The 52,709-nt window shown below is 65.3% G+C and carries 71 protein-coding genes and 1 tRNA gene (1 of these 72 running past the window's edge); 13 read left to right on the top strand and 59 right to left on the bottom strand.

All coding sequences use genetic code 11. From position 1 onward, the window contains the following. The 4 genes from PJB24_RS06490 to PJB24_RS06475 form a co-directional block, all read left to right on the top strand. A protein-coding gene (locus tag PJB24_RS06490) for a zinc-binding dehydrogenase (RefSeq protein WP_273843984.1) crosses the window boundary here: on the top strand, positions 1 to 148 show its 3' end. 830 nt of this gene lie to the left of the window's left edge; the window shows 148 of its 978 coding nt (coding positions 831-978); its start codon lies off the left edge, out of view; its stop codon occupies positions 146 to 148. 75 nt (positions 149 to 223) lie between these two features. Continuing rightward, complete coding sequence (locus tag PJB24_RS06485) at positions 224 to 1,135, top strand: class I SAM-dependent methyltransferase (RefSeq protein WP_273843982.1); 912 nt, start codon at positions 224 to 226, stop codon at positions 1,133 to 1,135. Further along, positions 1,135 to 1,842, top strand: coding sequence for an MBL fold metallo-hydrolase (locus PJB24_RS06480; RefSeq protein ID WP_273843981.1), 708 nt, complete (start codon positions 1,135 to 1,137; stop codon positions 1,840 to 1,842). Before PJB24_RS06485 ends, PJB24_RS06480 begins: the two co-directional genes overlap by 1 nt. A 97-nt stretch (positions 1,843 to 1,939) precedes the next feature. After that, positions 1,940 to 2,245: a HigA family addiction module antitoxin gene (locus PJB24_RS06475; protein WP_273843979.1), complete on the top strand. Its 306-nt coding sequence runs from the start codon at positions 1,940 to 1,942 to the stop codon at positions 2,243 to 2,245. 200 nt (positions 2,246 to 2,445) lie between these two features. On the opposite strand, the gene PJB24_RS06470 is transcribed toward PJB24_RS06475, so the two are convergent. After that, entirely contained in the window at positions 2,446 to 3,633 is a 1,188-nt protein-coding gene (locus PJB24_RS06470) for a site-specific integrase (RefSeq protein ID WP_273843978.1), read from the bottom strand. A gap of 118 nt (positions 3,634 to 3,751) precedes the next feature. Here PJB24_RS06470 and PJB24_RS15890 point away from each other — a divergent pair, with 118 nt between their 5' ends. The 3 genes from PJB24_RS15890 to PJB24_RS06460 all read left to right on the top strand — a co-directional run bounded on the left by PJB24_RS15890 (position 3,752) and on the right by PJB24_RS06460 (position 5,520). Beyond that, positions 3,752 to 4,195: an excalibur calcium-binding domain-containing protein gene (locus tag PJB24_RS15890; protein WP_420541899.1), complete on the top strand. Its 444-nt coding sequence runs from the start codon at positions 3,752 to 3,754 to the stop codon at positions 4,193 to 4,195. 297 nt (positions 4,196 to 4,492) lie between these two features. Next, the gene (locus PJB24_RS06465; protein WP_273843976.1) at positions 4,493 to 5,191 is read left to right on the top strand and encodes a thermonuclease family protein; all 699 of its coding nucleotides are present in this window, start codon (positions 4,493 to 4,495) and stop codon (positions 5,189 to 5,191) included. A gap of 17 nt (positions 5,192 to 5,208) precedes the next feature. After that, a complete protein-coding gene (locus PJB24_RS06460; protein ID WP_273843973.1) occupies positions 5,209 to 5,520 on the top strand; it encodes a hypothetical protein in 312 nt (103 codons plus the stop codon). A 20-nt stretch (positions 5,521 to 5,540) separates the two neighbouring features. Here the strand turns inward: PJB24_RS06460 and PJB24_RS06455 are convergent, their stop codons facing one another. From PJB24_RS06455 to PJB24_RS06245, 43 genes are all read right to left on the bottom strand, one after another. After that, complete coding sequence (locus tag PJB24_RS06455) at positions 5,541 to 5,732, bottom strand: hypothetical protein (protein WP_273843971.1); 192 nt, start codon at positions 5,730 to 5,732, stop codon at positions 5,541 to 5,543. Between the two features lie 5 nt (positions 5,733 to 5,737). Continuing rightward, positions 5,738 to 6,538: an N-acetylmuramoyl-L-alanine amidase gene (locus PJB24_RS06450; RefSeq protein WP_273843968.1), complete on the bottom strand. Its 801-nt coding sequence runs from the start codon at positions 6,536 to 6,538 to the stop codon at positions 5,738 to 5,740. 22 nt (positions 6,539 to 6,560) lie between these two features. Beyond that, entirely contained in the window at positions 6,561 to 7,247 is a 687-nt protein-coding gene (locus tag PJB24_RS06445) for a C1 family peptidase (RefSeq protein WP_273843966.1), read from the bottom strand. 90 nt (positions 7,248 to 7,337) lie between these two features. Then, positions 7,338 to 8,096 carry a restriction endonuclease gene (locus PJB24_RS06440; protein ID WP_273843963.1) on the bottom strand — a complete coding sequence of 253 codons (759 nt, stop codon included), beginning with the start codon at positions 8,094 to 8,096 and terminating at the stop codon, positions 7,338 to 7,340. Positions 8,097 to 8,167: 71 nt separating this feature from the next. Beyond that, positions 8,168 to 8,641: a hypothetical protein gene (locus PJB24_RS06435; RefSeq protein ID WP_273843960.1), complete on the bottom strand. Its 474-nt coding sequence runs from the start codon at positions 8,639 to 8,641 to the stop codon at positions 8,168 to 8,170. Then, a complete protein-coding gene (locus PJB24_RS06430; RefSeq protein WP_273843958.1) occupies positions 8,610 to 8,831 on the bottom strand; it encodes a hypothetical protein in 222 nt (73 codons plus the stop codon). The genes PJB24_RS06435 and PJB24_RS06430 overlap by 32 nt, the downstream gene beginning before the upstream one ends. Further along, positions 8,812 to 9,123, bottom strand: coding sequence for a hypothetical protein (locus PJB24_RS06425; RefSeq protein WP_273843956.1), 312 nt, complete (start codon positions 9,121 to 9,123; stop codon positions 8,812 to 8,814). The genes PJB24_RS06430 and PJB24_RS06425 overlap by 20 nt, the downstream gene beginning before the upstream one ends. 7 nt (positions 9,124 to 9,130) lie before the next feature. Then, the gene (locus PJB24_RS06420) at positions 9,131 to 9,598 is read right to left on the bottom strand and encodes a hypothetical protein (protein ID WP_273843953.1); all 468 of its coding nucleotides are present in this window, start codon (positions 9,596 to 9,598) and stop codon (positions 9,131 to 9,133) included. Position 9,599: 1 nt separating this feature from the next. After that, positions 9,600 to 10,508, bottom strand: a complete 909-nt coding sequence (locus PJB24_RS06415) for a hypothetical protein (RefSeq protein WP_273843951.1) — start codon at positions 10,506 to 10,508, stop codon at positions 9,600 to 9,602. Between the two features lie 3 nt (positions 10,509 to 10,511). Next, entirely contained in the window at positions 10,512 to 11,252 is a 741-nt protein-coding gene (locus tag PJB24_RS06410; protein ID WP_273843948.1) for a hypothetical protein, read from the bottom strand. After that, entirely contained in the window at positions 11,249 to 12,571 is a 1,323-nt protein-coding gene (locus tag PJB24_RS06405) for a hypothetical protein (RefSeq protein WP_273843947.1), read from the bottom strand. The genes PJB24_RS06410 and PJB24_RS06405 overlap by 4 nt, the downstream gene beginning before the upstream one ends. A gap of 3 nt (positions 12,572 to 12,574) precedes the next feature. Further along, on the bottom strand, positions 12,575 to 13,600 hold the full coding sequence (locus PJB24_RS06400) for a hypothetical protein (RefSeq protein WP_273843945.1): 1,026 nt from the start codon (positions 13,598 to 13,600) through the stop codon (positions 12,575 to 12,577). After that, positions 13,597 to 14,574, bottom strand: coding sequence for a hypothetical protein (locus PJB24_RS06395; RefSeq protein ID WP_273843942.1), 978 nt, complete (start codon positions 14,572 to 14,574; stop codon positions 13,597 to 13,599). The genes PJB24_RS06400 and PJB24_RS06395 overlap by 4 nt, the downstream gene beginning before the upstream one ends. Continuing rightward, positions 14,571 to 14,960 carry a hypothetical protein gene (locus PJB24_RS06390; protein ID WP_273843940.1) on the bottom strand — a complete coding sequence of 130 codons (390 nt, stop codon included), beginning with the start codon at positions 14,958 to 14,960 and terminating at the stop codon, positions 14,571 to 14,573. Before PJB24_RS06390 ends, PJB24_RS06395 begins: the two co-directional genes overlap by 4 nt. Continuing rightward, positions 14,961 to 17,579, bottom strand: a complete 2,619-nt coding sequence (locus PJB24_RS06385) for a phage tail protein (RefSeq protein WP_273843938.1) — start codon at positions 17,577 to 17,579, stop codon at positions 14,961 to 14,963. After that, positions 17,580 to 17,858, bottom strand: coding sequence for a hypothetical protein (locus PJB24_RS06380; protein WP_273843935.1), 279 nt, complete (start codon positions 17,856 to 17,858; stop codon positions 17,580 to 17,582). Next, entirely contained in the window at positions 17,855 to 18,262 is a 408-nt protein-coding gene (locus PJB24_RS06375; RefSeq protein WP_273843933.1) for a hypothetical protein, read from the bottom strand. Before PJB24_RS06375 ends, PJB24_RS06380 begins: the two co-directional genes overlap by 4 nt. Positions 18,263 to 18,265: 3 nt before the next feature. Further along, positions 18,266 to 19,255 carry a phage tail tube protein gene (locus tag PJB24_RS06370; protein ID WP_273843931.1) on the bottom strand — a complete coding sequence of 330 codons (990 nt, stop codon included), beginning with the start codon at positions 19,253 to 19,255 and terminating at the stop codon, positions 18,266 to 18,268. A gap of 3 nt (positions 19,256 to 19,258) precedes the next feature. Next, on the bottom strand, positions 19,259 to 19,723 hold the full coding sequence (locus tag PJB24_RS06365) for a hypothetical protein (protein ID WP_273843930.1): 465 nt from the start codon (positions 19,721 to 19,723) through the stop codon (positions 19,259 to 19,261). Beyond that, on the bottom strand, positions 19,716 to 20,153 hold the full coding sequence (locus PJB24_RS06360) for a hypothetical protein (RefSeq protein WP_273843929.1): 438 nt from the start codon (positions 20,151 to 20,153) through the stop codon (positions 19,716 to 19,718). The genes PJB24_RS06365 and PJB24_RS06360 overlap by 8 nt, the downstream gene beginning before the upstream one ends. Further along, complete coding sequence (locus PJB24_RS06355) at positions 20,150 to 20,491, bottom strand: hypothetical protein (RefSeq protein ID WP_273843927.1); 342 nt, start codon at positions 20,489 to 20,491, stop codon at positions 20,150 to 20,152. Before PJB24_RS06355 ends, PJB24_RS06360 begins: the two co-directional genes overlap by 4 nt. Beyond that, a complete protein-coding gene (locus PJB24_RS06350; protein ID WP_273843924.1) occupies positions 20,488 to 20,772 on the bottom strand; it encodes a hypothetical protein in 285 nt (94 codons plus the stop codon). The genes PJB24_RS06355 and PJB24_RS06350 overlap by 4 nt, the downstream gene beginning before the upstream one ends. Then, positions 20,759 to 20,968 (bottom strand): hypothetical protein, encoded by a 210-nt coding sequence (locus PJB24_RS06345; protein ID WP_273843923.1) that lies wholly within the window; start codon positions 20,966 to 20,968, stop codon positions 20,759 to 20,761. The genes PJB24_RS06350 and PJB24_RS06345 overlap by 14 nt, the downstream gene beginning before the upstream one ends. A 66-nt stretch (positions 20,969 to 21,034) precedes the next feature. Then, the gene (locus PJB24_RS06340; RefSeq protein ID WP_273843921.1) at positions 21,035 to 22,138 is read right to left on the bottom strand and encodes a hypothetical protein; all 1,104 of its coding nucleotides are present in this window, start codon (positions 22,136 to 22,138) and stop codon (positions 21,035 to 21,037) included. A gap of 1 nt (position 22,139) precedes the next feature. Beyond that, complete coding sequence (locus PJB24_RS06335; protein WP_273843919.1) at positions 22,140 to 22,532, bottom strand: hypothetical protein; 393 nt, start codon at positions 22,530 to 22,532, stop codon at positions 22,140 to 22,142. Between the two features lie 27 nt (positions 22,533 to 22,559). Then, positions 22,560 to 23,186 carry a phage scaffolding protein gene (locus PJB24_RS06330; RefSeq protein ID WP_273843917.1) on the bottom strand — a complete coding sequence of 209 codons (627 nt, stop codon included), beginning with the start codon at positions 23,184 to 23,186 and terminating at the stop codon, positions 22,560 to 22,562. A 50-nt stretch (positions 23,187 to 23,236) separates the two neighbouring features. Further along, positions 23,237 to 23,437, bottom strand: a complete 201-nt coding sequence (locus PJB24_RS06325) for a hypothetical protein (protein WP_273843914.1) — start codon at positions 23,435 to 23,437, stop codon at positions 23,237 to 23,239. A gap of 128 nt (positions 23,438 to 23,565) precedes the next feature. After that, complete coding sequence (locus PJB24_RS06320) at positions 23,566 to 24,177, bottom strand: hypothetical protein (protein ID WP_273843911.1); 612 nt, start codon at positions 24,175 to 24,177, stop codon at positions 23,566 to 23,568. Beyond that, positions 24,155 to 25,675: a hypothetical protein gene (locus PJB24_RS06315; protein ID WP_273843909.1), complete on the bottom strand. Its 1,521-nt coding sequence runs from the start codon at positions 25,673 to 25,675 to the stop codon at positions 24,155 to 24,157. The genes PJB24_RS06320 and PJB24_RS06315 overlap by 23 nt, the downstream gene beginning before the upstream one ends. A gap of 45 nt (positions 25,676 to 25,720) precedes the next feature. Next, complete coding sequence (locus PJB24_RS06310; RefSeq protein ID WP_273843907.1) at positions 25,721 to 27,034, bottom strand: phage terminase large subunit; 1,314 nt, start codon at positions 27,032 to 27,034, stop codon at positions 25,721 to 25,723. Continuing rightward, complete coding sequence (locus tag PJB24_RS06305; protein ID WP_273843903.1) at positions 26,973 to 27,476, bottom strand: hypothetical protein; 504 nt, start codon at positions 27,474 to 27,476, stop codon at positions 26,973 to 26,975. Before PJB24_RS06305 ends, PJB24_RS06310 begins: the two co-directional genes overlap by 62 nt. 204 nt (positions 27,477 to 27,680) lie before the next feature. Then, positions 27,681 to 28,322 (bottom strand): hypothetical protein, encoded by a 642-nt coding sequence (locus PJB24_RS06300; protein WP_273843899.1) that lies wholly within the window; start codon positions 28,320 to 28,322, stop codon positions 27,681 to 27,683. A gap of 17 nt (positions 28,323 to 28,339) precedes the next feature. Beyond that, entirely contained in the window at positions 28,340 to 28,708 is a 369-nt protein-coding gene (locus PJB24_RS06295; protein WP_273843897.1) for a VRR-NUC domain-containing protein, read from the bottom strand. After that, positions 28,705 to 28,950: a hypothetical protein gene (locus PJB24_RS06290; protein WP_273843895.1), complete on the bottom strand. Its 246-nt coding sequence runs from the start codon at positions 28,948 to 28,950 to the stop codon at positions 28,705 to 28,707. Before PJB24_RS06290 ends, PJB24_RS06295 begins: the two co-directional genes overlap by 4 nt. A 235-nt stretch (positions 28,951 to 29,185) precedes the next feature. Continuing rightward, complete coding sequence (locus PJB24_RS06285) at positions 29,186 to 29,944, bottom strand: ATP-binding protein (protein WP_273843893.1); 759 nt, start codon at positions 29,942 to 29,944, stop codon at positions 29,186 to 29,188. 29 nt (positions 29,945 to 29,973) lie between these two features. Continuing rightward, on the bottom strand, positions 29,974 to 30,771 hold the full coding sequence (locus PJB24_RS06280; RefSeq protein WP_273843890.1) for a helix-turn-helix domain-containing protein: 798 nt from the start codon (positions 30,769 to 30,771) through the stop codon (positions 29,974 to 29,976). Continuing rightward, positions 30,768 to 30,965 (bottom strand): hypothetical protein, encoded by a 198-nt coding sequence (locus tag PJB24_RS06275; protein ID WP_273843886.1) that lies wholly within the window; start codon positions 30,963 to 30,965, stop codon positions 30,768 to 30,770. The genes PJB24_RS06280 and PJB24_RS06275 overlap by 4 nt, the downstream gene beginning before the upstream one ends. 196 nt (positions 30,966 to 31,161) lie before the next feature. Next, complete coding sequence (locus PJB24_RS06270) at positions 31,162 to 31,416, bottom strand: hypothetical protein (RefSeq protein WP_273843883.1); 255 nt, start codon at positions 31,414 to 31,416, stop codon at positions 31,162 to 31,164. Between the two features lie 123 nt (positions 31,417 to 31,539). Beyond that, on the bottom strand, positions 31,540 to 31,743 hold the full coding sequence (locus PJB24_RS06265) for a hypothetical protein (protein ID WP_273843882.1): 204 nt from the start codon (positions 31,741 to 31,743) through the stop codon (positions 31,540 to 31,542). Further along, positions 31,740 to 32,048: a hypothetical protein gene (locus PJB24_RS06260; protein WP_273843880.1), complete on the bottom strand. Its 309-nt coding sequence runs from the start codon at positions 32,046 to 32,048 to the stop codon at positions 31,740 to 31,742. Before PJB24_RS06260 ends, PJB24_RS06265 begins: the two co-directional genes overlap by 4 nt. Further along, positions 32,048 to 32,314 carry a hypothetical protein gene (locus PJB24_RS06255; protein WP_273843879.1) on the bottom strand — a complete coding sequence of 89 codons (267 nt, stop codon included), beginning with the start codon at positions 32,312 to 32,314 and terminating at the stop codon, positions 32,048 to 32,050. The genes PJB24_RS06260 and PJB24_RS06255 overlap by 1 nt, the downstream gene beginning before the upstream one ends. Beyond that, complete coding sequence (locus tag PJB24_RS06250; RefSeq protein ID WP_273843876.1) at positions 32,311 to 32,550, bottom strand: hypothetical protein; 240 nt, start codon at positions 32,548 to 32,550, stop codon at positions 32,311 to 32,313. Before PJB24_RS06250 ends, PJB24_RS06255 begins: the two co-directional genes overlap by 4 nt. Further along, a complete protein-coding gene (locus tag PJB24_RS06245) occupies positions 32,550 to 33,002 on the bottom strand; it encodes an SWIM zinc finger family protein (RefSeq protein WP_273843874.1) in 453 nt (150 codons plus the stop codon). The genes PJB24_RS06250 and PJB24_RS06245 overlap by 1 nt, the downstream gene beginning before the upstream one ends. Before the next feature lie 238 nt (positions 33,003 to 33,240). Here PJB24_RS06245 and PJB24_RS06240 point away from each other — a divergent pair, with 238 nt between their 5' ends. Together PJB24_RS06240 and PJB24_RS06235 are read left to right on the top strand one after the other, a co-directional pair. Beyond that, positions 33,241 to 33,705: a hypothetical protein gene (locus PJB24_RS06240; RefSeq protein WP_273843872.1), complete on the top strand. Its 465-nt coding sequence runs from the start codon at positions 33,241 to 33,243 to the stop codon at positions 33,703 to 33,705. After that, positions 33,671 to 34,093, top strand: a complete 423-nt coding sequence (locus PJB24_RS06235; protein ID WP_273843870.1) for a hypothetical protein — start codon at positions 33,671 to 33,673, stop codon at positions 34,091 to 34,093. The genes PJB24_RS06240 and PJB24_RS06235 overlap by 35 nt, the downstream gene beginning before the upstream one ends. On the opposite strand, the gene PJB24_RS06230 is transcribed toward PJB24_RS06235, so the two are convergent. Next, complete coding sequence (locus tag PJB24_RS06230; RefSeq protein WP_273843868.1) at positions 34,094 to 34,381, bottom strand: hypothetical protein; 288 nt, start codon at positions 34,379 to 34,381, stop codon at positions 34,094 to 34,096. A gap of 87 nt (positions 34,382 to 34,468) precedes the next feature. On the opposite strand from PJB24_RS06230, the gene PJB24_RS06225 reads away from it, so the two are divergent. Continuing rightward, entirely contained in the window at positions 34,469 to 34,867 is a 399-nt protein-coding gene (locus PJB24_RS06225) for a helix-turn-helix domain-containing protein (protein ID WP_273843865.1), read from the top strand. Between the two features lie 121 nt (positions 34,868 to 34,988). Here PJB24_RS06225 and PJB24_RS06220 read toward each other — a convergent pair. The 3 genes from PJB24_RS06220 to PJB24_RS06210 all read right to left on the bottom strand — a co-directional run bounded on the left by PJB24_RS06220 (position 34,989) and on the right by PJB24_RS06210 (position 36,615). Continuing rightward, a tRNA-Gln gene (locus PJB24_RS06220) sits at positions 34,989 to 35,059 on the bottom strand. Between the two features lie 26 nt (positions 35,060 to 35,085). Then, positions 35,086 to 36,051 carry a zinc metalloprotease HtpX gene (gene htpX, locus PJB24_RS06215; protein WP_273843863.1) on the bottom strand — a complete coding sequence of 322 codons (966 nt, stop codon included), beginning with the start codon at positions 36,049 to 36,051 and terminating at the stop codon, positions 35,086 to 35,088. Between the two features lie 3 nt (positions 36,052 to 36,054). Next, positions 36,055 to 36,615, bottom strand: a complete 561-nt coding sequence (locus tag PJB24_RS06210; RefSeq protein WP_273843860.1) for a LemA family protein — start codon at positions 36,613 to 36,615, stop codon at positions 36,055 to 36,057. Between the two features lie 70 nt (positions 36,616 to 36,685). Between PJB24_RS06210 and PJB24_RS06205 the strand changes: the two genes are divergently transcribed. Then, positions 36,686 to 37,426 carry a class I SAM-dependent DNA methyltransferase gene (locus PJB24_RS06205; protein ID WP_273843857.1) on the top strand — a complete coding sequence of 247 codons (741 nt, stop codon included), beginning with the start codon at positions 36,686 to 36,688 and terminating at the stop codon, positions 37,424 to 37,426. Positions 37,427 to 37,522: 96 nt separating this feature from the next. Here PJB24_RS06205 and PJB24_RS06200 read toward each other — a convergent pair whose 3' ends face one another. The 4 genes from PJB24_RS06200 to PJB24_RS06185 all read right to left on the bottom strand — a co-directional run bounded on the left by PJB24_RS06200 (position 37,523) and on the right by PJB24_RS06185 (position 44,786). After that, the gene (locus PJB24_RS06200; protein WP_273843856.1) at positions 37,523 to 38,950 is read right to left on the bottom strand and encodes a glutamate synthase subunit beta; all 1,428 of its coding nucleotides are present in this window, start codon (positions 38,948 to 38,950) and stop codon (positions 37,523 to 37,525) included. After that, entirely contained in the window at positions 38,950 to 43,428 is a 4,479-nt protein-coding gene (gene gltB, locus PJB24_RS06195; protein WP_273843854.1) for a glutamate synthase large subunit, read from the bottom strand. Before gltB ends, PJB24_RS06200 begins: the two co-directional genes overlap by 1 nt. A 150-nt stretch (positions 43,429 to 43,578) precedes the next feature. After that, positions 43,579 to 43,899: a hypothetical protein gene (locus PJB24_RS06190; protein WP_273843852.1), complete on the bottom strand. Its 321-nt coding sequence runs from the start codon at positions 43,897 to 43,899 to the stop codon at positions 43,579 to 43,581. A 53-nt stretch (positions 43,900 to 43,952) separates the two neighbouring features. Then, a complete protein-coding gene (locus PJB24_RS06185; RefSeq protein WP_273843849.1) occupies positions 43,953 to 44,786 on the bottom strand; it encodes a tyrosine-type recombinase/integrase in 834 nt (277 codons plus the stop codon). A 52-nt stretch (positions 44,787 to 44,838) separates the two neighbouring features. On the opposite strand from PJB24_RS06185, the gene PJB24_RS06180 reads away from it, so the two are divergent. Then, positions 44,839 to 45,420, top strand: coding sequence for a class E sortase (locus tag PJB24_RS06180; RefSeq protein ID WP_273843847.1), 582 nt, complete (start codon positions 44,839 to 44,841; stop codon positions 45,418 to 45,420). Here the strand turns inward: PJB24_RS06180 and PJB24_RS06175 are convergent. From PJB24_RS06175 to PJB24_RS06145, 7 genes are read right to left on the bottom strand one after another with little or no spacing between them, the layout of a single operon-like run. Further along, positions 45,417 to 46,040, bottom strand: a complete 624-nt coding sequence (locus PJB24_RS06175) for a class I SAM-dependent methyltransferase (protein WP_273843844.1) — start codon at positions 46,038 to 46,040, stop codon at positions 45,417 to 45,419. The genes PJB24_RS06180 and PJB24_RS06175 overlap by 4 nt on opposite strands. Position 46,041: 1 nt before the next feature. After that, the gene (locus PJB24_RS06170) at positions 46,042 to 46,491 is read right to left on the bottom strand and encodes a J domain-containing protein (protein ID WP_273843842.1); all 450 of its coding nucleotides are present in this window, start codon (positions 46,489 to 46,491) and stop codon (positions 46,042 to 46,044) included. Next, entirely contained in the window at positions 46,488 to 47,123 is a 636-nt protein-coding gene (locus PJB24_RS06165) for a hypothetical protein (protein WP_273843841.1), read from the bottom strand. The genes PJB24_RS06170 and PJB24_RS06165 overlap by 4 nt, the downstream gene beginning before the upstream one ends. A gap of 1 nt (position 47,124) precedes the next feature. Next, the gene (locus PJB24_RS06160; protein WP_273843839.1) at positions 47,125 to 47,910 is read right to left on the bottom strand and encodes a hypothetical protein; all 786 of its coding nucleotides are present in this window, start codon (positions 47,908 to 47,910) and stop codon (positions 47,125 to 47,127) included. Continuing rightward, entirely contained in the window at positions 47,903 to 48,625 is a 723-nt protein-coding gene (locus PJB24_RS06155; RefSeq protein ID WP_273843834.1) for a PspA/IM30 family protein, read from the bottom strand. Before PJB24_RS06155 ends, PJB24_RS06160 begins: the two co-directional genes overlap by 8 nt. Positions 48,626 to 48,682: 57 nt before the next feature. Beyond that, entirely contained in the window at positions 48,683 to 49,639 is a 957-nt protein-coding gene (locus tag PJB24_RS06150) for a hypothetical protein (protein ID WP_273843831.1), read from the bottom strand. A gap of 48 nt (positions 49,640 to 49,687) precedes the next feature. Further along, on the bottom strand, positions 49,688 to 50,362 hold the full coding sequence (locus PJB24_RS06145) for a hypothetical protein (RefSeq protein ID WP_273843829.1): 675 nt from the start codon (positions 50,360 to 50,362) through the stop codon (positions 49,688 to 49,690). Positions 50,363 to 50,438: 76 nt separating this feature from the next. Between PJB24_RS06145 and ligA the strand changes: the two genes are divergently transcribed. Beyond that, on the top strand, positions 50,439 to 52,442 hold the full coding sequence (ligA, locus tag PJB24_RS06140; protein ID WP_273843826.1) for an NAD-dependent DNA ligase LigA: 2,004 nt from the start codon (positions 50,439 to 50,441) through the stop codon (positions 52,440 to 52,442). The last annotated feature ends 267 nt before the right edge of the window (positions 52,443 to 52,709 follow it).

Raw genomic sequence — 52,709 nt, 5'->3', positions numbered from 1 at the left:
CCGCCGGGCGCTCTCCGAGGCCGCAGAGGGACGTATAAGCCCGGTCATCGGGCAGACCTTCCCGCTCGAACGTGTCGCCGAGGCCCACGCCGCCATAGAGTCTCGCGAGACCGTCGGGAAGACCCTGCTGGTGGTCTCCCGGGAATGAGAAGAATCAATTCTCGCCGGTCAAACCCGTCACACCCTGTTAACATCTTCCCGGTCAGGCGGTTTGGAGTCCATCGTGCCTCACATCTCTGTGGACAGGAGGCTCTCCCTGGGCCCGCTCGAGGCCTTCCTGAGGCTGGAGGCGGGGCTCGGGCGTGATCTGCCGCAGGACCACCTCCGAACCCTGAAGCGGGGTCTGCACGCCGCCCGCAGGACCTCCCAGAAGCGGGCGAAGAGGATCTCCGACCTGAAAACCCGGCTCGGGGAGCTCGAGCAAACCCGCGACGAGGAGAGGAGGATGCTCCACTACCTGCTCGCCGACGCCTTCGAGCGGCGCGGGCCGTGGGTCACGGGCGTGCGGATAGACGGCAGGGTCTACGGCCGCGCCACCCGTCACTCAAGCCCCCGTCTCAGAGAGTTCTTCGAGGCCTTCCCGGAGGCCTCCCGGGGCCGGGTGCTCGAGCCCGGCTCGCTGGAGGGGGCGATGACGCTCGAGCTCGCCAGAAGGGCCCGGGAGGTGGTCGGGCTAGAGGGAAGGCCCGGGAACGTGGAGCGGGCGGAGTTTCTGAAAGGCCTCTTCGGGGTGAAGAACGTATCCTTCCACACGACCGACCTGGAGGAGGACGACCTCTCCTCCTACGGCACCTTCGACGCCGTCTTCTGCTGCGGGCTACTCTACCACCTCTCGCATCCGCGGCGCTTCGTGCAGCGCCTCTCATCCATCTCCCCGAACCTCTACCTCGACACCCAGTACGCCCGTCCTGAATGGGACCTCACCGAGAGGGAGGGTCTTATGGGCTGGGTGCGCGAGGAAGACCCCGGAGACCCACAGAGCGGCCTCTCCCCCACGGCCTTCTGGCCGACGCTGGACGAACTCCACCGTCTGCTCTCCGGGAGCGGCTACACCCGCATAGAGACCATCGCCCTGCTCCCGGACAACCGACACGGCCCCCGGGTGCACCTCGCGGCGAGCCGCCGGGGCGGATGATGTCCGGCGAGCACGCCCCGCACGAGTTCCGGAGGATCGCGGCCCCCAACCCCGGCCCGCTCACGCTCGAAGGCACGAACACCTACGTCTTCGCGGGTACGGTCATCGACCCGGGTCCGGACGACGAGGTGCACCTCGAGAGGGTGGCTTCCGCGGATCCGGTCGAGACCATACTCCTCACCCACTCCCACCCGGACCACTCGGCCGGGGCGGTCCGGCTCTCCAGGCTCTGCGGGGCACAGGTGCTCTCCTTCGGATCCGGCCTCGACGACGGAGCCAGGGTGGGAGAGCTTATCGCACTCCACACACCGGGGCATTCTCCCGACCATCTCTGCTTCTGGCACCCCGAGAGCCGCACCCTGCTCTCAGGAGACCTCATCGCCGGCAGGGGCAGCATCATCATCGCCCCGCCGGAGGGCGACCTCGGGGCGTACATGGCCTCGCTCGAGAGGGTCCGGACACTCTCCCCCGCCCGCATCCTCCCTGGTCACGGCCCGGAGGTAGCGGATGGCAAGGCGAAAGTCGAGGAGTACATCGCGCACCGCAAAGAGCGTGAGCGGAGGGTCCTGGCCGCGCTGGAAGCCGGCGCGGCCTCGCTCGAGGAGGTGGTGGAGCTGGCCTACCCCGAAGTTCCGGAGGAGATGCGCCCCTACGCCAGGCTCTCCGCCCGGGCGCACCTCGAACATCTAGGGCGCGAGCTGCACTGAAAGTGTGCGGGAACGAAAGAAAATCCCGGCTTCGAACAGAGATCCCTGTGGCAAAGACGTCTACGAAGTAGCGCTCGCGGACCACCAGGAGGAAGGAATGGGAGACTGGAGCAAGGAGATAGAGAGGGAGGCAAGGGTCTACCTCCCGGTGCACCCCGGCGAGATCCTGCGCGAAGAGTGGCTGGTTCCGCTCAAGATGAACGCAGACCGGCTCGCGAAGGCACTCGGGGTGCCCCGCCAGAGCATCTACGAGATCGTGAACGAGAAAAGGGGGCTTTCGGCCAAGATGGCTCTGAAATTGGCTCGCTGGTCCAGGACCAGTGAGAGCTTCTGGCTGAACCTCCAGAGCAGCTACGATCTGGAGAGGGCGAAGATCGAAGCCGGAAGATGGAGTGGTAGATGATGCCGCTCGACGCCGCCTGGAGCAGAGGACGGCAGCCCGCACCTCCGGTCGCGGGCCTCTTTCAGGGAGCTGCCGGGCCTGGATTCGAACCAGGACTAGCTGATCCAGAGTCAGCCGCGTTCAGCAAGCATTTGCCTTAGATAAAGGATAAAAGGAGCGGTCAGTCGTTGTATTACCATAACGTTACCATAACGCGCTGCTCAGGACGGCTCCTGAGAGAGATCAGGCAAATCCTCGAGATCGGCGACCAAGGAGGCCGGAAAGAGCTCGTTGAGGCGCTTGACGGCCATGGCCTGCATGCCGGGCACGAAGTGAGTGTAGGTGTTGAGGGTGGTGGTGGGGCTCGCGTGCCCGAGCATACCAGCGACGACGGCGACGTGTGCACCGTCGAGGGCCATGATGGTGGCCAGTGAGTGTCTGAGATCGTGGAAGCGGACCGGGGGTAGCCCCGCAGCCTCGAGGTCCTTGCGCAGGTAGCCGGAGACGTTGTTGGGATGTATCCACCCGCCGCGACGGGTGGTGAAGATCAAGCCCGTCTCCCGCCAGGCTGGCCCCGCGCGCATTCTCTCTTCGAGCTGTCGCTTGCGGTGTATGCGCAGGACCGCCTCGCCAAGCTCCGGCAGCCTCACAGTCATGCCGGCGCCCGTCTTCGTACCTTCCACGAGCCTGACGCCCTCGGAGGAGCTCAGCAGGCGCCTGTGGACCCGAAGTAGCGGACCTTCGGCGTCGCGCGAGAGGTCTTCCCAGGAAAGCCCCAGAATCTCCCCGCTTCTCAGACCTGTGAGTGCGTCAAGGACGTAGAGGGGGAAAAGCCGGCGCGTTCCCGCCCGCTCAATGAATTGGAGGACCTGCTCACCGGAGAGCACTGTTGCCGGGCGCTTCCTCTTCGGCGGGGGCGTGGCGTCGAGGACCGGATTGCGAGGTATCATCCTCCAGCGCACGGCCTGGTTGAACGCGCGCCTCAGGGTCCTGTGGACGTGCAGGACCGTCTCGCTGGAGAGGCCCGAGTGAAGCTTGGCAGCATAGAGCTCGTCTATATGTGCCCCGGTCAGCCTGTCCAGCTTGAGACGTCCGATGCGCTCGGGATGGACGTGGCACCTGATGACATACTCGTAGTCGTCGTAGGTGCGCACGCTCCTGGCGCGGACCCTGAACCACGCCAGCCAGCGGTCCAGGTACTCGGCAACGGTGAGGTTCTTCGTGTCAAAGACGATCCCGCCATCACGCTCAGCCAGCTTCTCCCTGAGCTTCTTGCGGCACTCGTTCTTTGTACGCCCGTATACGCTCCTGAGCTTGCGCTTACCGTCAATATAGACGGTGTAGTTCGACTGCCATAGTCCGTCTTTCCTCCGGCGCGGCTCGCTCCCTTCCCCGTTTGCTCTAGCCATGCGCTCATTTTCCCGAACAGTGCGAGCGCTCGCAAGAAGTTTGGCCACCTGGCTCTTGACCCTGGAAACCCGGCACTCATAGAATGCCAGTAGGCAGGCAGGAATCGAAGGGAGGGATATGAGGAGGTTAGTATATCTCAGTGCACTTTGTGCACTGGCGATGCTAGTTTTTGCTCCAGCAGTGTTGGCACAGCCGGATAAAGACTGCTCGGACTTTGCAACTCAACAGCAGGCACAGGCGTACTTCGACGCACATGGCGGCAGTGCCTCAAATAACTTCGACAACCTCGATGCCGACCACGACGGGATAGCCTGCGAGAGCTTGCCAGGTGGCAGCAGCGCTCCGGCGAGTTCTCCGACGAGCTCCACACCCGCTACGAGCACTCCGGCATCCAGCACGCCAGCCGCGCAACAATACTCTACGCCGTCCACCGGGACAGCCCTGAACGCCGGCGGGAACCTGCCGCTTCCCAACACCGGCGGGCCGAGCTTGCTGCTTCCGATCGGCACCGGGGTTCTCGCTGCAGGCGCTCTGCTCATGATCTTGGCGAGGCGAAGCTAACACACAGTGAAAAAGCTCCTGCCTGCACTGGTAGCCCTGCTCCTCGCGCTCCTCACCGGGTGCTCGGAGCAGGGCGCCGTTTCATCCAGTAGCTCACCGTCCGTCTCAAGCAGCGCAACAGTGCAGGCCAAGAGCAGTAGCGGGGCGAGTGCAAAGCCGGCCACAACACACACTGTAAGGCACACCCCACCGGCCACACACCGGAAAACGCCGGCGAGCTCTGCTCCAGCGGCAAACAGCAAGCCGGCGAGCTCCCCCCATACGCCGGCCTCCGGGCTGGCCTCCAGGGGGACGGTGGTGACCGTGACTCGCGTGGTGGATGGAGATACGATCTACATCTCACCACCGATAGATGGCCTCACCGACGTGCGGTTGATCGGCGTGGATACGCCCGAGACCCACAAGCCAGGAACACCTGTGCAACCCTATGGCCCACAGGCGGCGGACTTCACCACTTCTCATCTGTTGGGGAAGAAGGTGGCTCTCGAAACCGACGTGGAGAAAGTGGACCCGTACGGCCGTCTACTGGCCTATGTGTGGACCTCTCCGAACACGATGTTCAACGAGGTACTCGTCAGGCAAGGATACGCGCAGGTGGCAACGTTCCCGCCAAACGTGAAGTACGTGGATCGCTTTCTGGCGGCCCAGAGACAGGCCCGGGCAGAAGGACGCGGGCTCTGGGGACTCCCGCCTAGCCAGCTCTGCCAGGAAACCGATAGAGGAAACGGGATAGGAGGCGGGTGCTCTACCGCTCTCACGAGCAGCCCTCCGCCAGTACCACAAAGCCCGGCCAGCTCCCAGCCTGCGGGATCAGCTGCGAGTGGCGTGCCGCCAGCCACGAAGTACGACTGCCCGCCAGGATACCCGGTGAAAGCCAACCAGTCGGGGATCTACCATGTGCCAGGTGGTGCATATTACGACGAAACTACCCCGGTGAGGTGCTACGCCACACCGCAGGATGCCGAGGCTGCAGGATATCGAGCGGCAAAACGATGAATTAGGAGAAGAGATAAATGACTTGCTATCTCATTGAGTTGGATAAGGACAACAAAGGTCAACTGTATATGAGACCATGGATATACACCGTTGCAAGAGAGATCGAGAGCATACAGAAGGGATATGTGCCGGGTAAGACTCTTTTTAAGATCTGTCCTTATGATGACAAGGAGGAAACGGCTAAAAGAGCCGTCATGGTGTATCTTAACGGACAATTCGCAGAACCTGAGCGTATAGAGAGATGGGTTAGAAACGCAAAAGCTCGGTATGAAGAATTTAAAAGGACCCGCAAGATCCCTGAAGTTAAAAACCCACACGAATGGGAATAAAGTCCCCATAGAATGAAGGATCAGCGCCGCTTCGGGTCCTCCGGTAGATAGCCGGCGACAAACGTCACGAGCGCGACCAGGAGCGTCAGAATGGCGCCCTCCACGCTCGCGGGCAGATCCACGTGCCAGATCGTCTCGATGGCGTAGAGCACGAGCGTGGTCAACGCCGCGCCGATCGTCGCCCCGGTCACCTTCGGCGATACGTCTCTCATCGCTCTCATCCCCCGACCACGATCGCGTCGAAGCCCGCTTTCTTCAGCTTCGCGACCATGTTCTCCGCGTTCTTCCTCTCGGTGAACGCCCCGGTCTGCACCCGCCACAAGCCGTCTGCTTCCATCACGTATGCGTCGTAGCCGGCGGACTTCAGCTTTGCTACGAGCTTTTCGGCGTTCTGCTTGTTGCCGAAAGCTCCGCACTGCACGCGGTAGAGTCGAGAGGTCGGAGAACCACCGCCAAGATAGTTTCGCACGAGCCGCATGTACTTTAGCCACGGGAAGTTCGGGCCCGGGTCCGTGTGATCTGCGTCAGGCACCTCGCTATGCCCGATTATGTGCGAGCGGTCTATCGGGATGCGGTAGCGCTCGCAGATGTTCGCTACGAGCTTCGCGCTACCTCTGAGCTTCGCCTCGGTCCAGTCCTGGGGTCGGCCGTAGCCGGTATGCTCGACCCCCACCGAGTGCTGGTTGTAGTACCAGTTGCCCGCATGCCAGGCGATGTAGCGCTCCTGGATGTACTGATCCACGCTCCCGTCGTCTCCCACGCCGTAGTGCGCGAGGCCGCCGGGGCCGAACGAGATCGGGTGGAAGCTCTCTCCCTGGGTGTAGTGGATCACGACGTAGGTGATGGCCAGATCGTGCGGGCGATTGGCATACGTCCAGGCTGAAGACGGTATGTCGTAGACGACGGCACCGGGGTAGTCTGCTTTCCAGGAGGCCTGTGCTCGCACCTGCTTGCCCGCCATCTTCGTCTCCTCCTGGGGCGGGCGGCCGCTGCTCAGACAATCTGCTTCGTACTTCACCCTATTTCTCCTTTCCGGCCGGTCAGTCCACGATGGCGATCGCCGTGCTGTTGGGGTTCTTCATGACCCACGACAGGAGCGACACCGGCATCCAGGCATAATCGTTCTTGCCCCACATCCCGCCCCACGAGTTCTTGAGGCGTACGCGGTCCACGGGGCCTACACCCACCTGAGCTCTGATCACGCAGATGGCGTGACCGCCGCGCACGTAGCCCGAGCGCTCTATGGTGTCGTCGGGGCCGGGATTGTCATAGCCCGAGTACCAGTCGAGCGCGAGGATGATTGGACCGTGGCCCAAGAGCCACGCCAGAATCGCGTTCACGTCGTACTCGAAGGCGTAGGTGTTGATCCAGCCGCGCTTTTTGGCTTCCTTGCAGGCGTCTCTCGGGATGGCTCCCTCCTGCGGGGGGTTGCTCTTCCAGGAGCCGGGGATCTCATCCCACTCCGTAACAGCGTGATAGCCGTCGAAGGCATCCTGCGAGGTGAGATTTTTCTTGTGTGGCAGGGCGTTGGCTGCGTTGCACGTGGAGAACATCGTGCATGCTCCCTCACGCTCCTGATCCAGTACGGGGAAACCTCTATAGCCCCAACCCACGTCGCCCTCGAGCTTGCTCGTGGCCTCGCCGTAGGCCATGAATTCCTGGAGCCGGTAATCTCGTTGGTCCTCGGGACCAACGATCCGGCCCAGTTTACCTGCGAATGCAGCCATTTGGCTCCTTTCTGATCCGCTGCCGAAGTCCCAAAAGAAAAGCCCCCTTGTGGGGGGCTTCGGGAAGCTATATGGCTGGCTCAGCGCAAGTCAGGATTTCCCGGTCTCGAATGGATGACCCGCGCTGGCTGTTCTCTGCTCGCCTTCTTTCTCCTGTTGCTCCTTTCGCTCGCGTTCATCTATCATCCTAATCCAGGCGAGAATCGACCTGCGGTCAAAGAGCTTCACGCCCGTGGAGGAAGCTATCTCGTACGCTCCAGCTGTAAATCCCTGTGGGGCTACGACCCACCCTTCATCACACTCATGGTGACGCATGCCAGCGTAGACTTCCTGGACGGGCTTGTTGCCAACAGCTCTTTTGTAGTTCTTGCACTGGATGGCTACGCGGTGCCCGGTGTTGTCCTCGATGATGATATCCACACCCTGATCCCCGGAGCCGCCGAGCCCCAGCACGCGCGGGTAACCGAGTGTTCTAAAGATGAGCGCTACGTAGTCCTCGAACGCTTCACCGTTCATGTTCGGTACCTGCTCCAGCATCCCGAGCAGCTCACGGGCTTCTGGTGTCCTGGGAGGCCTGCTCTTGAGGATCAGATACCCTGCAAGCAGGAAGCTGTAAAACAGCCCAAGCCATACGTTGTATCCGAAAAGACCAAGCCCTACGATGACAGCTAGCAATACCTTCGCTGTCGAACCGTCTCCCGTTTTTCTCCTGCGCCTCGACAGGCGAGAACCTTTCTTCAGGGAGAAAGCAAAATGAACCCCGGTATGCAGAAGAACTCTCAAGAGCCATAGACCAATAAACAACGGGAGCAACATCATCCTTATAAAAAGGGAGATCAGAATACCCAAATCTCGTCAACCTCGCCTTTCCTGCTGAACTGCTGCGGCTTTTACTTATATCGTTCATACGCAGAAAATCTTTAGTCCCGCCCATCCCGCCTCCATGGATACGGCCAGATGCGGTGATTCAGGCGGCCGAGTCGGTAGCCTATGGCGAAGACGGAGGCAGAGAGCACCGTCCCCGCCATCGCCGCCGCGACGAAGGCGTAGAGGATGTGTGCGACGAGAAGCTCGTGCGCCCGGATGGGCCCGACGCTGACAGAGAGCGTCACCAGCAGCGCCACGGCCCAGAGCGCCGCCGCGAGGAACATCTTCGAGTACGCGAATGCGATGAGCCAGACGCTTGCCTTGCCGTCCTCTGAGCGACCGAGCAACCGGAAATGCCCGATCGCCAGCACCGTGGCAGCGATGGCGAAGAGCACATAGACCACGATGCGTGAGACCTCCAGATAGCGCGTCTCGTCGATGAAGAACACCACCACCCCGACGGCGATCGGGACGACGACGAAGAGAAGCGGGAGCCTAGCGGCTATCTTCTCTGCGATCCGCTGCATGCCGCTCCTCCTCGAGTATGTTCATCGCGCGCAGGAAATCTTCCTCCGTGAGCGCTTTCCTCATCCGCACCCTCACCTGCCGCCGCCTTTCTATCTCGCGTAGCTGCTTCTCCAGGCGCTCCTCTACCTCGCGCCGCGCACGCGGCGGATAGGCCCATGAGAAAAGCCAGCTAAGTTTTCTTCTTGGCATCAGCCAGCTCTTTCCGGAGATCGTGGATCTCCTTTTTCATGGCCTCGACCTGCTCGCGCAGCGAAGCGATCTCGCTCTTCATGCCGGCGTTCTCCTCGGTGAGCTTGAGCACGAGCTGCTGGAGCTTCTCGTTCTCGGAATCGAGCGCGTCGTTGCGCTTGCGCTCGAGCTCGTAGAAGGTCGCGGGGATGAGCACTCTCGCGTAGGTGAGCGCCCAGAGGATGAGCAGGAGGAGAACGACGACCCCGCCGCGATCCAGGATCTGCTCTACCAGGCTCTGTGGCGGCGTCATGACGCTTTCATGCCGGGAGCACCTCCTCCACGCCGTAGATGGCGGCGTAGATACCGCTCGCGCTGGCGCGAAGGTCTATCGTCTCCCCGCCACCTACGAGCCACTCCGAGACGTCCTGGGATGCCTTCCCGCCGGCCGGGACGCTGAGTGCGTTTTCGAGGAGGACACCACCGACCCAGACCGAGACGGTCGCCGCAGCCTGGTTCGGATTCACGAAGCGGATGTGCCGGATCACGCCGCGCACGTTCTGCTTCGCCTGATAGACCGCGGTCCTCGCTGTCGGCGCGATGCCACCGAAGAATCGCGCCAGATAGTCACCCGGCGCGCGCGTATCCGTGGAGCCTGGTGCCGGGCTCGCGCCCCCGCCGGCCGGAAGGACCGCAGAGCCGAACTGGTACGTGGTGTAGCCGACCGGGAGAGCCGGGATGATGGGATTCCGACGCGCCGGGAGAACAGCCGTGCCGTAGTCCGCCATGCTACACCGCCGTGTTCACCCAGACGCCGGCTGGCAGGTTCGATGTGCCGAACATCATCTTCGCGTACACATCGCTCCCGACCGTCATCGTGTCGCCGTTTCGGGTCGCGTTGGCGCCGTTGGGCAGGTAGAAGCAGTCGTAGAGAAGCCCCCGAGCGGTACCGTACGTGGTCGGGTTCTGCTGGGTCGGCGCAAGCAGAACGCGGCTCGCCAGCGGAGCGCCGATGGCGATGTCTATTGTCTGCGTATCTCCGGAAGTCACTGTCCACGCGGAAAGCTTATGGCAGAAATTGTATGCGTCGGTGTTTCCGGCAGACTTTCCGGGCTGCCGGGATGTGCCGCCATCCGCCGTGTAGTAGAAGGTCCCCAGGCTGCTCGTTCCGCTGATGCACAGGGGGAACGGTTCGTTCGGGAGCAGAGAGTCGAAGAGGCCGACATAGAACGCCGAGCCGGATCCGGCGGCGAGGCAGATCCGGTTCGCCGTCACGCTGATGTAATACGGCGCAGAGGATGCCGCCTGCACGTACGCATACGGCACGCTACTCGAGTTCAGCGCGACGCCGCTCGTCTCATCGCCGAATGAGCCGTTCGCGTTCAGCACCTGCCCGTAGCTTCTGCCGGCCACAGGTCGGATCGCATTTCCGCTCGCTGTGACGAATCCCTCCGAGGCGGATACGTTCAGGTTCTGCGAGGAGTCGACGCGGAAGTGGACGTAGAAGTCCTGGCCGAAAGAGTTGGCTCCCGTGCCGCTCCCGCGATTCTTCCATACCCGGTAGGTGGAGCCAGAGATCGTCACGTCCTGCACGTAGTCCCAGTTCGCATGTGATGTGAGCATGGACTCGAGCTGGGAGAGTAGATCCGCACCCGGTGTGGACGTAGAAGACGAGAGCGTTCCGCTCGTATACGACATATGTCAGATTCCTCCCTTCAAGAGCGCGGCGAAAGATGTTGCGGCTCCGCCCTGCGGCTTTGCCCAGGTGCCGTCGCCACGCAGATACGTCGTGGAGTCCGCCGTTCCGCTGCCGAGCTGCGTGGCCGGCACATGGCCGTTCCCATCGAGAGCCGCAGCGCCGATATCGGCTGGGGCGAGCGCATCGGATCCGCCGGCCGCATGCGTGCTTTTGTGCGGTGCGGGGGGGAAGGTGGCAGGTTTCTGCGAGATCTCCGCCCAGCTCGGCACGTACGACGCAGGCTTGAACGAGCTCGCATGCTGGCCGTCGAGCAGGTCGGCGTCGAGACCCGATCCGCTCCCGTCCACGCGCTCGATGGCGGCGAGGATGGCGGCATCGCTCATCGCGCCGCCTGCGCTGGACTGGTAGTAGAAGTAGGTGGCGGTGAGCGCCGTGCCGCTCGGGATCGCGAGATTCTGGAAGCGACCGCCCGACGCGTCCTCGGCGAAGTCAGTGCCGCTCGTGTACTGCAGTCCGTCCGAGGTGCGCACGAGCGAGAGCGAGCCAGCCACGAGCGGCGAGTTCGAGAGCGCCCGGTATGCGTTCTGAGCTGGAGCCGTGACGCTCTCCTGCGCGTATCGCGCCTGCGGATCCTTCCCGAGCTCTTTCACCTCCCCGGCCGCGAGCCGGACGATGCTGCGCGAAACCTTCTTCGCAGAGAACTGCCCGTAGCGGTCTATCTCGCGACCGAGATCTCGTCTCATCCTGCCCTCCTCGCGGTGATAGTCGATGCGAACGCCGGCGAGTCGGTGCCGTCGTCGGGAAGCGCCATGTCGTCATCGAGCTCCTCGACGATGTAGACGCCGCTCTGGGCGATCGAGCGGCGCCGCACGTTTATGACGTCCCCCACCTCTAGTGCGACGTTCAGCGGCGCGGCGATCTGGATGGTGTTGCCGTCCAGCGAGATGGCGCGCGCTATCTGATCTGCCATCACGCTGGCCTGAGCTTCCGAGACTGACTCGTCGACCTCCTTCCAGTAGATCTTGCTGGCCGGCGTGAGAAACGGCGTGTCGACGATGCGCTCCACCGTGAAGCCCGCCCGCGCCACCGTGCCATCGCTCTTCTTCTGGTCTCTGCGGTAGACGCGCACGCGCGTGTATACGTCCTCATCGGAGAACGAGCGCGTGCGGCTGAACATGTTCACATCTTCCTCGTAGAACCAGCTCGCGCCGCCAACCACCGGCGGGGCGCGGAAGATCATGCCGCCCTCATCCGTCTCGATGAGCTCGTAGCCGAGCAGGTCCCGGATCTCCGAGATGACGTCCATGTACGTACGCTCCCGGTCCACCTCGGCCGAGTAGGTGACGGTGGAGTCCTGGATCTGTATGAGATCGGCGTCGATCCCGGCCTCGATCGCGAGATCGGCCACCACCTTCGTCGCCTTCGCGTTCGCGTAGTAGAGATCCCGCCCCACAGACTGGTCGAGCAGCTGGCGAAAGACGCCGCGGCCGGTGATGCTGATTGTGGCGGCCTCATCGTCTATCTCCACCTCGTCCATGTAGCCAGCGAAGCGGGTCGTGACTTCGCCGCCGTAGCCGGCCTTCAGCACGAACCTGGTCCCGGGGAAGAACACGCCGCTCCAGCGCGTGTGCGCCACTTCCGGATCGTAACGCCGTCTCGGATTAGCGATCACGATATCCGCGCCCTTCGACGATGCGTCCGTCGAGCGGGAGATACGCGCCGAGACGAGATCACCGGAGACCGCCACGACCTCGTTTATCTCCTCGAAGTAGACGTCCCGGTCGGCTGCGTCGCCGCGGCTGAAGACGAGTGTGAAGCCGCCGCGGTGGTTGTAGCGGACGACCGGGGCCGCATCGTCGGATGCGGCGGGAGGTGATGAGACGAGCTGCTCGGGCGCAGCCCAAGATGCGCCGCGGTCGAGTGAGTACGTGCGCCACACCTCGCCGTCGCGCTGATAGACGAGAGCGAGCAGACCACGACTCGTTTCGACCGCGGCCGGGTGGAAGTTCTGCCCTCCCGCGGTGACGCGCACCGGGTACGCCGGGTCGATCTCGAGCGCCACGACTCAGCCCCACACCAGCTCGAAGTACTGCCTGAGCTTCACCTGGTTGGTCTTGGTGTAACTGCTCTGCGTCACGTTGCCACACGGGAAGACCATGTGAAGAAGCACATTATCGGTCGTCGCATTAGAGCTGCCGTAGCCACCCATCTGATACCAGAACAGCTCGGAGAACGTCACGTTGCACTCCGCGAGGTCCCAGTCCACCGAGTAGCTCGTGACGTAGTCTTTGCCGGTCGGGCGCGTAGTGGTCCACGCCGTTCCGTCCCACCACTGCCGGTTGATCGTGAAACTCGCGCCGTAGCTACCGTACTTCGCCGCCACCTCGGTGCCGGAGAGCGTGGTGTCCGAGCGGCTTGGGGTGGCGGTGCCATTCCCAAGACGGACACCCACATACTGGTTCGACGTACCCTTGACCTGGTTGGTGAACCACTTGTCGAGCAGCACCATGTTCGTATCCGCGGTGCCGCGTGTGAGGTATACGGTCGCGGTGATCGTCATGATCTGGCTCCCCGTTTTCGTGACCGTGATCGGGTTGCCGTTCGCGTCGCGGAAGAGCGCGCGGGTATAGACGGTATACGGGCTGGGGTTGTTGGCGCTCTGGCCGTTTGGGTTGTAGGCGTTATAGAGTCCGACCTCTCCGAGCGTGTAGTTTGCGACGGTCTCGGAGAACTGGTATTTCCGCCGCATCCACCACACCTGATTCGCCTCGTCGGCCATGTACTGCGTATAGCTCTCGACCTGCGCACTCGTGGCCGTCTCGGCGTATGAGCGCTGCTGCGCGAGCGTCGTATCCGTTGGAGCCGGCGTGCTCGTGCCAGACCCGACCACGCAGCCGCCCATGAAGTTCATCGCCGATGAGGATAGAGTGCCGTTCCCGGCGAGCGCCTTGCGTCCCTCGTTCGTGACCACGTTGTACGCCTCTGCCTCGCGAACGACCGCACGGCTTTTCGCGTCTATCAGCTCGACGTGGAAGTGGTTGTGGAGCCTCACTGACGCGCGCGGCGGAGTCCATATCTCGTAGTTTTTCATGGATTCACTCCCGTATACTCGACCTGGCGGAACCCGCCGACGCTGACCTGGACCGTCTCGCCGGGTGCGCCCTGCGGAGCATCCGGAAACTCTGCCTGCCGGAACGCACCGACGGACGCCGGCACGGTCTCATCCTGCGCGGAGAGCTCGAACAGCACGAACTCGAACTGACGGAAGTTCGAGACGCCAGCCGGCACGGTCTCGTCGGGAGATGCGATGTAGACGTAGTGGCGGGTGGTTTTCAGCATGTAGATATCGCTCGTGATCCCGTTGTCGTATGCGTAGACGACGCCGAGCGTGTAGTCGGCGAGCCGGAAGACATGCGGATCTCGCTTCGTGCCGCCCGGCGGGAGATCGAGCGCCACCTCCGTGCTCCAGCTCGAGCCGCCATCGAACGACTGCCGGTAGCAGAGCTGGCCGGAGCGAGTGTAGACGACGACTATGCCGTCGTCGTTCGTCCCGACCTCCGGCGGATCCGCCCACGCCCGCACGATGGACGCAGCACTACCCGAGCCTATCGTGACCGGCGCGGACCATGTAGAGCCGGTTCTGCGCCGGAAGAGGAGCGTGCCGGCCGGGTTCTCGTAGACGCAGAGAAGATCGGCACTGGTGAAGTCGCCCGTGGTGGAGAACGAGCCGTCGTAATCGATATCCGGATTCAGCCCGGCGAAGAGTGCGGCCGGGGCATTCCACGTGATCTCGGGGTCGTTCGTGGCGGAAGACGCCATGCGGTAGATCTGGCCGCCACGCTCGAAGAGCACTTCGTAGTGTCCGTCCGAATCCTGGGCCACGGTCGGGTTCACGTCTATATTCGATTCGACGCCACCACCGGTGATGCGCGCCGCGTCTACGATCCCGAGCATCTTCTCGCGATCCCGGTAGAGTTCGAGCACCCAAGCCGGCGCGGCGTCGTTGCCCCAGGTCTTCCTGAGGTCGTCGATCTTCTTCAGGAGCGCGCTGGAGAGCGGCTTCATCCGATCTTCCGTCCCCGCACGAACGTCAACTTCACAAGGTTTACCTCCCGCACCCGGCTGTTCTCGACCGGCGTGATCTCGAGTGCGCCCTCGATCTCCACCTCGTACGTATCGCCGCGGAGATCGCGGAAGGTGAGGAGCGTCACCGAGTAGGCGCAGTCATCGAGGATATCCTGGTTCGCGAGCGAGGAGGTAGGCGTGGTGGAGTCGAAGCGAAACGTGGCGGTGCCGCGGTAGCTTCTGCCGCCGACGGTCTCGATGTGTGTATCGCCCGAGAGCAGATCCACGCTCGCCTTGCGGTACGAGGACTGCCATCTCTCCCAGGAGACGCAGCGGTCCGAGATGAGATATCCGTCCGAGGCTCGACGAAGTTCCGGTGTGGCCATCTAGCCGCGCCTCCTTCTCGCGCGCAGCCTGTCTGCGAGCAGGCTCGCCATTTGGTCAGCATCGAAACGCTCGGCGCCGGGCCCGCGGAACTCGACCACGATCCGGCTCACCGACTCGACGCGCGTGGTGAGCACACCGGAGTCGCCACGTGCGCGCGCTCCTCTCACCCCGGCGAGCTGCGGCACGCGCACAGCCGGCGTATCCGGCACCATCGCGAGCGCCAGCTCCCGCGAGGCGCGTCTCACCTCAGAGATCTGCCGTCTCACGCCGGCGATATATCCGAGACCGGTGTAGTCGCCGAGCTGCATGAAGAGGCGGGACGGCGAGTGAGCCTGAATCGCACGCCGCCCGGCCTCGTACGCCCGGCGCAGCAGGTTGCCGACCGCAGATCCGACCGCGCCGGCCATCGAGAGGATGCCGCGGATCAGACCGGCGACCGCGGCACGCCCGAGTGCGTAGAGCCGCGAGGCGAGACCTGAGAGCACGCCGACCACGCGCGAGGACAGAGATGCGAAGAAGCGTACCACGGCTGAGATCCCGGCGGCGACCACCGCCCGAAGCCGCCCCATCGCCGCCGCCACTACCCTGCTCACGGCTCCGAAGGCGGCCGCCGTGATAGCGTGAACCCTGGCCCATCCGGCCGCGACGAAGCGCGATGCCACCGCCACCCCCGCGAAGATGACCGCGCGAATCCGCGACCAGACGGCGACCATCACCGCGTGGATAGCGTTCCAGACGGCGATTGTCCTCGAGCGGATGAAGTTCCATCCGGCGACGACCACGGCACGAACTGCGGCGAGAGCCCGACGGGCGATCGGGCCGAACGTGCCGAGAATCCGCGCGAGCACAGCGTGGATGGCAGACCAAGCACGCGATGTCACGGCGCGAATAGCGGACCAGGTAGCCGCGACTATCTGACGTGAGCGACCGAGGCGGGATCTGATCGCGAGTATGATCAGCCCGAGTGCGGTGATGAGCACGACGCGGATCACGCGCCAGGCCGCAGCAGTCACGGCCCGCACCCCGGCCCAAACGCGGCCGAAGAAAGCCCTGATTCCGCCGAAGATCGCGACGGCCCGGGCGCGTATGTTCCGCCAGATCCGGGTGAGCATCGGGCCGATCCGGCTCCAGTTTCTGTAGACGAGGTAGCCGACCGCCACCAAGCCGGCGATCGCCCCGATCGCGATCGCAACCGGCGCGGAGACGAGCCCGATGGCGGCTGCGGCGAGAGACATAGCCACGCGCAAAAGCGTCCCGGTCCTGATGAGCCGGAAGAGGACGAGGGCGAAGCGACCCGCGGGCCCAGCCACGCGCATGAAGGCTCCGGCGAGTGGAGCGATACGCAAACGCAAAAGCGCCATCACGCCACCCGCCGCAGCAGCGCTCGCGCGAAGTCGAAGGAGCGCGCGTACAGCTGTGAGCGTGCCGCCGAGCCCGAGCGCTCTGAGCGCGAGGTTGAGCGCGATGATCTGCACGATCACGTTTCGGACCGGCGCCGGCATGGCGTTGAACGTGCGCAGTAGCAGATTGATAGCGCGCAGCAGCGGCGAGAGCGAAGGCAGCGCGGTTCCTAGATTTCCGAGAGCTATGCCGAGCTGCTCGACGAACGTGGCGGCTGCACCACCGCCGAGCTGCGCCAGCCCGCGGGCGAGGCCGGCTATCGCTGCGGCGAGACCACGGGCCGCCGGCACAGCCTGCTCGAGCCAGTTGCGGATCTCGTTTCTGCCGCGCGCCGACTGTGTGAAGCGCAGGAAGCGCAGCGCGAGTTCGTCGAGGTAGGAGACGAAGCGCCGCGCGAGCGGCATCGAGATCGCGAAGACGTTGGCAAGCGCGCCGGCGAAGCGGCCTAAAGCCGAGGCTGCCTGCGCGGTGAGAGATGGTAGCGCGCCGAGTATCTCGCGGTAGCTCCTGAGCTGAGCCGGTGCGGTGAGCTCCCGCGAGAGCCGCGCGAACATCGAGCGCAGCGCCGCTCCGGTTCTCGCTGCGGCATCGGCGAGCGCGGGTATGGCGCGCCGGGCGAGGTCGAAGACGTCTGCGGCGAGAAGCGCGAGGTTTCGGGTCGCGCCGGAGGTCGAGAATGCGCGCGCGAAGGTGTTCTGAAGTCGCTCGAGGCTCGATCCGAAAATGCGCGCCGCCTCCGTGTTCTTCTTCATCTCTTTCGCGAGCGCCATCGCGGCAAGCGCCATGAGCCCGAAGCCGCCGATCACGCCCGCCCCTGCCGCACCGACCACGACGCCGCCGGCGGCGAGCGGGGAGAGTATGGCGATGAGACCGGCGATCGCGATGCCGAGGAGTCCGATGCCACGCCGTCCTTCGGCCGCGGCCCCACCGAGCCCTGCGGTCTCGGCCTTGAGCGCAGCCAGCTCACCTGCGGCTCGAGCCGCGCCGCGCACTTCGACCGGGATCACGACATCGTCGCCTGAGACGGAGCGCATCTCTTCGTGGAGTGCGGCGAGCTCACCGGTGGCCTGAGCCGCACCTCTCACCTCTACCGGGATATCTACGCGCTCGGCATCCGTGCGCCTCGCCTCGCGCCGCACCGCGGAGAGCTCACGGCTCACCTCCGCGAGCTGGCTCTTCACGGCCACGATGAAGCGCAGATATCGCTCCGATGCCACCTAGTGTTTCTCCTTCTCGGCGTCTTTTCTCTGCTTTTCTGCTTCTATCTGGTAGATGATGCGCCAGTCCTCTAGCGTCTCGGGATACTGATCCCTGAGTCCGCCGGCGCGCGGCAGCACGCCGAAGCGGCGGAAGTCCATGTACTCCACCAGAGAGCGCATCGGCCGCTCGTAGGCGGGATCCCCCGCCTCGAAGTCCTCGAAGTACTCCGTGGCGCCGTTGACCCAGGCTTTTGCCTGCCGCTCGAGCTCCTCCCGGCGGCGCGTCTCGCTCGTCACCGGGCCCGCGACGCCGTAGGGTCCTCCTCCTCTTCGCCCTGCGGCGCGAGGTCGAACTCCTCGCGCGAGATGGCGGGGTTGAGCCGGCGGATCTCGTCGTAGATCTGATCCGCGACCGTAGAGTCGAGATCCTTCACCGCTTCGTAGCTCACATCCCTCCCGAGCGACCAGGAGACGATCGAGCGGTAGATCGTGAACAGCCGCGCTCCGCCGACGTCCACCTCGGTGTTCTCGCGCGGCTTTCCGGTCTTCTGGTCTATGCTCACGTCCACCTTAAACATGCGGCTCTGGCGATCGGCCATGTCCCCGGCGGTGAGCTTCCTGAGCTCCACGGTCGCCTCCTCGCCCGAAGGCGAGTGGATAGTGACGGGAAACGTCTCCTTGCGGTCGACGAAGAAACCCAACTTCTAGTACTCCGTTCCGTCTTCGGTGTTCGTGAGAGTGATCGTGATGAAGCGGCCGGTCGTCTCGTCGAGCGCCGGGTGCGCGGTCACCTCGATATCTTTCAGCGTCTCCGAGCCGTCGATCGAGACCGGAGCCTCCACCGTCTGGAGGCTGTGAAGCTCGATCTGAAGCGAGTACGCGTATGTGCTCTCGATCGTCGGGCCGGTAGCCGTGATACGAAGCTGCATCGACTGCGGCTCGTCGGCCAGCGCCCGGCGGTAGTGACCGGGGATGTCGCTTCTGGCCGTGAACTTCAGCTCCGGCTCGATATCCCCGAGCGCGATCGAATCGACCAGCTCGCTTCCAAGTATGAAGTCGTCATCCGAGAGGTTGTTGTTGTAAGTCAGCGTGAAGTTCGACGCCGGAAGCGAAGAGTATGAGCCGCCGGCCGGGCCGAACTCGACCGTAACATGCGTAAACGGGAACTTCTTCGAGGTGTCCTTCGCCTGTGTCGGCTCGGTGGGGTCGGCGACGAGATCGCGGAAGAAGTATCCGGCGGTGTACTTCCAGAATGCGTTCGCCTCGACGCTGAGCTCGAGCTCGTTTCCCAGTCCTCCTACGTACTGGTCACGTATGACCGGCGAAGTGTCGGCGTTTTTGGTCCACAGCGTGATCGGCGTTGGGTTCTGCAGCTGCGCGAGATCCCAGACATGCTGGTAGACCGTCGGCGCGCCCGACGCGTCGGGCTGCGTGCTCGTCGGCGGCCCGAAGAACGACGAGAAGATGAGCCCGACCGAGGCGGGCCTGAGGGACGCTTCGATCTGCGGCTTGTAGATCCGGCCGCCATACTCGATCGGTCCCGGCGCACGCGTCCCGAGCGTCTCGGCATCATTGAGCGTCTCGCGGTCGAACTCCTTCGAGACACTGTTCACGGGCGGTGAGTACGCGGCGGTAGTGGCCGCACTCCTGAGATCGCTCTGCTTCGCGATCCATATCTGATCTGCTCTTGACACTGCTTACTCCTCCTCCGTCTGGGCGGTGATGTACAGGCTCTTCACGAGCACGCTCGACTCACCGACTTCGGCGCGATCCGGCGCTCCGGCGTCCTCCACGACGAGCTCTATCTGCGTACCGTCGGCGAGCAGCAGATCGTCTGGGGATGCGTGGCGCAGCGCGGAGAGGAGCGCCGGGATGAGACGCTTCATCTCCTGCTGCGCGGTCGCGGGGTCGGTGAAGTCGAAGTAGGAGCGCTGGATCCAGCGCCACGTGTTCTGCGTGATACCTCCGGTCGCGAGATCCGACTGCGATGGGTAGCTGAAGAGCAGCGTGGACGCCGGATACTGCTGCGGCTCCACCTCCACATCGAGCACGTCGCGATAGACGACGGGGTCTGTGGCGCCCGGTAGCGGCTCGCCCTCGCTGCGCGAGATGAGCGTGTTTATGACCGCCTCGATCTGCTCGATGCGAGCTGCCTCAGCCACGCGACCACTCCCCCTCTACCTCCCCGGCGTAGATTCGCTCGAACGTATCCGCCTCGGCTTCGAGCGCGCGCGAGAGCCAGTACGTGGCCGCAGTGCCCGGATGCGAGACGCGCCGGGCGAAGATCGGCGCGCCATCCGGTCCGTACCAGCGCAGAGCGCGGGCCCGGCGCGGGACGATCTCGTGCGGGCGCGTGCCCTCCTCGAGGAAGAGCGCCTGCGGCGCCCGGTCGTAGAACTCGACGCCGTCCGGGCCCATGATGCGCGCGTTGAGCGAGCGCATCGTCTCGCCGGTTCTGGTGTGCGGCGCGAGCGAGGCGCGGGCGGCCGCAAGACCTGCCTGCGCAACCCGCTCGTTGGCGCGGACGAGCGAGCCGGCAAGATCGGCATCGCCTGCTCCGCGCACGCTGAAGGTGAGGTTGACCCCGCTCACCAGGGAGCCTCCGCGAAGAAGACGGCGGGTGAGCCGTAGTCGTGGCCTGAGGCAGCAGAAGAATACGTCTCAAGACGCCCCATCGCATCTTTGTAGAGCGACTCGGCCATACCAAGCTCTTGCGGGTTGGTTGCTATCTTGCGCGCCGCGCGCGCTGCTGTGAGGTCACGCAGGATACCGCGCAGCACGATGTCGGAGTCGGGCAGACCTCCGAGCTCGCGGTCGAGCCACTGCTGGTACTCGTCGAGAAACTGCTGAAGCAAAGCATCGTCGGCACCCCGGCTCGCCGGCGGCATCACCTCGCGGATATCCGACGCACTTAAGTTCATGTAGCTCATGAGCCCTTTCGGTTTCGCATCAGCCGTCTTCTGGCGGCCCGCTTCGCCTGCGCTTTCTGCTTCTTCTTCGGGTCCAGTTCCGGATACTTCCGGTAGACGACGCGCTTCACCTCGGCCTGCTCCTGCGGGCTGCCGTGCTGGGCAACTCGGGCCAGTGCGTTGCGCGCATGCTCGATGTCCGGGATCGGATACGAGCCGGGGTCGGGAGCCTTCTCGGGAAAGACGAAGTTGTCCTTGTTCTTCGGGAGCCTCTTGCGGCGCCTGTAGCTAAGAGTCGCCACGCTTTCTCCCTCCGGTCCGCTTCTCGCTCGAAGCCCCGCGGTTCGGCTTCTTCTGAAGCTTCTCGGCGGTGGCCTCAAGCACGTAGAGCATCTTCAGGTTGGGATCCCGGATGCCAGGCGGCGGCGAAAGGTCGAGAGCCGCCTCGATCTTCTTTATCGCAAGCGCCCGCCTGCTCGCGAGGATGTCACTGCGCACGGCTGGATCACCTCCAGGTCGTGGTGGGGGAGGCTCGCAAGTCCTCCCCCACCGGGTTTGCGAAGACTAGACGGCGAGCGGGGCCTTCAGGTCGGCCGGGGCCTGGTAGCTGGCCTGCCCGACGAGGAACGCCACGGCGCCGACGCGGTTGCGGACGCCGAAGCCGCAGTAGCGGATCATGCGCGTCTCGAGGATGTTCCCGTCCGGACTGTGGTTCTCGGTGAAGAGTCCCTGCAGCTCGGCGAGCGGGTACTGCCGCCTGCCGAGGAACGGGACACCCTCGACGGTGGCGAGCATGTAGTTGTCGGGGAGATCGCCCCAGCTGATGATATGGGAGCGACCCGGCGCCCGGACGTAGCCGAGGTAGACGTCACCGAAGCCGACGTCCGGGATATTCACCACCTGCGACTCGTTCGCCCCGAGCTGCACGTCGGCGTCTCTCGGGTCGACGAAGGAAGCCAGAGAAGCGATATCCGACGCGAGGTTGTCCGCGACGTAGACGATCACCCGATGCCCCTGGTTCGCCGGGTGCTCCATCAGGTTCTCCCAGATCGCGCCGAACGGGTTGTCCGTGTCGGAGATCGGGTTCGTCTGGGCCATCAGGTGCGAGTGCGCGCTGAGGACGCGGCCGCCGCGCCCGACGTAAGATGCGCCGTCCCCATTGGCGAGCGGCATGATCGTCAGGTTGCCTGCGCCCTGGACGCCGATCTGCTCGAGCGTCTGGTCGAACCAGTTGTACGGAGCGTCGGCGAGGGCCGCGGCGAGGATGTGGCGCTTGAGCCAGTCGCGATCGCGGTTCTGCGCATCGACGGTGCGCTGGTTGGCCTCCGCGACGGTCATAAACGCCCTGGTGAGGCGGTTCGTGCCGAAGGCTGTACCCGCGCCCTGGATCGGGTACGCCACGTCGTATCCGCGGCGTCCCTGCACCGGGAGCGGGTTGCCAAACTCGTCGAGTGGTTGCAAAGTGCCGCCGACGGGCTCGAGGTAGTGCTCCTTCGCCACGGTGACGTCAGTGGCGAGGGTGGCGAGCATGCCGTCGACGACGCGGGAGTACTCCTGCGTGGACTCGTCGATGGCGTCCGAGACGAGCGCATAGCCGTTGGGGATCTGGGCGATGCGCTGGCTGAACAGATGCTCGAGGTCGACGAAGCCGTAAGCTACATCCGCCATCTCACACCTCCACCGCGAGGAGCTTGCGTGAAGGGATCTCACCGTTCGACGCAGTGACGTAGCCTATCTGCGGGTTCGCTCCAGCATTCGAAGAATCGTCGAGCGACCCATCGGGCGCAGCATAGACCGCAGCGCCGAAGGCGAGCGAGGCGAGGGCGTCGCCGAGGTCGACGATGCCGCTTCGGATGACGTCGATAGCCGCCCCGGCCTGCTTCGCCGAGGTGACGGCGAAGCCCTCCATGTTGGTCCCGGAGGCGGTGGCGCGTCCCGAGGCGTTGAGCGAGACGACATGCCCCGCGTCGATCGCAGCGGCAGCCGGGAAGCTGCGCGCCCCGCCCGCGGAGTCGACCCGAACGAGGGCGACGTCCGCAGCGTTTACAGTGATCGTTGCCATGGTTCCTTCCTGTCTCCTTTCTTCTACTCAGAAGCGAAGCCGCGCCAGGTTCGAGCGGGCCAGCTTCTCTTCGTGCGAGAGCCCGGAGCGGTTCGTGCCACCCGGAGCCGGTGGGATCCCGCCCCGGCGAGTCTCCTCGAAGAATTCCGGCACCTCCTCCTTCACGGCCTTCGCCACCTCGCCGGCCCCTGACGCTTCGCCCCCTTCGGAGAGCTCGATGGCCGAGAGGTCCGCGTGCTTTATGGCGTGCGCCAGGCGGCTGCGCTTCACACCGGCCTCGATGAGCGCCCGCTCGAGGGCCTGCCGCTTCAGTAGCGTGGTGTAGCGCCCGGTGAGCTCTTCGAGCCTCTGCTGCGTCTCGGCGTACTGCTTCTCGAGCCTGCCGTGGCGCTCCTGCCACTCGTCGAGCTCGTCTTTTACCTCCGCCTCGGCCTCGCGGTAGTCGCTGATGATCTGGCGCATCTCGTCGACGCTCTCCACCCCGAGCTCTTCGACGAGCTTCGAGATGGCCGAGGACTCGGCGCGCTTCGCTCTGTCGGCTATGAGCTGCTCGACCAGCGACTTCGGCAGGGTCTCCTCCGTCTTCTTCTCGCCACTTTCCGCGGGCGGTTGCGTAGTCTCTTCGTGGGCCCTGCTCTCTTCGGCTTCTGCCATCGTTCTTCCTTCCTTTTGTCCGGTTTTTGCCGTCATGGTGGACGTATTCTCTAGTGGATGCGCGCCGAGACGCGCATCGCCTCCCAGCGGGCGATGGCTGCGGCGGCGCGTGCTCTGGTTGCCGGGGTTACGTTGCCCTTACCCTCCGCCCAGTTGCGCACGATCCCGACGGCCATCTCGACGGCGCGTGAGACCGAGCGTGTCCCGCCCCGGTTCCAGTAGAGAGCGCGGGCGACGCATTCGATCTCCATTGGGAGGTGCCCCCCGGTCCTGGTGACCCAGTTACCACCTCCCCTATGGGGCAATGGCGGGTGTCTGCATCCGCCATGCGGGTCTGGCATGGCTATAACTGCGGGATCCGGCATCTTCTCCTCCTCATTCAGTGCAGCTGCGGCGCTCCCGGTATCGGCGGGCCCCAGTAGCAGGTGCAGTTCGGGAGCTCACCGGGCAGCGCCCCGGTGGAGCGCGGCACGCCGAGGCGGGTGTCGAAGTTCTTCCCGTCGGCGGCAAGGTGGGTGGGGCGCGGCTCCTTCGGGTGGCCGTGATGCCAGCTCAGCACGTAGCCGTAGAGGGAGCGTGCACCGGTGGTCATGCGGTCCGCCGCCCGGCGTCTTTTGGCCGCCTCAAGGTGCATCTGGTAGTAGCGCTTCTCGAGCTCGAGGGCCTTCTCTCTGTCGCCGGCTGCGGCGAGCCTTCTGGCGGCCGCAAGAGCGTAGTACGCGCTGTAGATGTCCTCCATCCGACCCGCGCTCGTCCCGCCCCGGCGCTTGGTGAGCACGATCGTCGCCACGGAAGCCGCGACGCCGGCCGCCTCCTCGGGGTTCTTGCGGACGAACAGCCCGAGCCCAACGAGCGGCATGGCACCGAGTATCACCGCGGCAAGCCCCACGGCTGCTGTCCCCCCGGCGAGCGCTGCGGCGATGGCTGCGGCGGCCTGGGCCTCCCCCTGACTCCCGGTCTGCCGCTCGCTAGCCTGCTGGCTGGCTACCATTCATCCTCTCCAGAATCGCCTGAGCACGGGCGAAAGCGTCCTGCGGCACCTCCGGGGCATTCTGCTGCGGCGTGGTGGCAGTCGCCTGCGCCTCCGACGCGCTCCCCTCCGGGGAGCTAATCGTGTGCTCAAAGTCTCCGGCCTCGTAGCTGCCGATGCCCGTGAAGCCCTCGACTCCGTAGACGGATCCGATCGTGAGCGCCATCTCGTCGGCCCGCTCCAGCGCGGCGAAGAGGTTGGCGCGGGCCTCGCGCATCCGGTCGAGCGCGGCCGCCATCACGGTCTGGAGTGCCACACCGGAGGTGGCGGCCTGCGCGCTCGCGGTGGCGATGAGCTGTCCGATCTGGTAGTAGACGAGCTCGGGCATGTTCTGCGAGAGCTCCTTGAGCTGCGCATCCAGGAGTGCGAGCCCCGAGGCGTAGTCGATCTGCGGCGCCAGGTCCACCGGCTCGACGCTCGCGGGCAAAAGCAGATAGCGCTCACCCCCGAGCTCCACCTCGTCCGGGCGTCTCCTCGCGTCCGCGACGTACCCGGCGGAGGCGTAGTAGGAGACGGCGGCGTCCCGCGAGGCGGAGTCGAACGAGGGCGGGGGGAGCGGAGCGCCCGAGGCGTCTGTGCCGACGGAGCGCAGTCCCCGGTGTGCGCGGTCGTAGCGGAAGAGGAGCTCGTGCAGCCGCGTGGCCATCCGGTTGGCCTCGTCGATCTGCTCCAGGTACGGAGCGTAGACACCGATCCCGCGGGCATCGCCGACGTCACGGAACTTCGCGTGTACGAAGGGTATGAAGTCAAAGCCGGAGACGCCATCCTCGATGTCCCCCGCCGCCGAGAGTACCATCCCGCCGGCGGGGTCGGGCAGGCTCGCGATCGGGGTGCGCGAGGAGCCGTCGTGCTCGTAGTAGAGGAACTGTCCGTCCTGCCCGTCCTGTCCCTTCTTCCAGATCTCAGTATGGCAGTATTCCCGGATCGTCCCGTCGTCGAGCCGGCGCTCGGATGGGATATCCAGCCGGAGGAAGGTGAAGTAACCGCGGTCGTCTTTGGTGAAGTCCGTTATGTAGTCGGGCCGGATGCCCTGGATGTAAACCTGGTCGCGCCCTTCGGGCTTTACGACCTTAAGGAACAGGTCACCGTAGAGCGGGAGCCAGCGCGACCAGATGCGCCCCGATGCAGAGAGGTTGGAGTAGCGCCAGAGGCGGTCTATCGCGTCCGCCACCTCTTTCGTCGTGGTCTCGAGCGCGACATCCGCCGGGTCTCCGCCCCAGAGCAGGGCCGCGTGGAACTCCACGGCGCGCTCGGCTGGGTTGCGCAGGTTCTTCAGCGCAGAATACTGCCTGCCTGCGGTGTCGCGGCGGATGGCGTACGCCAGTGACTCGTAGAGGCGGCTCTGGCGGTAGTAGTGGGCCAGCACGCGGTAGTGGTCCGTGGAGCGCGGGCCGTAGTCGCCGGAGATGCCGTACGGCTCAGATGCGAGCGCTTCTGGTGCGTTGCGCGTGCGCCCCATCAGCGCCGCTCCTGCTGCTCTGATGCGATCGAGGATAGCCACACCCTACGCCACCTGTGTCCCTGCGCGTGCGCGCCAGCCTTCGGCGAGGTAGTGCCGGAGGTAGAGGATGGACATCACGAATGCGTCGGTCATATCGTCGTGTTCGGTGATGGGGAAGGCGAAAAGCTGCTCCTCGAAGTCGTGCAGCCACGAAACTTCAGGGGACGGCGCGGGCAGCTTAACCATCCCCCGGCGTGCCCACACGCTCGCCTCGCGGGCCCGCTCGGTCTTCTTCCCCCGCACCCTGAACGCCTGGATATACGGTGCGACCCAGCGCGACGCCTCGCGAAGCGTCTGGATCGCGGAGGTGCCCGCCCCCACGTCTTCCACCACGATCCCGCGCAGCTTCCGGTCCTGGTTGTGCCTGGCGGCGATGTCCTCCATGTAGCCGACCAGGTCCGGGAACTCGAGCCGCCACGCCCCCACCTCGCGTACATACAGCGTGTAGTCGGACGAGAGCTCGGCGACCACGCACGCGCTGTAGTCTCTCTCCTCGCCCTCCTTGAACGCCGTATCCCAGAAGATGTAGCGTGCTACGACGGCGTTATGCACGCCGCGGTTTGAGGCATCGTAGCGCCCGGCAAACCACTCGCGGCGAAAGATCGAGTCTCCATCGTCCGTGATCCAGACGCCGTAGCGACGCTGCTGGTAGAGCACTTCGTCGAGCTCTCTGATGCGCTCGAGCGTGGCTTCGTAGCTCTCCCGGTCGAGGTACGGATTATCTTCGAGTAGAGCCGGAACGAAGGCGCGCTGGGGGTGGGGCTCCTTCGGCTCCACGAAGCGCTTCAGGAGGAAGTCGTGCGCCTCGCCGCCGGGGTTCGAAGCGTAGCGCACCCGGAGCGGAACCCGCGCATCCTTCGGCCGCCTGACGCGCTGGATGAGTGCATTCATGTCCCGCGGGCGGAACTGCGACGCCTCGTCGAAGCCGACGAACTGGAACTCCGCAGAGTCGTAGCGCCGCCAGTCGCGCGGGCTGTCGAGGTATCCGAACGTGAGCGTCGCACCCTTCGGGAACGTCCAGCGCTTGTCACGCTCGGACCACTGCGCGTCCGTACGCGTCAGCCACGAAGCGGCGCGGTCCATCAGCGAGTTCTCGAGCGCCAGGTCCGTGAATGTGCGGCGGAAGAGAATCGCAGCGTATCCGGGCTCCTCTACGTACATCAGCGCCGCCATGAGCAGCGCCTCGCTCTTCCCGCCGCCGCCCGCCCCGCCATAGAAGGCTTCGAAGTGCGGTAGCGAGAGGAAGAGGAGCTGCTTAATCGTCGGCGCTACGGGGATGTACGGATTCGCCTCCAGCGCCTCGGCCGTCCGCGTCATCAACTCCCAGTCGATAGGCGTCGAGCTCGGCGAAGAGGCGTTCGTAGCGCTCTTTTCGCTCGTCTTCGCTCTTGTGTGTGTAGTTGTGGTGCTCATTGTGAGTCTTGATGGGGGCCTCGTTGCCCTGGAGCCTGTCGATGCGCTCCTGGGCCGCCCGGATGGAGTTCAGGAGCCCCGAGACGTTCAGGCTCCGGGAGTCGAGCGTGCGCAGTCTCTTCCAGGCCTCGTCAATGATTGCGCGGTACTGCGCGATGGCCTCTTCTTTGCCGTTCACCCAGCGGTCGCGCTCGAGTTCGTAGGCGTAGTCGATCAGGCGCTGCACCGTGGCAGCGGACACACCGAGCTCCACGGCTATATCCTTGGACATCCATCCTTTGGCAGAGAGCTCGGCGGCCTTGCGGGCGTACTCTATGCGCTGAGCTTTAGCTAACCTTTGTGCCATCACCTATCCGGTATCAACGAAAACAATCTTCATGTCCATAGACCGGGCGGCCCAAGGAGAACGACGAGTGTGCCCGGAGGAAAGAGCACGCATGAGAGGGAAAGGAGGTCCCGCCGCCCGGCCACAAAAAAAGCCCCGGCTGCTTCCGGGGCAGTATAGCTATCGTAGCAAAGTATACCTCATGCTCGTGCAAAACGCAAGGTTTCAGCCTGCGTACTCTTTCGCCCACTCGACTGCACGCCAGACGCGCCAGTAGGATGTGTCGTGCGCCTTCGCGACGGTGCGGTATGCTTCCGATTCGTCTATGCCGCGCGCCACCATCTCGGCCCACTCGTTCGCGAGGATGCGGTACGAGTCTTCTTTCTTCCAGGTTCTGCGCTTCATGGCCGCGTCGTGGAGGTTGCGCGCGGGATGGCAGGCGCGGGGCAGACGGACGTGGATGCGACGCCCGGCGCCGTAGCGGGAGGCTATGGCATGGGCGATGAGCACACACATCTTTTCGAGCGCTTCCCGGTGACGCGGGGAGTGCTCGATGTGGAGCATGGCGCCGGGATCTGATGCGATGTCCATGAGGAGCGCGCGGAATGAGACGCCCCGATGGGACGCGCCGCTCTTCAGTATCTCCTGCAGAAGCGGCGAGAGTATGCGGGACGCGTCGCGGTTGTCCTCGTCCTCCAGGAAGCGGAAGAACAGTGCGGAGACCGGCGGGGAAGAGGAGCCTTTCGCGTGCTGCACGCGCACCTGCGCCTCGCCGCGAGATGTTTTCTCGGTCAGAAGCGGCCAAACATCGAGATACCGCCTCACCATCTGAGCGTTGTGTTTAATTGAGCGCCTGTTCTCCCCCATCCCTATCTCCTCCCCGGTTAGCGCTTCTCCAGCTTGCCCTCACGCGCCGAGGACTCCCCGGCGGCTATCTTCGTGATCTCGGGCTCGTATCTCGGCCACATGACGTATGTCTCGATGCCAGCCCGCGCGAGCGCTTCGAGCCATCGTCTCTGGTGCCCGGTGGGCCGGTTACGACCCACCTTGAGCTCGATGGCGACGATCCGCTCGTCTTTCACGCAGATCAGATCCGGAAAGCCAGCATCGGAGTGCTTCGAGTTCCACGTGTGGTACGTGAGCCAGCCGGCGGCCCGGAAGATGCCCTTCACGCGGGTCGTGAAGTTCTTCTCGGAGATCGAAAAATCCAGCTCGCGCAGGTACTCTTCGCGCAAGACGCGCGCGTTTTTCATGCGCTCCTCCTTCGGGCCTCGTTAGCCGGCCTCACCTCCGCTGCCGGGAAGCTCGTGACCGGGCGGAACCTCACGGTGCGGCTGCCGATCCCGTGCTCCTTCTCTCTGGTGCGGTAGAGCAGGACGTGTGCTTCCCCCGCGAGTACCTGGAGCAGCACGCCGGGCCCTCGCGGCGTGTCCACTTCCTGCTCCAGGTACGGGTAGAGCGCGGCGCTGCGGTGGCCGAAGCGATGGGCGCTCATCATACCCGGCCGCCCGATGCCGCTCAGAAAAGCCCCTCCTGCACACCGAACGCTGGCGGTAGGACGCTCTCTCCGCGCGGAGACTCCCATCTGGCCGGAGCTTCTATCTCTGCGCCGCAAACACAAACATCTTGTATCCCAAAACGTAACCAGTGCGGGCCGGCTACGATCTTCCAGGATCGGCCGCATCCGGCGCACTCGAAGACAGCCAGAACCGTCTCTCTGTCTGTCGCCTCTACCATTCCCACGCCGCCTCCCGGCGATCTTCGCCACGGATAACCAGCCGCTCGCACATGCCCTTCAGCCGCGAAAGGACGGCCGCGTCGTAGCGCTCCGCGAACTCCTTGCCAGGCAGGTTGGAGGATGCGATGAGCGGCTTGCGGGCGTTATAGAGAGCGTCTACGAGCTGATAGACGATCGTCTCGGTGTCCTGTGAGCGGTGCTCCTTGCCGATGTCGTCCAGCACGATGGCGTCGTGCCTGAGCACCTCGTCGAGTATGGACGCTTTCGACTCCTCAGCGTCCTCGTAGCCGTATGTGGACTGGATGCGGGAGATCAAACCCGCGAGGTTGTACACGCCGCAGAGCTTGCCGGCCTCCAGCATCGACCGCGCAAACGCGATCGAAAGATGCGTCTTGCCCCGACCCGGAAGTCCGAACATCAGCACACCCCGGCTCCGCTGGCCGCTCACGATCGCCTGAAGCTTCGCCGCCGCGTTTTTCACCGTCGGATCGGGGTCTCTCAGACTCGCGAATGTCATCTCGCCGGCGGGATCGACGCGCTCTATCGCCCGCCATGCCCGCGCCACGTCCTGATGACACTCGCACATCTTCTGGTAGGGATTGCCGATCACGAGCGTGCGAGGTTGCGGACGTCCGCACCTCCCGCAGATTGTTTCTCGAGCGTCCGGCGTGGAGTCGTTTCTGCTCTTCTGAGCCCGGCTGGCTCTGCGCGCCAGCTCGGCTGCGAGCTCGTCGAGCTCTTCTTCCGTCAACTGCGAGATCCTGGCGAGATCTTCCACCATCACCACCCCGTCCAGTCGTCGTAGTCTTCCTCGCACACCCCGACTACGGCTATCGACTCACTGCCTGCTCGCGTACGCCTTCCGCCGGAGCACGAGGCCACATCCGCCCAGGCCTGAGACGGCCGTATGCGCGGATTCTCCGCCCGCCTCGTCGCCAGGCGCGCCGCCCACCGAAGCATCTGTGGCGGCCCGGCCTTGTTCTTCTCGATCAGGTTCTTCGCATACGAGCCGATACGTAGCTTCTCGTCATCGTCGAGAGGAACGCCTAGCAAACGTGACTGGTCCTCGATCATCCGGACGTATGTATCCGCGCGGTGCGGCGGCTTGCCGTCCGCACCGCTAGAAGAAGACGTAGCGTTAGCGAAGTCTTCTTCTAGCGCATACTCTGACTGTTCTATCTGACCTTTCTTCTGATCTTTCCCCGGCAAATTTTGCCGGTTGTTCGCGTCGTTTTTTGCCGGTAGGTCGTGTCGTTTTTTGCCGGTTGCTTTCCTGCTGGCGGCAATTTCTGCCGGTAGCCTGAGCTCGTCTTCAGGGATGAGAAGCTGTATGAGATCGGAGGTGCGCCGTCCATCTCTGCGGCGCGCTTTGCGTCTGATGAACCCGTCCTCCTCGAGCGCCGCGAGGTGTGTGCGAACGGCGCGTTCTTTGAGCCCGGTCATGGCCGCTAGGCGCCGCTGCGACGGGTAGCAGTAACCCTCCTCGTCGGCGTGATGCGCCAGACAGACGAGGACGAATTTCGCGCCGCTCGTGCGCGGCTGGCACTCGTATGCCCACTTCTCCGCCCAGACGCTCACAGCTCGTCTCCCTCGATCTCCACCGTCACACGCAGACTCTTGCCTCGCCCGTACGCGGCCAGCCTTATGGCCGCCGCTATATCCGTCTCGGGCACGTCGAGCTTGATCCTGGAGGAGTCCCTGCCGATGCTCACCGCACTCTGGATCTCCGGCAGGTACGCAAAGAACTGTATCTTGTCGCTTGCATCTTCCATGCTTACCGCTCCTCTCTTCTTGCGACGCACACGGGGCAGTGCCAGCCCCCGCGGCGGTATTTCCGCCATCCCCGGGCGCGGAGCTGAGATACGTACGTCTGCCCCGCTCTCCCAACCAGTACCGGCGTATGCCTTCCGCATGCGCGGCACTCGTAGAGCCTGACGCCGCTCTGGATCTTCTCGTAAGCCAGCGCCATCAGCGCCCCCTTCCCATGAAGATCTTCGCGAGCTCGATCAGAGCGATCCGCGCGCCGGGCCCGCCGAAGCGCGCCTCGTGATCCAGCCTGGCGACACGCTCGACCATGTAGTCGCTCACGCACGACTCGAACCGCGCGACGGCACGCGGGCCGATATAGTCATCCGTATCCCGCGTATAGACCGCATCGCCGCTGTAGAGCACGCAGCGCCCGGCGAGATCATCCATCACGAAATATCTCCCTGGCAGGTTCACGAAACCTCCTCTCAGCCCCTCTCGCCGTCTCCGCGAGAGGACCATCCGCGCCGCACGCATGGCAGTGGATCGTCCACATCCGTCCGCGCAGCGCGTAGGTCGCCTGCTCGTGGTTGCAGCCCCTCATCGCTCCTTCCCCATGGCGGATTTCCGGGTGCGCCGGTGGTGGTCCCAGGCGAGCGACTCCACCTTCCGCGGGGCCGCCCCCCAGCGGCTCCACGTAAAGATGACGTCGCCCCAAGGTGCTACCAGCTGGACTACCTCCGGGTCGGAAAGAATAACCCGGTAGCCTGGCGGGAGGTACGGCTCCCTTCTCTCTTCGCTCATGGAACCATCCCCTCGGTGAGTTCCTCGATTCGCCTCACGCCCCAGTCGGAGAGCGGCAGCGAAAGCACGCTCTCCCACCACATCCGGGCGACATTCGGCGAGCCGGTCGTCCTCCTCCAGTACCTCATCGCCCCCGCCTCGAGGCAGAGCACCTGGAAGCACATCTCCTTCGGGTGCCAGGTCAGCAGGCACGCAACACCCTGCTCGACCATCGCCGGCTCGATCCCCGGCACGAGGCAGGGGCCCTCCATACCCGCGGCCTCGATGACCTCGGGCTCCGCTGTGTGGTCGTACAGAGCGGCCATCAGCACACCTCCTCAGCCTCGCACCGCTCGCAGAGTCCGTTTCCCTGAGCCTGCTCGCGGCCCAGGAACGCCCCGCACCCGGCGCAGAAGATGTTGTCGTAGATCTCGTCGAGGATCTGTTCCCTGGCCTCCTCTACGGCGGTCTCGACGATGCCGCGGGCGATCGCCCTGATCTCCACCTCCACGTCGCCGGAGACATTCACCCCGGCCTGGCGGAAGTAGTAGAGAAGGAGCTCTTCTGGTTCCCAGCAGTCGAGGCGTCTCATCGCCTCTCCTCCACCGGCGGACCGTACTTACGGAAGTGCTCCCGCACGCGCTCGCCGAGCTCCCGCGCGCGCCTCTGATCCTCCGGCTCGCCGGTCATGGAGGCGAGCCATATCGCCTCCTCCTCTTGCGCCAGGAGCGCATCCGCCTCGGGACAGGCATGACGCTCGTCTATACCCTCCTCGAGGGACACCACGATCCGGCAGCCGCATGCCCAATCACGGATGAGGGCGGCCATCACGCCGCCCCCGCCATGCAGTGGACCGGGAGATCTTCGAGCCAGTTCTCCGGGTCCACCTCTACCACCCGGCTCTCACCCACATCGATCCGTGTTGACTCGCGCAGCCAGCGGCGGCCGTCGAAACAGAGCGAGTGCTGCCAGGTGCCCCAGCCCCAGCCCCAGATCTGGGACTGGAAGCGCTGCGAGGACGTCCGGGGCTGATAATCGTGGACCATGGAGTCCACGACTACCACCCGGCGCCCGTCCGCCAGGATTCCGCGCGAAGCCCCAGAAATGTCGAGACCCGCGCGGGAAGCGGCCCGCGCCAGCCTGAGGTGCTTGCACTCGCCGCCGCGATAGCGATACGCCGGGCAGGTGCACTTCCCGGCGTCGAGATTCACGACATACTCCCCACCATTCGTGAACGACGGGACCTGCACCTGCGCCCTCTCCTCCGCTATACTCTTCACGATCCAGAACCTCCGTTTCTGGGTCCGTGACCGGGGCGCTCCTACCGCCGCCGGTCTTTTTTCGTACGCTTTATGCGTACCTTCTACGCATCAGTGTATCTCATTCAGGTTTGTGTGTCTACGTTTTTTGCGTACTATTTGCGCTCTATACGCCAATTTTTTGGAACTTCGCGGTAAACTATTGCGTATGACATCGTGTGTATGTATGTAGTGAAGGCTAGTGAAGGAGCGAAACGGGATGTTGGTGATGCCAAGGACCAGTGAGTGGCACGAGCTCGGATGGGCGATCGATCATGTTATGAGCGCCCCGAATGTCAGAGCCAAAACACAGGAACAGATAGCCGAGATCGCGACTCGCGGCGGCTATAAAGCAGATCGTCGCCTCGTGGGAACATATATGCGCAAGTGGCCTGCCGGCCATGAGAAAGCAGGACAACCCCGAAGCAAGCCACCTTTCAGGTTTATCTGGGCGTTGATCAAGGGTGGCAACCTCACGAAAGAACAAGCGATGGAACTCACCGATGCGTGGCTACAAATCCATGATCGGGAAGAGAGGGAGGATCTCGAGCGTCTTTGCGCTGTTTTGCAGTCCGAGGAAGCCTCACCTGAAGCCTGGCGGGATATGCTAGATTTGGAAGCGCGCAAAGAAGTTGGGGAGGAAGAGGGAAGTGGACGGCGTACTGGAGGTAATGGAAGGGGTTGAATTCCGCGATGAAGCCCTTCATGCCTTGTATACCGAATACCCTTCGCCTGCTACTCTTGCCTTAAAGGATGGACTCTCAGATGAGGAAGCCGAAGCACTCTGGTGGGAGGCGAAAAGCCTTCTGGAAAATGGCCTGGCTTCGGGCGGGCGGATGTTCTGCTATGAGCCTGGAGCCCTTGAACATATGCACCCCCGCCGAATAAAAGCGCTCCGGCTCATCATCGAGCGAGCGAGGCCGGACTGGGTGGAGCGCGTGCGGCTTGCGTGTATGTACGACAACACCTGGGACGGTATACGCAGGCTTTCCAAAGTCCCCGACTACCCGGCGCTGGCGATCATCCGGAACATGCAGGAGCGAGGTGAGCTTCCCCCGGTCTGCGCAGAGTAGCTAAAGCTCCCGCCATTCATCGTCGTAGTAGACGGACATCGCGAGCCGGGCCTTCTCGTTTCTGCTCAGCTCGAGGACCTCGGCCAGGTTCTTCATGAAGGCGATCGAAGGCCTGGACGTGCCGCTCCAATACTGCCTGATCACTCTGTCTGTAGTGTTCTTCCCGGCCTCCTGCATCCTATCCGCTAGCTCTCTGGCAGTGACTATGTCGCGTGAGAGCATCAAGTCGTAGAGGCATTTGCCGAACTCTGAGCGGCTAAACTGACGCACTTTCTGTCTTCCCATCAACGCGATCCTGCCTCTCTACTCGCCAGCTTTGCGTAACACGACTACATAGTACTATACAAATGCGCAAAATGCGTATATACTACGCACATGAGCCGGGAAGCCAAAGGCGAAAACCTCCTCCTTTCCCTTTCCCACCATGTAGCACCCTCGCCTTCTGCGCCTCCCGGCTCTTTGGATCTCTTTCAAGTCGCTAAGACGCTCAGAGAATCACGAGATGCGCTGCAGCAGTTTGAGAACTCTGCACTGGCAGCGATTGCAGCATCGATCGCTCAGACTGCGGAAAGCCTGGCCAAGACGGCGAGGGAGCTCAGGGAGATCGCCCCGGACGAGTGGCTGACTTTCGAAGAGGCCGCAGCTTATCTCAAGAAAACCCCGAAAGCCTTCGAGAAGGTGGTGGCCCAGGGCGAGATCCCGAAGCACTACCTCACCGAGCGTGGGATCCTATTCTCGCGCAAGGAACTCGACGAGTGGCTGCTATCCCGATGAGGTCACCCATGATTATTACCATAACGCTTACCATAACCCAACGGGGGTCGGCGGGGGTTCATGGGGGTAACGCACAACAGGGCAAAACAAAAAAGCCCCGCAAACGGAGGCTTTTGAGGAGCTGCCGGGCCTGGATTCGAACCAGGACTAGCTGATCCAGAGTCAGCCGTGCTGCCGTTACACCACCCGGCAAAGGTCGCAGGGAGAGAGTTTAACCCCTATCCGGCGTCCCGTCCAGTCTGCGGCACGCCGCCGGTCTCCATCGCGCGCAGGATCCTTATGCGCTCCTCTATCGGGGGGTGGGTGGAGAAGAGGCTGCGCGAGTGTTTCTCGAAGCGCTTTATGGGGTTGACGATGTAGAGGTGGGCTGTTGCACGGTTGGCGACCTCGAGCGGTTCCTGGTCTTTTGCGATCTTCTCCAGCGCGTCGGCGAGACCCTTGGGGTTGCGGGTGAGCTCGACGGCGGAGGCGTCGGCCAGGTACTCGCGCTGGCGGGAGATCGAGAGCTGCAACAGCCGGGCGAAGATCGGGGCGAGTATCGCGAGGATCAGCGCGACGATCATGAGGATGAGCTGCAGCTGGCCGTTGCCCTGGTCGTTCCGGCGCCTCCCTCCGCCCCACCAGAGGCTGCGGAGGAAGAAATCGGCGATCAGGACGGTGGTACCGACCAGGATGCCGACCAGCATCGAGTAGCGGATGTCCAGGTTCCTGACGTGGCTCATCTCGTGCGCGATCACGCCCTGCAGTTCGTCGCGGTCGAGCTTCTCGAGAAGTCCTGAGGTCACCGCGACCGAGGCGTGCTCGGGGTCGCGCCCGGTGGCGAACGCGTTCGGAGCGGAGTCGTCGATGACGTAGACCTTCGGCATCGGGAGCCCGGCGGCTATCGCCATCTCCTCGACGACGTTGAAGAGAACGGGGGCGTCGTCGTGCTCGATGCGGCGCGCCCTGGAGGCGGCGAGGACCATCTTGTCCCCGGCGTAGTAGCTCAGCAGCCCGGAGAGGCCCCCGGCGAAGAACGCGATGACGAGCCCGAAGAAGGCTCCGGCCGGGTCCCCTACCCAGGCGTACCCGATGATGTAGCCGAAGGCGAGGACGAAGACGAGGAAGGTCACGAAAAGAAGCAGGCTGTTGCGCCTGTTCCGCGCGATCCTCTCGCGGAAGGTTGCCTCTGCCGCTCCTCTCATCTTCTAGTCGTAGGAGACGGTCACCGACTCACGCTCGGGGCCCTCGGCCTCGAAGTACTCCCGCTCGGTGAAGCCCATCGCGCGGGCGAAGATGACGGCTGGGAAGCTCTGTATCTTCGTGTTGTACTCCTGCACCGAGTCGTTGTAGTGCTGGCGGGCGAAGGAGATCTTGTTCTCCGTCGAGGCGAGCTCCTCCTGGAAGTCCAAAAGCACCCGGCTCGAGCGCAGCTCCGGGTAGTTCTCGGCGACGGCGAAGAGGTTGCCTATCGCGCCGGAGAGCCGGGCCTCGGACTGTGCCTGCTCGCGCGGGGACTGCGGCTTCATCGCCTCGGCGCGTGCCCGCGTTATCTCCTCGAGGACCTGCTGCTCCTGCTTGAAGTAGCGCTTGACTCCTTCGAGGAGGTTCGGGATCAGATCGTAGCGCCGCTTGAGCTGGACGTCTATCTGCCGGTAGGCCTCCTCGACCTGGTTCTTGCGCCGCACCAGCCCGTTGTAGGTGAAGATCACGTAGAGCACGATGAGCGCTATGATGGCGACTACTATGATTGTTCCGGCGGTTCCCATGGGACCTCCGCGGGTTTTCAGATGACCTACCGGGAGATTATATCCGCCGGCGTTACGTAAGGAGCAGAACTTGCCCGAGTACGACGCCCTCGCCGACCTCTACGACCTGGAGTACGCCCACGATCACGACGTTCCGTTCTGGCTCGCGCTCGCCGGAAGGGAACGCGGCCCCGTCGTCGAGTGGGGGGTCGGTACGGGCCGCATAGCGAAGCGGCTCGCCGGGGCGGGCCACGAGGTGACCGCCGTCGAGCTCTCGGGACCGATGGCCGGGGTCGGGCGCAGGAAGGGTCCGGGCGTCGAATGGATCCGCGGCGACATGCGCAGCGTGAGGCTGGGGAACCGCTACGGGCTCGGCATCTGCGCGTTCAACTCGTTCCTGTGCCTGCTCTCGGTGGACGACGCGCTCATCTTTCTGCGCAACGCCCGCGAGCACCTGCTGCCGGGCGGGCTGCTCGGCGTGGAGGTCTCGGCGTTCTCGCCGGAGGAGCTGTCCGGTGGCCCGGAGCTGCGCCACGACCTGAGCCGCTCGCTCCCGGACGGCGGCACGCTGGAGAGGCTCTCAGTCTCGCGCTACGATACGGCCTCCCAGCTGATGGAGATCACGCTCTTCTACGAGCTCTACGGCGCGGACGGCGTGCTGCGCGAGATGCGCCGCCACCAGCTCACCATCCGCGTGACCTTCCGCGACGAGCTGCTTCTGATGCTCAGGGTCGCGGGGTTCGAACCCGAGGCGGTCTACGGCGGGTTCGAGGGGGAGCCGTTCGACGCGGCGAGCGACCACCTGATCGTGCTCTGCCGCCGTCCGGGTTAGACGGCATAACCCTGGCGATACCAGATCCAATGCGAGGAAGAGACGGCAGCCCGGAGATATCCGCAGGGAGCGGCGTGGGTTCGGATCCCCGGAGGGTCAGCCGGGTAGCAGGCTCTCCCCCATCAGGTACTCGTCGGCCTGACGGGCCGCCTTGCGGCCCTCGGCGATCGCCCAGACGATGAGCGAGGCGCCGCGCCGGGCATCCCCGGCGACGAAGACGCCGGGCTCTTTCGTCGCGAACCCCTCGCGCGATGCTATCGCGCCGTTCGGCGCGTACCCGAGGTCGAGCTCCTCGAGCAGCCTGTCGCGCACCGGGCCCGTAAAGCCGATCGCGAGCAGCACGAGATCTGCGCGCATCTCGAACTCCGAGCCCGCCACGGGGACCGTCCGGCCCTCCGGGGTGCGCTCGGTGCGCACGCAGTGCATCCGCTCGACCCTGCCGTTCGAGCCGGAGAAACCGGCGACCGCGACGTTCCAGCGGCGCTCGCCGCCCTCCTCGTGCGCCGGGTAGGTGTGCAGCACGAACGGCCAGTCGGGCCACTCCATCGGGTCGGGGGACTCGGGCGGCCTCGGACCGTGGGTGAGGACCCTGACCGAGGCGCAGCCCTCCCGGTGGGCGTTGCCCAGACAGTCGGCGCTGGTGTCGCCACCGCCGAGGATGATGACGTGCTTGCCGCGCGCGGTGATCTCCTCGCCCTCGACCGGCAGGCCGGCCACCCGGCGGTTCTGCTGCACGAGATACTCCATCGCGAGGTGGATGCCGCCGAGCTCGCGCCCCGGCACCTTGAGGTCGCGCCCCTGCAGCGCGCCCACGGCGAGGACGATGGCGTCGAACTCGCCGCGCACCTCTTCAAGGGTCGGGTCGTAGCCCACGTGCGCGCTCGTGCGGAACTCTACTCCCTCCTCCTCGAGCTGGCGCAGCCTGCGATCGATGACCCACTTCTCCATCTTGTAGTCCGGGATGCCGTAGCGCAGGAGGCCGCCGATCCGGTCGTCCTTCTCGAAAACGACGACCGTGTGCCCGGCGCGGTTGAGCTGCTGCGCCGCGGCGAGCCCCGCCGGACCGCTCCCGACGACGGCGACCCGCTTGCCGGTGCGCCTCTCCGGCGGCGGGGGCTCCGGGACCACCCACCCCTCCTCGAAGGCCCGCTCGATGATCGAACGCTCTATCTCCTTTATCGTCACGGGAGAGTCGTTGATGGAGAGCACGCAGGCCGCCTCGCAGGGGGCGGGGCAGAGGATGCCCGTGAACTCGGGGAAATTGTTCGTGCGGTGCAGCCTCTCTATCGCCTCCCTCCACCGGTCGCGGTAGGCGAGATCGTTCCAGTCCGGGATGAGGTTGTTCACCGGGCACCCGGCGTTGCAGAAGGGAACCCCGCAGTCCATGCAGCGCGAGGCCTGCTCCCTGAGCTCCTCCCCGGGCATCGGCCGGTAGACCCACCGGTAGTCGCGGACACGCTCGGAGACGGGCCGCTTGGGGACCGGCTTGCGCCCTATCTTCAGGAAACCTCTCGGATCACCCATCAGATCGCCGCCTCCAGCCGGTCCACACCGCGCTCCTCGAGCACCCTCCTGAGGTCGTGCGGCATCACCTTGACGAACTTCGGCAGGATCTCCTCCCAGCTATCGAGCACCCGCCTCGCCGTCTCGCTCCCGGTCCAGCGCAGGTGCTCATCTACCATCTGCTTCAGCAGCGCCACGTCCTCCTCCGACTCGACGGGCTCGAGCCCGACCATCTCGGTGTTGCAGAGCTTCTCGAAGCGGCTCTCCTCGTCGAGGACGAACGAGATGCCGCCGCTCATCCCGGCGGCGAAGTTGCGCCCGGTCGGGCCGAGCACGACGACGACCCCTCCTGTCATGTACTCGCAGCCGTGGTCGCCGACGCCCTCGACGACGGCCCGCGCCCCGGAGTTGCGGACCGCGAAGCGCTCCCCGGCGAACCCGCGGAAGTAAGCCTCGCCCCCGGTCGCCCCGTAGAGGGCGACGTTGCCGACGACGATGCTCTTCTCCGGCTCGTACGCCGCGTCTTCCGGCGGGTAGACGGCGATCCGACCGCCGGAGAGCCCCTTGCCCACGTAGTCGTTGGTGGTTCCTTCCAGGGTGAGCGTGACCCCCTTCGGGATCCAGGCACCGAACGACTGCCCGGCGACCCCGGAGAAGTCCATCCTTATCGTCCCGTCGGGCAGCCCCTCGCGACCGTAGCGGCGCGCCACCTCACCGGCGAGCGCCCCACCGACCGTACGCTGGGTGTTGAAGATCGGCATCGAGATCCTGACCGGCTCCTTCTCTTCGAGCGCCGGGCGGCAGCGCTCGATGAGCCTGGAGTCGAGCGACTCCTCGACCTGGTGCCGCTGGTCCTCGACGTGCCGGATCGTGGCCCCCTCCGGCGGGGGAGCGAGGATGGCCGAGAGGTCGAGCTTCCCGGCCTTGGGGTGCTCTATGCCGTCCCTCACCTTCAGCCGGTCGGTCCTTCCGACCATCTCCTCGAAGCTCCTGAAGCCCAGGGCCGCCATGTACTCCCTCACCTCCTCGGCGAGGAAGAAGAAGTAGTTTATGACGTGCTCGGGGGTGCCGGAGAACTTCCTGCGCAGCCTGGGGTCCTGGGTGGCGACCCCGACCGGGCAGGTGTTCAGGTGGCAAACGCGCATCATGATGCAGCCCACGGCGATCAGGGGCGCGGTCGAGAACGCGAAGTCCTCCGCCCCGAGGAGCGCCCCCACGACGACGTCGCGGCCGGTCTTGAGCTGCCCGTCGGTCTGCAGGATCACACGTCCCCTGAGATCGTTGGCCACCAAAACCTGCTGGGTCTCGGCCAGGCCGAGCTCCCACGGCAACCCGGCGTGCTTGATCGAGGAGAGCGGGGAGGCACCCGTCCCGCCGTCGTGGCCGGAGATCGTGATGTGGTCGGCCTTCGCCTTGGCGACCCCGGCCGCGATCGTCCCGACCCCGGCCTCGGCGACGAGCTTGACGCTCACCTGCGCCTCCGGGTTGACCATCTTGAGGTCGTAGATGAGCTGGGCGAGATCCTCGATCGAGTAGATGTCGTGGTGGGGCGGCGGCGAGATCAGGGCGACCCCCGGCGTCGAGTGCCGCACCTGCGCGATGTACTCGCTCACCTTGTGCCCCGGCAACTGTCCGCCCTCGCCGGGCTTGGAACCCTGGGCCATCTTGATCTGCAGCTGGTCGGCGTTGACCAGGTATTCCGCGGTGACCCCGAAGCGGGCGCTCGCGACCTGCTTTATGGCGCTGCGGCGGAGGTCCCCGTTCTCGTCCGGGGTGTACCGCTCGGGGTCCTCTCCTCCCTCGCCGGTGTTGGACTTCCCGCCGATGCGGTTCATCGCGATCGCGAGCGTCTCGTGCGCCTCCTTCGAGAGCGAGCCGAGCGACATCGCCCCGGTGTTGAAGCGCCGGACGATCTCCTTCGCGGGCTCGACCTCGTCGATCGGGATCGGGTCGAGCTCGAAGTCGAAGAGGCTGCGCAGCGTGGCGAGGCGCTCGCTCTTCTCGTCGTAGTGGCGGGTGAACTCCTTGAAGGCCTCGTAGCTCGCCGAGCGTACCGCCCGTTGCAGCGGGACGATGCTCTTGTTGTTCCACTGGTGGTACTCACCCTGCACCCGCAGCTGGTACTCGCCCCCGACGTCGAGGTCCTCACCCTGTCCCCGGTCCTCGAACGCCCTGCGGTGCCGCTCGAGCACCTCGCGCCCGAGGTCGTCCATCCCGAGCCCCCCGATGCGCGAGGCCGTCCCCCGGAAGTACCGCTCCACCAGATCCTCCCGCAGCCCGACGGCCTCAAAGATCTGGGCCCCGCAGTAGGAGAGCAGGGTCGAGATGCCCATCTTGGAGATGACCTTGAGAAGCCCCTTGTCGATGGCCTTCACGTAGTTCTTCCGGGCCTTCTCGGGATCCGTCCCGTCGAGCAATCCCTCACGGGCCATCTTCTCTATCGTCTCGAAGGCGAGGTAGGGGTTGACGGCGGTGGCCCCGTAGCCGATGAGGAGCGCGAAGTGGTGCACTTCGCGTGCCTCGGCGGTCTCGGCGACGAGGGTGGTGCGGGTGCGTATCCCCTCCCTCACCAGGTGGTGGTGCACGGCGGAGACCGCGAGCAGCATCGGTATCGGCGCCTGCTCGACGCTCACCCCCCGGTCGCTCAGAACCAGGACCGGCGAGCCCCCGCGCACCGCCCGCTCGGCCCGCTCGCACAGGCCCTCCACCGCCCGGCCGAGCCCCTTCTCCCCTGACCCAACCGGGAAGAGCGCCGGCAGGGTCGTCGCGGCGAACGGGCCCGAGCCTCCGAGGTGCCTGATCTTCTCCAGCTCGGAGTTCGTGAGGACCGGGTGGTCGAGCAGCACCCGCCGGCAGTGCTCGGGGGTCTCGTCGAAGAGGTTCTGCTCCGGCCCGAGCGACATCTTGAGCGACATCACGAGCTCCTCGCGCAGCGGGTCTATGGGCGGGTTGGTGACCTGCGCGAAGTGCTGCTTGAAGTAGTCGTAGAGGAGCCGCGGGCGCTCCGAGAGGACCGCGAGCGGCGTGTCGGTGCCCATCGACCCGTCGGGCTCCTTGCCACCCTTCGCCATCGGCGAGAGGATCAGGCGCAGATCCTCGGTCGTGTATCCGAAGGCCCGCTGCCGGCGGGAGAGCGGCGCGGGCTCGGGGCGCGGGTCGGTCTCGGCCTCAGGGAGCTCGTCGAGGTGTATCTCCCCCTCCTCCACCCACCGGCGGTAGGGCCTGCGGGTGTACAGGGAGCTCTTTATCTCCTCGTCGTGCAGCACCTCGTTGCGCTCGGTGTCCACCACGAGCATCCGCCCCGGCTGCAGCCGCCAGCGCTCGACCACGTCCTCCGCCGGGACCCGCAGGGCCCCGTCTTCGGAGGCCATGACGACCCTCCCGTCGCGCGTGATCGTGTAGCGCGCTGGCCTCAAACCGTTGCGGTCGAGCGTCGCCCCGATGATGCGCCCGTCGGTGAAGGCGACCGCCGCCGGCCCGTCCCAGGGCTCCATCAGCGCGCTGTGGTAGCGGTAGAACGCCCGGCGGTCGGGGTCCATCTGCTCGTCGTTCTCCCACGCCTCAGGGATCATCATCGCCACCGCGTGCGGCAGGCTGCGTCCGGCGAGGTAGAGGAGCTCGAGCACGTTGTCGAAGGAGGCCGAGTCGCTCTGGTCGGGCTTTATAACCGGCGAGATCTTCTCGAGATCCTCACCGAAGAGCTCCGAGCGCAGCCGGCTCTCCCGCGCGCGCATCCAGTTGATGTTGCCCCTCAGGGTGTTGATCTCGCCGTTGTGCGCCACGTAGCGGTAGGGGTGCGCGAGCTCCCAGCTACCCAGGGTGTTCGTCGAAAAGCGGGCATGAACGAGCGCAATCGCGCTGGCGACGGCCGGGTCCTTCAGGTCTGGGTAGAACTCGGCGACCTGCCCGCCCCGCAGAAGCCCCTTGTAGACCACCGTCCTGGAGGAGAGGCTCGCCACGTAGCAGCTGTGGCTCTCCTCGACCGCCCGGTGCAGCCGCCGCCGGATCACGTAGAGCTTGCGCTCGAACGCCCCCTCGTCCTTCGTGCCGCTCTCGATGAAGAACTGCCGGATACGCGGCATCACGCTGCGCGCGAGCTCCCCAATGGTCCCCGGCTCGACGGGCACGTCGCGGAAGCCGAGCAGCCTCTGGCCCTCCTCGGCGGCGATGCGCTCCAGCGTCGCCTCCCCGCCCCGGGCGTCCCCATCCTCGAAGATGACCCCCACACCGTAACGCCCGGGTGGAGGAAGTTCGATCCCCATCCTCCCGCACTCCCGGCGGAAGAAGGCGTCCGGGATCTGCATGAGTATCCCCGCCCCGTCCCCGGTCTCCGGGTCGCTCCCGCTCGCGCCCCGGTGCTCCAGGTTGCGCAGGATCTCCAGCCCCTCCTCTACGGTCTCCCGCGTCCTCCGGCCGTCTACGCGCGCTACGAAGCCAAGTCCACAGGCATCGTGCTCGCAGGTCGGGTCGTGGAGTGGTGCGGGTCCGAAGGGTGCCAAAAGTCGCCTCCCCAATGCTCGCTGGGCCTACGGGTGGAGCCAAATTTTTACACGAGCGAGATGCAAATTACAAGCCGGTAACAATCAGGTTGCTAGTCGACTCTCCCCTTTCAGGGTGTCTCCCGACGATTTTTGTACACGGGGCCAACCCTAGAGCTCTTCGAGTTCGGACCTTATCTTCCGCTCCTCCTCCAGAAGCCCGGAGAGGCGCAGCCTCAGCTCGGCTGCCTCGGCCTCGACCTCGGCCAGCCGCAGGGTCAGCTCGCGCTCGCGGGCGGCCTGCTCGGGGGTGCGCTTTTTGGTCGAGATGTTCTCCCGCACCTTCTTCAGGCGCTCCGCGGCCTCCCTGCGCAGCGAGGAGCGGAACTCCTCGTCCTTGAAGTACTCTACGCCTTTCCTGATCCTCTCGTCCGAGAGCAGCTCCGTTATGATCTCCGCGGAGCTCCGCTTGAAGTCCTTGCCGCCGGCCATCCTGCCAATAACCTCCTGATCTTCCGCGAGCGGAAATTGTACCGTGATAGGGCCTAGACGAACTTCCTGTAGACCCCGATGTTGGTGGTGTCGCGCACGCCCATCGCCTCCTTGAGCTCGTTCAGGGTGGCCCCGCGCCGCAGGAGGCGGACGGCGAAGGTGTGGCGCAGCACCATCGGCGAGATGCGCGGCAGCCCCACCTGGTCGCAGCGCTTCCAGAGCGCGTTCTGCAGCGCCTTCGAGGTAGCCACCGGCCTGCCGGCGCGCCCGACGATGAGCTCCGGGGTCTCGTCCTTGCGCATCGCGAGGTAGCGCTCCAGGGCCCGCACGGTCTCCTCCGAGACCCTTCTGGCCCGGGGGGCCAGGTGGGAGCCCGGCCCACCGAGCTGCACCTGCGCGGCGGCGAGGTCGACGTCCGAGCGCAGAAGCCCCCGGATCTCCCCGACCGTCACGCCGGTTTCGAGCATCAGACGGATCATGACCTCGTCCCGGGCATCGTCGAGCCGGTTGACGGGGAAGGAGAGCAGCTGCTCGGCCTCGTCGTCCTCGAGGAAGGTTATCTGCTGGTCCAGAGGCTGGTGCATCGGCTCTATCGGGTCGAAGTCGAGCTCGGCGTCGGTCGCGGTCCGGACCCAGTCGAGAAAGCGCCTCACCGCGGCGTCCTTTCTGTAGACGGTGAAGCGCTTGCGCCGCTGCCCGAGCAGGTGGTTGCGGAAGGCCATCACCTCCCCGACACCGACGTCTTCGATCTCCTCTATGCCGCGCAGGGCGAGAAAGCGGACGAACTCCCTCACGTCCGCCTCGTAGAACTCGGCGGTGCGCGGGCTCGTCTCGGTGTCCTCGGCCAGGTGCCCGGCGAACTCCGTGGCCAGGATCTCGGCTCTCATGTCTCATATTTTACCGGCCCGCCGGGGTATAATCGCGGCGGTGTTCACCAGCTTGAGAGTCTCAGTGATCGTCGTGGCGCTCGGGCTCGTCGTGTTCGCCCTCCTGCCGATCTTCCCCCGCACCGAGACGGCCTCGACGGAGATACACCCCCAGGCTCAGCCCCAGAGACTGCTCGGCGAGGGGGCGGGCACGAGGCCTGCGGGCGGTGGGGTGGGGCCCACGGTGATGAAGATCTCGATCCCGCGCCTGGGCCTCAAGGACGTCCCGGTCCCCGACGGCTCCACCCAGTCGGAGCTCGACAAGATAGGCATCATGCACCTCTCGGGGACGGGCTACCCCTGGCAGAAGGGGTCGAACACGTTCATCGTCGGGCACCGCCTCGGCTACCTCTGGACGCGCACCCCCTACGCGTTCTACAGGCTGAACAAGATGAAGCCGGGCGACAGGATCGTCATAGAGCGTGGCGGCAAGACCTACACCTTCAGGGTCTACGATCGCATCATCGTCCGCCCGGACGACTACTGGGTCACCTACCCGGTGCCCGGCAGGACGACAGTCTCGCTGCAGACCTGCACCCCGATCCCCACCTTCCAGTACCGGCTCATCGTCCGCGGCGAGCTCGTAAGCTCCTAAACTGGTTTTCGTGCCGCGAGCATCTCGACGATCCCTTTCCTGCAACGCCGGCTCTCCTCGACCGAGAACCCCAGCTCGACGACCCGCTCCAGCGGGCGCCTGAGCAGATGGTCCCCGGCGAACCGGACCGAGAGCGGCTCCAGCACCCGCTGCAGAGAGAAGACGACCGGTGAGGTGCTGCGCACGTGGTCCAGCAGAAGCAGTCTGCCTCCAGAGCGCAGCACCCGCTTCATCTCCCGCAGGGCGAGACGCTCGTCAGGTATGCTGCACATGGCGAGCGTGCTCACCACGGCATCGAAGGATTCGCCCTCGAAAGGCAGCGCCTGCGCGTCGGCCTCGGCCAGGTTCACCCGCATCCCGAGCGACCCTGCCCTCTCCCGTGCCACCGCGAGCATGGCCGGGCTGATGTCCACGGCGCTCAGGCTCACCCCCGCGGGGTAAAAGGGAAAATTGCGCCCGGTGCCGACGGCGACCTCGAGGACGTCACCCTCCGCACGGGAGCACACCCATCGCCGCCCGTCCCCGATGAAGAGGCGCTCGAAAGGTGAGATCCCGCTGTCGTAGTGCGGGGCGGTCTTCTCCCAGAGGCGCCGCGTCCTCTCGGTCTCGGGGTTCCGCAATCTAGCGTCGCCGGGAGAGATGGCGGGAGATCACGTCGTAGGATGCGTTTATCTCGGCGGCGAGCCGCTCGGCCCGGGCGCGCCTGTCCGCGTCGGGGAACCGGTCCGGGTGGAAACGCTTTATCAGCTCGCGGCGCTTCCTGCTCACCTCTTCCATCGGTGCCCCCACCTGCAACCCCAGCTTCTGGTAGGCAGCGGCCACTTCGGGCGGGTAACGCCGGGGCCGGAACGTCGTGGTCGCGGTACGCCCGGAGTGGTGGGTCCGACCGCCCGCCTCCTCCCCGGTTCTCCTCCACTCCTCCGCGGCCCCCCGCAGGGCCGCCTCGAAGGCGTTCTTTATGGCTTCGCCACGCTCCCGCCCCACCCGGAGCTTCTCCCCGAAGCGCTCATCCTCCTGCAGGGTGTAGACGAACCCCCGGGCCAGGCGACCCAGGCGGTGCGGGATGCTCACCGGCCTCCTTCTCCCTCCCCGGAGGCCCCTTCACCACGCCCGCCGCGCAGATTCTCCCGGTCGATGATCTGCGTCTCGTCCTGGTCCCAGCTCCCCGGACCGGACGGCTCTTCGTCCGGCACCTCCTCGGTCCTGGAGAGCTCGAAGAACTCACGCACCAGGGCGACGTCTGCGAGGCCCTCTCTCGCCTGGGAGATTTTCTTCTCCTCCTCGCTCACCCCGAAGTCCCGGGCCTCGCGGGCCTTGCGGATCTCCTCCTCCAGGGAGCTTATGACCTCGCGGGTGCGTCTCTTCAGCTCCTCCGAGCGCCGCTGGCTGAGGTCTATGCGGGAGTTGAGCTTTGATTCCCTGCGGTCAGCCGAGCGGGCCAGCTCCTCGATATCTATGCCTGCGGCGGCGAGCGTCTGGCGCACGATGCGCACCGCGCTCTCCCGGGGCACGTCGTCCGGCAGGCTCTTTATTATCTCGGCGGCTCGCTCGACCGTGAAGCTGCTGCGGGGGGGCGCCTCCTCGGGCTCATCGACCTCCTCGAACTCGAAATCCTCGGTGGAGAAGACCATCGTCTCCTCTTCCTCTCCGGTCGAAAAGATCCTCGATAGAAAGCTCTTCTGCCTGTCGCGTTCCTCACTCACCTTATATCGGCTCCATCGATGAGTCGCTTGCAGGGTCCATCTGGCGTGTGATCTCGTCCAAGCTGCGCCTGAAGTATGAGATACGCCTCTTGATGCGGGCGAGGTCCGGACGCCCGGAGGCAACCCCCTCGTCGAGCGTCAGGAGCTCCCCGCACAGACCACCGAGCAGGCTCTCGAACCCTTCGATCCGGGCGTTCAGAGAGCTCACGCCCGCCAGGAGCTCTTCCCTCACCGCCATCTCCTCCCGGCGCCCGGCGAGCGTTTCCTCGAAAGCCTCCCGCAGCCCGGAATCATACGGCAGCTCGGAGATGTCTCGCTCCAGGTTTCGTACCCGCCCCTGCAGGCCTTCCCGGTCCAGGGTCTGCAGATGGCGCCGGAGGAGCGTTCTCCGGCGCAGAAGCCTCGTGGCCTCGCCGAACTCCTCGACCACGGAGAAGACCTCTCCAGCGAGCATGGCGCGCTGCTCAGCCGGCAGGCTCTCCCAGCTTTCGACCAGCGTCCTCTGCAACCTCAGGATACGGCCGGCCTGCGGCGCGGCGACGGGGTCTTCGCGGGCGACCTTCCCGAGGGCTCGCGCGCTGCGCCGGATCGCCCGGCGCATCCGTCGCTCTCCATCCCCCCGCGAGAGGATAGCCCGCGCGGCGACCGGCACCCCGGCCCCGACGAACAGAGCGGCGAGCGAGAGAACTCCGGTGGGATCCATGCCCGGATGTGCCAGGGAGAGGACCCCCTCACCCGCCAGCGCACCGACCGGGACGAGCCACGCGAGGTCCCCACCCCTACCCACGGTCTCCTCTCTCCTCCTCTCCCCCACCGGGCTCCAACTGCCCCGGTTCCCTGAGGCCCATCCGGGCCTCCATCTCCTCCAGCTCACGCTCGGCATCAATGCGTTTTATGTCCTCCTCCACTGATGAGATCCTGTGCCGGGTCTCATCCACACCGAGCTCGCCGACCGCCTGTGCCTCGTAGGAGGCCTGGCGTATCGCCTGCCGGGCACGTTCGAGGTCGCGTGAGGAGTCCGAGAGCGAGATGCTGGACCGGGCTTCGTTCGCCATGCGCAGCGCCCTGGCCCGCTGGTGCTCCTCGAGCAGGGCGGCCCGCTCGCGCACGATCTCGTTGTAGCGTTTCTCCTGCTCGCGAAACGCCTGTTCCATCTCCTGCGAGTTCTTGCGGGCTTCTTCGAGGCGCCCCTGCAGCTCGGCCAGGCTGGCCTGAGCTTCCTGCTTCTGCTGGATCACCTCCAGCGCGGCCTCCCGTTCCCCGCGTGAGAGCAGCTCCTGGGCCTGCCGCTCGCGGGCGGCGACGAGCTTCTGCTTGCTGGCGGCGTCGTCCGCGAGCATCTTCTCGTAGGCCATGGTACGGGCCGCCGCCACCTGAAGCTTCTTCAGGTTGTCCAGTTCGTCCTGTACGGCGTTCTCGAGGAGGATCTCCGGGTTGCGCTCCTCCACCCCGCTCAGGAACCGTCCGAAGAATCCCCGGATGGCCCTGGTCAACCTTCCCATCTGCCCTCCAGCGCTAGAGAACCCTGAAACTAGCCCAAGATTATATCACCGGCCCGATCAGCCCCCTCGTCTCTCCAGCGTGCCCCTCGCCCTGCCGGCTGCGACGAGCGCGCCGGGCGCCCCGCTCTCGAAGGCCGCCTCGAGTGCCTCCCCGGCGGCCTCGAGCAGGGCCCGTCCCGACGCGGCATCCTCGGGGTAGAGCGCCATACCCGCCCTCACCTCTCCGGCACCTAGTGCAGCCGCGGCGGCCAGGCAGCGCCGGGCGGCCTCCCCGGCCTCCTCTTCATCCGCGACGCGGAGCAACACCCCGAACACCTCTCCCTCACCGAGCGGAGAGGCAGGCGCAACCCTCTCCCCCACCCGCTGCATCAACAGCGGGAGCCTCTCGAACCGCCGCCCGGGGTCGACCAGGATGGCGGCCACCCGCCCGGAGGGACTGGCGGCGATCTCGGCCTCCGCCCGTCTGATGAGCGCCTTGCCGCTATCGGGGGCGGATGAACCACCGAGAGCCCCCAGCGTTCCCAGCGCCAGGAAGACGAGCAACCGGAAGCCGATGACGGCGGGTGACTGCGGGACCGCATCCTCCACCAGCAGCCCCGGAAGTGCGGCCAGCAGGTACCCGAGTAGTACACCGGCCGTGGAGAGCAGCTGCACGACCCGGGAGCGGCAGAGGGCGGCGGAGAGAAGGAGCGGGAGGTACAGGGGATAGAGTTCGCTGACCGCCCCTCCCGTAAAGAAGATCACGAGCGAGACGAAAGCTGCGTAGAAGAGGTGAGAGCCAGCGATGGTGCGCAGGGTGAAGGCCCACCCCGGCATAAGGAGCAGCGCGAACGCTCCGGCGACGAGGACGGCAGTGGAAAGGTAGAGCGCAACGGGAGCGGAAGGCGGCTCGTATGAACCGCTGCTGGCCAGCGCGCAGGCCGCGCCGCCGAGCAACATATAAGCGAGCGAGAGCGCCTTCACCCTGCGCGCGCTACCGGAGCGTGCCGTGGTCGCTCTCATGACCCCGGTCATGATACGCTCGCAGCAGGCCCCGCGCCAGCCTCACGCCTCCCGGTGTGCTCAGGAGCTCTTTTTGAGGGCCGGGATCTTCTGCTCCACCGCGCCCCGCTTCTTTATTGCCGTGAAGATCCAGGCCGGCTTGCCGTCGGTGGAGAAGGAGTCGACCCCCGCGGTGGCCCTGGAACCGGGATGCCCCTTCAGATAGGTGCGTACCCTGTCCGCCTTTCCGAGTGCGGTGGTGCTGTCCACTAGCCTGCTCCGGGCCGGCAGCACGTGCCTGAGGATGTCCTTCACCCGGGCCTCCGGAAGCCTGCCCTGCTGGACGCGTTCGATGCTACCTCCCCTCACCAGGAAGCTGGCGTACGCCCTGGAAGAGGGCGAGACGTAGGAGTAGAGCCAGGCAGAGGCGCGCCCGTCAGGGCCGAAGTCCGGCTTCGCGGTCGCCACGGCGTAGAGCTTCGCGTCCTTGCGCCAGCGGTCGGCCGCCCGTCCGGCCGACTCAATCCCCGAGAGGCCGGAGGTCCTGTCCTCCGCCTGCGTCCCACCGCCACCGGATGCGGGGGAAGAGTCGGAATCGGAGGAGGTGGTGGCGGAGAAAGATGTCCCCTTCGCAACCGGTGAAGAGGAGCGGGCCGCGCCCCCGCCGGAGCAGGAAGAGACCAGGGTGATCAGGCAGGCGGCAACGGCGCAGACGACTGCAACGACCTGTATCCTGTTGTGCCTTTTTCCCATCATAGGCGAACAAGTTTAACGGAATCTCGCCGTTCTTCACGGCTTGGGCGTCGCCGCCAGCACCCGTATAATCCCCTGCGTGAGCGTCCAGGACGAAGACATCCGGCGGAAGCTGGAGGAGTTGCGGGAGAAGATCCGCCACCACAACCGGCGCTACTACGTGGAGGACGACCCGGAGATCTCCGACGCCGAGTACGACGCGCTCTACCGCGAGCTCGAGGAGCTTGAGGCGGCCCACCCCGAGCTCATCACCCCCGACTCCCCGACCCAGCGCGTGGGGGGCGAACCGCTGGAGGAGTTCGAGGAGGTCCGCCACGAGGTGCCGATGCTCTCGCTGCAGAACGCCCGCTCGGCCGGGGAGCTCTACGAGTGGGACGCGCGCATCCGCAGGATGCTCGGCGAAGACGCGGAGAGGTTGCGCTACGTCACCGAACTCAAGATAGACGGGCTCGCGGTCTCGCTGCGCTACGAGAACGGGCGCTACGTGCGCGGTGCGACCCGCGGCAACGGGTTCGTCGGCGAGGACGTCACGGCCAACCTGCGCACGGTGCGTTCGATCCCCATCAGGCTCTCCGACGACCCGCCGCCGGTCCTGGAACCCCGGGGAGAGGTGTACATCCCCATCAAAGACTTCGAGGAACTGAACCGCCGCCAGGAGGCCGAGGGCAGGCGTCCCTTCGCCAACCCGCGCAACGCGGCCGCCGGCTCCATCCGCCAGCTCGACCCGAAGGTCACGGCCTCCCGGCCGCTCACGATCTTCCTCTACGGCATCGGCGAAGGGGCGGAGAACTACGAGAGCCATTCCTCCTCGCTCGAAGCGCTCAAGAGCTACGGGCTCCGGGTCAACCCGTACACGCTCCACGAGGACATAGAGTCGGTCGTCTCGGAGTGCGAGCGGTGGGCGAAGGAGAGGGAGTCGCTGGATTTCCAGGCCGACGGCGTGGTCGTGAAGGTCGACTCCTTCGAGCAGCAGCGCGCTTTGGGCAACGTGCAGAAGGCCCCGCGCTGGGCGATAGCGTACAAGTTCGAGCCGCTCGCCGGCAGGACGAAGTTGAAGAGGATCTTCGTCCACGTCGGACGCACCGGCGCGCTCACGCCGCAGGCCGAGCTCGAGCCGGTGAGCATCGGCGGCGTGACGATCTCGCGCGCCACGCTGCACAACGAGGACTACATAAAGGAGAAAGGCATCCTCGTCGGGGACACCGTCATCGTCGAGCGGGCTGGGGACGTGATCCCGCAGGTCGTCCGGCCCGTGGTCGAAGACCGCGACGGCGACGAGCATCCCTTCGAGATGCCGAAGGAGTGCCCGGTCTGCGGCGAGCCGGTCTTCCGCCCCGAAGGTGAAGCCATAACCCGCTGCGTCAACGCCCGCTGCCCGGCGCAGGCGCTCGAGCACATCATCCACTGGGCCTCGAAGGACGCGATGGACATAGAGGGCCTCGGCGAGAAGCTCGCCACGAAGTTCTTCGATCTGGGTCTGGTCCGGGACCCGGCCGACATCTACGAGCTCGAAGCCGGGCAGCTCGTCCCGCTCGAAGGCTTCGGGGAGAAGAGCGCGCAGAACCTGATCCGGGCGATAGAGAAGAGCAAGGAGCGGCCCTTCGACCGGGTGCTCTACGCTCTCGGCATCCGGCACGTGGGCTCGGCGACCGCACGGCTCATCGCGGAGCGTTTCAGCGGTGAAGACCTTCTGAAGGGGGTCAGCGTGGAGCAGCTCGCCGGGATAGAAGGCGTCGGCGAAGTCGTTGCGAGATCCGTCATCGAGTACTTCGAGCGCGAGGACAACCGCGCCCTCATCGAGCGGCTGATGAAGCTCGGCCTCGACTTCGGCTCCGTCGAGCAGAGGCCTGCCGGGGGCCCGCTCACGGGCAAGCGCCTCGTCATAACCGGGACCCTGAGCCGGCCGCGCAGCGAGTTCGCAGAGCGCATCGAGAGGGCCGGCGGCACCGTGACCTCCTCGGTGAGCGGCAACACGGACTACCTGGTCGTGGGTGAGGAACCCGGATCCAAGCTGGAGCGCGCCCGCCGGCTCGGGGTCGAGGTGATAGACGAAGAGAGGCTCGAGGAGCTGCTCTCCTCCTGAGGGGGAAGAAGATTTCTCCGATGGGGAGGCCGTCCTACAGAGACATTTCCTGCTCTTGGGTTTGAATATCTCCCAAAACTGGTAGGCTCATACAGAGTTGAAAGCTCCTGCCGGAGTCCCGGTCAGGGCCTGCGGCGGAAGGAGGAACACAATGATCACGGTGACCGAGGAAGCGAAGGCGCTCTTCCGCGAGATAGAGCACCCCGAGGGTACGGTGCTGCGCCTCGACCCGGTATCCGACCCCGAGACCGGCCAGACCCAGATCGG

The organism is Rubrobacter calidifluminis, from assembly GCF_028617075.1.
Lineage (GTDB): Bacteria > Actinomycetota > Rubrobacteria > Rubrobacterales > Rubrobacteraceae > Rubrobacter_E > Rubrobacter_E calidifluminis.
The sequence above is the reverse complement of the archived record's forward strand: the minus strand, read 5'-3'. Positions and strand labels throughout refer to the sequence as shown.

What these genes read in the sequence shown, in the direction of transcription:
- PJB24_RS06480 (WP_273843981.1), top strand. Translation starts at nt 1,135, where the DNA reads ATGTCCGGCGAGCACGCCCCGCACGAGTTCCGGAGGATCGCGGCCCCC.
- PJB24_RS06475 (WP_273843979.1), top strand. Translation starts at nt 1,940, where the DNA reads ATGGGAGACTGGAGCAAGGAGATAGAGAGGGAGGCAAGGGTCTACCTC.
- PJB24_RS06470 (WP_273843978.1), bottom strand. Translation starts at nt 3,633, where the DNA reads ATGGCTAGAGCAAACGGGGAAGGGAGCGAGCCGCGCCGGAGGAAAGAC.
- PJB24_RS15890 (WP_420541899.1), top strand. Translation starts at nt 3,752, where the DNA reads ATGAGGAGGTTAGTATATCTCAGTGCACTTTGTGCACTGGCGATGCTA.
- PJB24_RS06460 (WP_273843973.1), top strand. Translation starts at nt 5,209, where the DNA reads ATGACTTGCTATCTCATTGAGTTGGATAAGGACAACAAAGGTCAACTG.
- PJB24_RS06455 (WP_273843971.1), bottom strand. Translation starts at nt 5,732, where the DNA reads ATGAGAGACGTATCGCCGAAGGTGACCGGGGCGACGATCGGCGCGGCG.
- PJB24_RS06445 (WP_273843966.1), bottom strand. Translation starts at nt 7,247, where the DNA reads ATGGCTGCATTCGCAGGTAAACTGGGCCGGATCGTTGGTCCCGAGGAC.
- PJB24_RS06435 (WP_273843960.1), bottom strand. Translation starts at nt 8,641, where the DNA reads ATGCAGCGGATCGCAGAGAAGATAGCCGCTAGGCTCCCGCTTCTCTTC.
- PJB24_RS06430 (WP_273843958.1), bottom strand. Translation starts at nt 8,831, where the DNA reads ATGCCAAGAAGAAAACTTAGCTGGCTTTTCTCATGGGCCTATCCGCCG.
- PJB24_RS06425 (WP_273843956.1), bottom strand. Translation starts at nt 9,123, where the DNA reads ATGACGCCGCCACAGAGCCTGGTAGAGCAGATCCTGGATCGCGGCGGG.
- PJB24_RS06420 (WP_273843953.1), bottom strand. Translation starts at nt 9,598, where the DNA reads ATGGCGGACTACGGCACGGCTGTTCTCCCGGCGCGTCGGAATCCCATC.
- PJB24_RS06415 (WP_273843951.1), bottom strand. Translation starts at nt 10,508, where the DNA reads ATGTCGTATACGAGCGGAACGCTCTCGTCTTCTACGTCCACACCGGGT.
- PJB24_RS06410 (WP_273843948.1), bottom strand. Translation starts at nt 11,252, where the DNA reads ATGAGACGAGATCTCGGTCGCGAGATAGACCGCTACGGGCAGTTCTCT.
- PJB24_RS06400 (WP_273843945.1), bottom strand. Translation starts at nt 13,600, where the DNA reads ATGAAAAACTACGAGATATGGACTCCGCCGCGCGCGTCAGTGAGGCTC.
- PJB24_RS06395 (WP_273843942.1), bottom strand. Translation starts at nt 14,574, where the DNA reads ATGAAGCCGCTCTCCAGCGCGCTCCTGAAGAAGATCGACGACCTCAGG.
- PJB24_RS06390 (WP_273843940.1), bottom strand. Translation starts at nt 14,960, where the DNA reads ATGGCCACACCGGAACTTCGTCGAGCCTCGGACGGATATCTCATCTCG.
- PJB24_RS06355 (WP_273843927.1), bottom strand. Translation starts at nt 20,491, where the DNA reads ATGAGCTACATGAACTTAAGTGCGTCGGATATCCGCGAGGTGATGCCG.
- PJB24_RS06340 (WP_273843921.1), bottom strand. Translation starts at nt 22,138, where the DNA reads ATGGCGGATGTAGCTTACGGCTTCGTCGACCTCGAGCATCTGTTCAGC.
- PJB24_RS06335 (WP_273843919.1), bottom strand. Translation starts at nt 22,532, where the DNA reads ATGGCAACGATCACTGTAAACGCTGCGGACGTCGCCCTCGTTCGGGTC.
- PJB24_RS06330 (WP_273843917.1), bottom strand. Translation starts at nt 23,186, where the DNA reads ATGGCAGAAGCCGAAGAGAGCAGGGCCCACGAAGAGACTACGCAACCG.
- PJB24_RS06325 (WP_273843914.1), bottom strand. Translation starts at nt 23,437, where the DNA reads ATGGAGATCGAATGCGTCGCCCGCGCTCTCTACTGGAACCGGGGCGGG.
- PJB24_RS06320 (WP_273843911.1), bottom strand. Translation starts at nt 24,177, where the DNA reads ATGGTAGCCAGCCAGCAGGCTAGCGAGCGGCAGACCGGGAGTCAGGGG.
- PJB24_RS06315 (WP_273843909.1), bottom strand. Translation starts at nt 25,675, where the DNA reads ATGGGGCGCACGCGCAACGCACCAGAAGCGCTCGCATCTGAGCCGTAC.
- PJB24_RS06310 (WP_273843907.1), bottom strand. Translation starts at nt 27,034, where the DNA reads ATGACGCGGACGGCCGAGGCGCTGGAGGCGAATCCGTACATCCCCGTA.
- PJB24_RS06305 (WP_273843903.1), bottom strand. Translation starts at nt 27,476, where the DNA reads ATGGCACAAAGGTTAGCTAAAGCTCAGCGCATAGAGTACGCCCGCAAG.
- PJB24_RS06300 (WP_273843899.1), bottom strand. Translation starts at nt 28,322, where the DNA reads ATGGGGGAGAACAGGCGCTCAATTAAACACAACGCTCAGATGGTGAGG.
- PJB24_RS06295 (WP_273843897.1), bottom strand. Translation starts at nt 28,708, where the DNA reads ATGAAAAACGCGCGCGTCTTGCGCGAAGAGTACCTGCGCGAGCTGGAT.
- PJB24_RS06290 (WP_273843895.1), bottom strand. Translation starts at nt 28,950, where the DNA reads ATGAGCGCCCATCGCTTCGGCCACCGCAGCGCCGCGCTCTACCCGTAC.
- PJB24_RS06275 (WP_273843886.1), bottom strand. Translation starts at nt 30,965, where the DNA reads ATGGAAGATGCAAGCGACAAGATACAGTTCTTTGCGTACCTGCCGGAG.
- PJB24_RS06265 (WP_273843882.1), bottom strand. Translation starts at nt 31,743, where the DNA reads ATGAGCGAAGAGAGAAGGGAGCCGTACCTCCCGCCAGGCTACCGGGTT.
- PJB24_RS06260 (WP_273843880.1), bottom strand. Translation starts at nt 32,048, where the DNA reads ATGGCCGCTCTGTACGACCACACAGCGGAGCCCGAGGTCATCGAGGCC.
- PJB24_RS06255 (WP_273843879.1), bottom strand. Translation starts at nt 32,314, where the DNA reads ATGAGACGCCTCGACTGCTGGGAACCAGAAGAGCTCCTTCTCTACTAC.
- PJB24_RS06250 (WP_273843876.1), bottom strand. Translation starts at nt 32,550, where the DNA reads ATGGCCGCCCTCATCCGTGATTGGGCATGCGGCTGCCGGATCGTGGTG.
- PJB24_RS06240 (WP_273843872.1), top strand. Translation starts at nt 33,241, where the DNA reads ATGTTGGTGATGCCAAGGACCAGTGAGTGGCACGAGCTCGGATGGGCG.
- PJB24_RS06225 (WP_273843865.1), top strand. Translation starts at nt 34,469, where the DNA reads ATGAGCCGGGAAGCCAAAGGCGAAAACCTCCTCCTTTCCCTTTCCCAC.
- htpX (WP_273843863.1), bottom strand. Translation starts at nt 36,051, where the DNA reads ATGAGAGGAGCGGCAGAGGCAACCTTCCGCGAGAGGATCGCGCGGAAC.
- PJB24_RS06210 (WP_273843860.1), bottom strand. Translation starts at nt 36,615, where the DNA reads ATGGGAACCGCCGGAACAATCATAGTAGTCGCCATCATAGCGCTCATC.
- PJB24_RS06200 (WP_273843856.1), bottom strand. Translation starts at nt 38,950, where the DNA reads ATGGGTGATCCGAGAGGTTTCCTGAAGATAGGGCGCAAGCCGGTCCCC.
- PJB24_RS06190 (WP_273843852.1), bottom strand. Translation starts at nt 43,899, where the DNA reads ATGGCCGGCGGCAAGGACTTCAAGCGGAGCTCCGCGGAGATCATAACG.
- PJB24_RS06185 (WP_273843849.1), bottom strand. Translation starts at nt 44,786, where the DNA reads ATGAGAGCCGAGATCCTGGCCACGGAGTTCGCCGGGCACCTGGCCGAG.
- PJB24_RS06155 (WP_273843834.1), bottom strand. Translation starts at nt 48,625, where the DNA reads ATGGGAAGGTTGACCAGGGCCATCCGGGGATTCTTCGGACGGTTCCTG.
- PJB24_RS06150 (WP_273843831.1), bottom strand. Translation starts at nt 49,639, where the DNA reads ATGACCGGGGTCATGAGAGCGACCACGGCACGCTCCGGTAGCGCGCGC.
- PJB24_RS06145 (WP_273843829.1), bottom strand. Translation starts at nt 50,362, where the DNA reads ATGATGGGAAAAAGGCACAACAGGATACAGGTCGTTGCAGTCGTCTGC.